This is a genomic window from Thalassotalea litorea, assembly GCF_043642205.1.
GTDB lineage: Bacteria > Pseudomonadota > Gammaproteobacteria > Enterobacterales > Alteromonadaceae > Thalassotalea_A > Thalassotalea_A litorea.
Window position 1 is genome coordinate 1 of the sequence record NZ_JBHZSG010000031.1, and the last position, 41,199, is coordinate 41,199.

At 42.7% G+C, this 41,199-nt stretch carries 33 protein-coding genes and 1 riboswitch; of the genes, 24 read left to right on the forward strand and 9 right to left on the reverse strand.

Annotation, left to right across the window (positions count from 1 at the left end):
* The first annotated feature begins 170 nt into the window (after nt 1-170).
* The 11 genes from ACHUFQ_RS12540 to ACHUFQ_RS12590 all read left to right on the forward strand — a co-directional run bounded on the left by ACHUFQ_RS12540 (nt 171) and on the right by ACHUFQ_RS12590 (nt 6,800).
* A complete protein-coding gene (locus ACHUFQ_RS12540) occupies nt 171-650 on the forward strand; it encodes a hypothetical protein (RefSeq protein ID WP_394176044.1) in 480 nt (159 codons plus the stop codon).
* A gap of 153 nt (nt 651-803) precedes the next feature.
* Nucleotides 804-1,190, forward strand: a complete 387-nt coding sequence (locus tag ACHUFQ_RS12545) for a VOC family protein (protein ID WP_169129203.1) — start codon at nt 804-806, stop codon at nt 1,188-1,190.
* A gap of 140 nt (nt 1,191-1,330) precedes the next feature.
* Entirely contained in the window at nt 1,331-2,473 is a 1,143-nt protein-coding gene (locus ACHUFQ_RS12550; protein WP_394176046.1) for a serine hydrolase domain-containing protein, read from the forward strand.
* 120 nt (nt 2,474-2,593) lie between these two features.
* Complete coding sequence (locus ACHUFQ_RS12555; protein WP_394176048.1) at nt 2,594-2,860, forward strand: BrnT family toxin; 267 nt, start codon at nt 2,594-2,596, stop codon at nt 2,858-2,860.
* Nucleotides 2,847-3,092: a type II toxin-antitoxin system BrnA family antitoxin gene (brnA, locus tag ACHUFQ_RS12560; protein WP_394176049.1), complete on the forward strand. Its 246-nt coding sequence runs from the start codon at nt 2,847-2,849 to the stop codon at nt 3,090-3,092. Before ACHUFQ_RS12555 ends, brnA begins: the two co-directional genes overlap by 14 nt.
* 576 nt (nt 3,093-3,668) lie before the next feature.
* The gene (locus ACHUFQ_RS12565; RefSeq protein ID WP_394176050.1) at nt 3,669-3,890 is read left to right on the forward strand and encodes a hypothetical protein; all 222 of its coding nucleotides are present in this window, start codon (nt 3,669-3,671) and stop codon (nt 3,888-3,890) included.
* Between the two features lie 128 nt (nt 3,891-4,018).
* Nucleotides 4,019-4,285 (forward strand): hypothetical protein, encoded by a 267-nt coding sequence (locus ACHUFQ_RS12570; RefSeq protein WP_394176051.1) that lies wholly within the window; start codon nt 4,019-4,021, stop codon nt 4,283-4,285.
* Between the two features lie 31 nt (nt 4,286-4,316).
* Nucleotides 4,317-4,730, forward strand: coding sequence for a DUF3592 domain-containing protein (locus tag ACHUFQ_RS12575; RefSeq protein WP_394176052.1), 414 nt, complete (start codon nt 4,317-4,319; stop codon nt 4,728-4,730).
* 150 nt (nt 4,731-4,880) lie between these two features.
* On the forward strand, nt 4,881-5,246 hold the full coding sequence (locus ACHUFQ_RS12580; RefSeq protein WP_394176054.1) for a DUF2200 domain-containing protein: 366 nt from the start codon (nt 4,881-4,883) through the stop codon (nt 5,244-5,246).
* Nucleotides 5,247-5,367: 121 nt separating this feature from the next.
* On the forward strand, nt 5,368-5,592 hold the full coding sequence (locus tag ACHUFQ_RS12585; RefSeq protein WP_394176056.1) for a DUF6429 family protein: 225 nt from the start codon (nt 5,368-5,370) through the stop codon (nt 5,590-5,592).
* An 857-nt stretch (nt 5,593-6,449) separates the two neighbouring features.
* Entirely contained in the window at nt 6,450-6,800 is a 351-nt protein-coding gene (locus ACHUFQ_RS12590) for a DoxX family protein (protein ID WP_394176057.1), read from the forward strand.
* Nucleotides 6,801-6,995: 195 nt separating this feature from the next.
* Here the strand turns inward: ACHUFQ_RS12590 and ACHUFQ_RS12595 are convergent, their stop codons facing one another.
* The 4 genes from ACHUFQ_RS12595 to elyC form a co-directional block, all read right to left on the reverse strand.
* Nucleotides 6,996-9,479 (reverse strand): ABC transporter permease, encoded by a 2,484-nt coding sequence (locus ACHUFQ_RS12595; RefSeq protein WP_394176058.1) that lies wholly within the window; start codon nt 9,477-9,479, stop codon nt 6,996-6,998.
* 38 nt (nt 9,480-9,517) lie between these two features.
* Nucleotides 9,518-10,201: an ABC transporter ATP-binding protein gene (locus ACHUFQ_RS12600; RefSeq protein ID WP_394176059.1), complete on the reverse strand. Its 684-nt coding sequence runs from the start codon at nt 10,199-10,201 to the stop codon at nt 9,518-9,520.
* Nucleotides 10,202-10,293: 92 nt separating this feature from the next.
* Nucleotides 10,294-11,547 (reverse strand): efflux RND transporter periplasmic adaptor subunit, encoded by a 1,254-nt coding sequence (locus tag ACHUFQ_RS12605; protein WP_394176060.1) that lies wholly within the window; start codon nt 11,545-11,547, stop codon nt 10,294-10,296.
* A gap of 315 nt (nt 11,548-11,862) precedes the next feature.
* Nucleotides 11,863-12,618 carry an envelope biogenesis factor ElyC gene (gene elyC, locus ACHUFQ_RS12610; RefSeq protein ID WP_394176061.1) on the reverse strand — a complete coding sequence of 252 codons (756 nt, stop codon included), beginning with the start codon at nt 12,616-12,618 and terminating at the stop codon, nt 11,863-11,865.
* 205 nt (nt 12,619-12,823) lie between these two features.
* A riboswitch (Lysine riboswitch) is annotated at nt 12,824-12,994 on the forward strand.
* 145 nt (nt 12,995-13,139) lie between these two features.
* On the opposite strand from elyC, the gene lysC reads away from it, so the two are divergent.
* Nucleotides 13,140-14,480 carry a lysine-sensitive aspartokinase 3 gene (lysC, locus tag ACHUFQ_RS12615; protein ID WP_394176062.1) on the forward strand — a complete coding sequence of 447 codons (1,341 nt, stop codon included), beginning with the start codon at nt 13,140-13,142 and terminating at the stop codon, nt 14,478-14,480.
* Between the two features lie 446 nt (nt 14,481-14,926).
* Here the strand turns inward: lysC and ACHUFQ_RS12620 are convergent, their stop codons facing one another.
* Nucleotides 14,927-15,409, reverse strand: a complete 483-nt coding sequence (locus ACHUFQ_RS12620) for a glutathione peroxidase (RefSeq protein WP_394176063.1) — start codon at nt 15,407-15,409, stop codon at nt 14,927-14,929.
* Nucleotides 15,410-15,560: 151 nt separating this feature from the next.
* Between ACHUFQ_RS12620 and ACHUFQ_RS12625 the strand changes: the two genes are divergently transcribed.
* Together ACHUFQ_RS12625 and ACHUFQ_RS12630 are read left to right on the forward strand one after the other, a co-directional pair.
* Nucleotides 15,561-16,445: an NAD(P)-dependent oxidoreductase gene (locus tag ACHUFQ_RS12625; protein WP_394176065.1), complete on the forward strand. Its 885-nt coding sequence runs from the start codon at nt 15,561-15,563 to the stop codon at nt 16,443-16,445.
* A gap of 106 nt (nt 16,446-16,551) precedes the next feature.
* The gene (locus ACHUFQ_RS12630) at nt 16,552-17,199 is read left to right on the forward strand and encodes a DsbA family oxidoreductase (RefSeq protein ID WP_394176066.1); all 648 of its coding nucleotides are present in this window, start codon (nt 16,552-16,554) and stop codon (nt 17,197-17,199) included.
* 8 nt (nt 17,200-17,207) lie between these two features.
* On the opposite strand, the gene sbcB is transcribed toward ACHUFQ_RS12630, so the two are convergent.
* Nucleotides 17,208-18,638, reverse strand: coding sequence for an exodeoxyribonuclease I (gene sbcB, locus ACHUFQ_RS12635; protein WP_394176067.1), 1,431 nt, complete (start codon nt 18,636-18,638; stop codon nt 17,208-17,210).
* A gap of 58 nt (nt 18,639-18,696) precedes the next feature.
* Entirely contained in the window at nt 18,697-19,398 is a 702-nt protein-coding gene (locus tag ACHUFQ_RS12640; protein ID WP_394176068.1) for a DUF2982 domain-containing protein, read from the reverse strand.
* A gap of 353 nt (nt 19,399-19,751) precedes the next feature.
* Between ACHUFQ_RS12640 and ACHUFQ_RS12645 the strand changes: the two genes are divergently transcribed.
* The 5 genes from ACHUFQ_RS12645 to ACHUFQ_RS12665 all read left to right on the forward strand — a co-directional run bounded on the left by ACHUFQ_RS12645 (nt 19,752) and on the right by ACHUFQ_RS12665 (nt 32,162).
* Nucleotides 19,752-20,081 (forward strand): DUF4870 domain-containing protein, encoded by a 330-nt coding sequence (locus tag ACHUFQ_RS12645; protein WP_394176069.1) that lies wholly within the window; start codon nt 19,752-19,754, stop codon nt 20,079-20,081.
* 202 nt (nt 20,082-20,283) lie between these two features.
* Complete coding sequence (gene recC / locus ACHUFQ_RS12650) at nt 20,284-23,778, forward strand: exodeoxyribonuclease V subunit gamma (RefSeq protein ID WP_394176071.1); 3,495 nt, start codon at nt 20,284-20,286, stop codon at nt 23,776-23,778.
* Complete coding sequence (gene recB / locus ACHUFQ_RS12655) at nt 23,775-27,494, forward strand: exodeoxyribonuclease V subunit beta (protein WP_394176072.1); 3,720 nt, start codon at nt 23,775-23,777, stop codon at nt 27,492-27,494. The genes recC and recB overlap by 4 nt, the downstream gene beginning before the upstream one ends.
* Nucleotides 27,491-29,425: an exodeoxyribonuclease V subunit alpha gene (gene recD, locus ACHUFQ_RS12660; RefSeq protein ID WP_394176074.1), complete on the forward strand. Its 1,935-nt coding sequence runs from the start codon at nt 27,491-27,493 to the stop codon at nt 29,423-29,425. Before recB ends, recD begins: the two co-directional genes overlap by 4 nt.
* A gap of 568 nt (nt 29,426-29,993) precedes the next feature.
* Nucleotides 29,994-32,162 carry a winged helix-turn-helix domain-containing protein gene (locus ACHUFQ_RS12665; RefSeq protein ID WP_394176075.1) on the forward strand — a complete coding sequence of 723 codons (2,169 nt, stop codon included), beginning with the start codon at nt 29,994-29,996 and terminating at the stop codon, nt 32,160-32,162.
* Between the two features lie 34 nt (nt 32,163-32,196).
* Here the strand turns inward: ACHUFQ_RS12665 and ACHUFQ_RS12670 are convergent, their stop codons facing one another.
* Nucleotides 32,197-32,565: a DUF3718 domain-containing protein gene (locus ACHUFQ_RS12670; RefSeq protein ID WP_394176076.1), complete on the reverse strand. Its 369-nt coding sequence runs from the start codon at nt 32,563-32,565 to the stop codon at nt 32,197-32,199.
* A 527-nt stretch (nt 32,566-33,092) separates the two neighbouring features.
* Here ACHUFQ_RS12670 and ACHUFQ_RS12675 point away from each other — a divergent pair.
* From ACHUFQ_RS12675 to ACHUFQ_RS12690, 4 genes are all read left to right on the forward strand, one after another.
* Nucleotides 33,093-34,154, forward strand: a complete 1,062-nt coding sequence (locus ACHUFQ_RS12675) for an isoaspartyl peptidase/L-asparaginase family protein (RefSeq protein WP_394176077.1) — start codon at nt 33,093-33,095, stop codon at nt 34,152-34,154.
* Between the two features lie 115 nt (nt 34,155-34,269).
* Entirely contained in the window at nt 34,270-34,719 is a 450-nt protein-coding gene (locus tag ACHUFQ_RS12680) for a CBS domain-containing protein (protein ID WP_394176078.1), read from the forward strand.
* A 146-nt stretch (nt 34,720-34,865) separates the two neighbouring features.
* The gene (gene hrpA / locus ACHUFQ_RS12685; protein ID WP_394176082.1) at nt 34,866-38,780 is read left to right on the forward strand and encodes an ATP-dependent RNA helicase HrpA; all 3,915 of its coding nucleotides are present in this window, start codon (nt 34,866-34,868) and stop codon (nt 38,778-38,780) included.
* 189 nt (nt 38,781-38,969) lie between these two features.
* Nucleotides 38,970-39,275 (forward strand): PilZ domain-containing protein, encoded by a 306-nt coding sequence (locus ACHUFQ_RS12690; RefSeq protein WP_394176079.1) that lies wholly within the window; start codon nt 38,970-38,972, stop codon nt 39,273-39,275.
* 152 nt (nt 39,276-39,427) lie between these two features.
* Here ACHUFQ_RS12690 and ACHUFQ_RS12695 read toward each other — a convergent pair whose 3' ends face one another.
* On the reverse strand, nt 39,428-40,621 hold the full coding sequence (locus ACHUFQ_RS12695; protein ID WP_394176080.1) for a class I SAM-dependent methyltransferase: 1,194 nt from the start codon (nt 40,619-40,621) through the stop codon (nt 39,428-39,430).
* 172 nt (nt 40,622-40,793) lie between these two features.
* On the opposite strand from ACHUFQ_RS12695, the gene ACHUFQ_RS12700 reads away from it, so the two are divergent.
* Nucleotides 40,794-41,063, forward strand: a complete 270-nt coding sequence (locus ACHUFQ_RS12700; protein ID WP_394176081.1) for an acylphosphatase — start codon at nt 40,794-40,796, stop codon at nt 41,061-41,063.
* Nucleotides 41,064-41,199 lie beyond the last annotated feature (136 nt).

The following is a 41,199-nucleotide window of genomic DNA, read 5'->3' on the forward strand; positions in this document are numbered from 1 at the left end:
CAGCTAAAGCCTGGGTCTCACCTTACCCGAAAACGTTTTAAAAGAATTAAAAAAGATGGGATTATTATCCATACAAGTTACTCAAAAGGACGCAAAACGCTTGGCTTGTGCTCCTTCGTCGCTAATTTTAGCCAAGCATTTATGCGCCCATTAGTAAGGCGTTACATGCAATGAAAGTATCTGACCTACAGAATAGATTGATAGATCGATTGAAAGAACTTCTACCTGAATGGAAGTTTGTAAAAGGTAATCGAACCTTTAAAAGAGTGGTAGATGGCAATGTTTGGCATTTCCATGTTAGCTGTATTAATCATGAATCTGGTTTCGATTGCACTGGCGATGTTGCGGTAGAGTTTAAGTCAAAGACAGTCCAACTTTGTATAATTGGAGCAGAGCTTGGAAATATTGATGGGGTGGGCCAAAAAAGATTCTCTGTTAGCAATGCACAGCAGGCAACTGAGTCGGCTGACGCGATTTATAGCTACTTTGTTAAGGTCGGCATACCGTTTCTTGAAAAATACGGTGCCCCTAAAGAGGTCGTAAAAACATTAGAGGTAGGTGGTAAGGAGGCAATGCTGATCAGCCCAATTGCCAACCTACATAAGCAGCAAATAGAGAGTTTGGCGGGGTATTATGGCTTCAGCATGTAACAAAGCCAGGCAGTTTACTCCAGGCCTTCGGCCCTCCGCGGGACAGCTCACCTTGTGCACGTTTTGCGCAGGTCGCTGCGCTCCCATTCTTGCGCAAAACGCGCACAAGGTAAGCTGCCCCTGCTGGCGGCGTTAAGTTGCTATGGAGATAATATGCCGCTTAAGATTGATCATTTAACTTTTTTGGTTACATCATTAGAAGAAAGTATGCCGTATTACGATAAATTATTATCTTTAATAGGATTTGAAAAGTTACGGGATTATGTGTGGACAGATGGGGAAGGTTTTTTCTTTCAATTTGACCAAGCTAAAGCTGGTACAAGTGAATATGAAAGGTATGGAGCAGGCATGAACCATATAGGTTTCTGCGCGCCTTCACCTGAATTTGTAATTGATGTACAAAAACAGATGAAAGAGTCTGGTTTTTTGGTTCCTGAAACACAACATAGGGGAGATGCAGTCGCTTTGTTTATGAAAGATCCTGACGGTATTCGTTTTGAAATTACATATTACACGCCAGGAATGGCTGTAGTAGATTAGGGGTGCGCAACTTAACAAGTTGCTCAAACGGACAAAAAACAGTTGGCTTTTGCTCGTTCCTCGCTAATTTTAGCCAATTATTTAATTGCCGCTTAGCAAAGCGTTAGCCATACTCATCACTCATGGAGTCGGATTTAAAGATGAAAATGTATAAATACATTGGATTGATTTTATTAACATTAATTCAGACTGCATCAGCTAAAGATGAATTGTCGTTTAAAGACTGGCGAAATACTGCTATCAATTCAAATTTTTCAGGTGTTGTGTTAGTTGCTGTAGAGAATAAAGTCTTGTTTAAAGAAGCTTTCGGGTTGGCAAATAGAGAGAAGAACATACCTTTTTCCGAAGATACAATTTTTAATGTTGGCTCACTTACAAAACAATTTACAGCAACTGCAATTTTAAAACTGCATGAATCTAATAAACTCTCTGTCAACGACCCGCTTTCTAAGTTTTTTGATAATGTTCCCGATGATAAGAAAAAAATTACTGTACATCACCTATTAACACACACTGCTGGTTTTGTTGCTACCCGAGGAGGGGGTAGTTCAAATTTGTATGATGTTGTGACAAGAAAGGAGTTAATTGAAACTGCTTTAAAATCAAAATTACTTACTCTACCCGGGGAAGAATATAATTACTCAAATATTGGTTATAACTTACTCGCGATAATTATCGAAAAAATCACAGCGGATAACTATGAAAATTTTTATTATGAAAATCTTTTTGAACCAGCAGGTTTAACTGAAACAGGTTATCGTCTACCCAAACGCGCTGAAAATAGAGTCGCTATTAATTACGGTGCAGATCAAACTGCTTATCAACGGCTATTTTCTATTGAAGCAAAAAGTCTCCCCGTCGGAAGCCCTTTTCAGCATCTAAAGCTCGAGAAAGGCCCACGCTTTAATATGGAGGGTGCAGGAGGCATGTCATCTACTGTAGGAGACCTATTCCTTTGGTATATGGCTTTGAGTTCAAATTTGATTCTTTCTGATGAATCTAAAAAGCAATTATTTTTACCACACAATGCATCGTTAGAGAAAGAGTCCAAATCACATTATGGTTATGGTTGGGATATTAAGTCTACTGCTAGAGGAACATTACATGCCCAACACAATGGTTCAAATGGGTACTCTTTTGCCGAGATGCATTATTTTGTTGATGAAAATATTTTTATTGTACTAGCGACAAATGACATAGATGTTTATCCACAAGTTGTAATGGACGAGCTTTTATTACTAGTGGAGTCAGGTATGGCTAACAAGAAAATCAACAAGGACTAAAAAACAGCAGGCTGTTCGCTTCGCTCCATTTTAGCCCACTATCTTTAGCCTGTTATTTAGGCGTTAGCCATACTTATCTAAATCTTGCACAAAACTTAAAAAAGGTATACTTTTTACATCATGTATACTTTCGAATATGATCCCAAGAAAAGTGAAATCAATCTCGATAAACATGGTATCAATTTTGAGGAAGCTCAATCATTGTGGAATGATCCCGATTTAGTTGAGATCCCTGCAAATACAAGTGATGAACCACGTTCTCTAGTTATTGCTATCCACAAAGGTAAATATTGGTCTGCTGTAATAACTCATAGAACACCAAATGTTCGTATTATTTCTGTCAGACGTTCTAGAAAAAATGAGGTGGAATTTTATGAAAGCTTCTAAATTTGATAAAAAGTTTGATGATGGTGAAGATATTTTATCTAATCTTGACCTATCTAAAGCAAAGCGTACTACCCAAGAAACTAAGCGTGTAAATGTCGACTTCCCAACATGGATGCTTGACTCGCTCGACCGTGAGGCTAGTCGTGTTGGCGTAACTAGGCAATCTATAATTAAAGTCTGGCTTGCAGAGCGATTAGAACACTTGCAAAGTCATCAGGTAAAACATGACTAACAAGCGCCTAAACTCCGACAATGTAAAGTTGTTATGGTTTTGGCAAACAACGCAAAAAAGCCATGCCAACCATTGCGTGTTAGGCGGGCGTTATGTTTTTCAGAAGATTTGTTGAAATATTTAAGGTCGATGTATAAACCACCTGAAAAATTGCTTCACGCAAAATGCCATAAAATGGAGAAAATTGAGGTGAGAGTTTTACTTTGCAGGTTACTAGGTTCCGAGAGGCGAGCACATCCGGCATATGGTACCAAGAAACTAAAGCCTTACTTTTTACGCTTGAAGTGGAAGCGCATTAAAGTGGCAAATCACTATGAAAAAATTGGTGGCATTTTAATCCACAAGCAAAACAATGGGCGCTACCAGTTGGTAACAAATGGCCTGGGACTATTGCTCTTGTGAAAGACCGAGTGCAAATCAAAACATAACAAGAAGATAAAGGAAATGGACAGATTTACGTTGCCAAGATGTTCGTTCCTTACAGATTTTAGCCAACATTAATCGCGCCTTAAAAACGTTATAAGTTTCTCAAAAAGGAGTATTGAAATCGAATTTTTAACTAGTAAGAATAGTATTTTGCTACTTTTTTTTGTGTTAGCACTGTCAGGTTGCTCAACCTTAGATCTTAAACCTTGGTCAACTGAAGAATTTGTTGATGGTGTTATCTCTACAGCTATATCGGGTAAGCAAACTTCATATGGTAACGAAGCTACATGTAATCATTATAAAATGATTGGAGGTTCAAGTTATCGAGAATGGGTAAAAGATGGAGAAATTGCTTGTTCCTACAAAAGATAATACCTATACAAATCACTCAAAAGGGCAAATAACCGTTGGTTTTGCTTCTGCGTCACTAATTTTAACCAACATTTACTGAGCCCATAATACAAGCGAAAGTGTTCTTCAAATTAAGGTGTCATTAAACAATGGAAAATATGTTTGCGCATTATGGAATTGATTGGTTAGCAATGGCGTTAAGTTTGTACGCGGCATACTTACTAGGTAATAAACAAAAGTTAGGTTTTATTATTTTTGCAATTTCTAACGTGTTTTGGATAACGTTAGGCGTATTTTTTATGTCTAGTTATGGGATGGCAGTGGGTAATTTTGCGTTTCTACTTGTTAATATCCGAGGATTTATCTACTGGAATAAAGCGAATATCAAAGAACAGGCTTGTGCTTTAAACACGTAGCAAATTATTTAAAAGAAGGAAGATGTAAACAATGGATAATACAGAAATTATCATTTTAGTTGTATTTGGGGCTTTATTTCTGTTCGAGCTATGGGCTGTTATCCAATCCGTGCTGGCTAAGAGCTGGAGTACAACTAAAGGTGAATTACTAGAATCTGATTTAGATGTTGATTATCGAGGTGGAGCAACTGTTGCTATTAAATATTGTTATTCAGTTAATGGCAAAGCGTACACATCTTCTAATTCCGTTTTTGGTTACGTTGGTTATGTATTTTGGTACATCAGAAAATGGTACATCAATGAAGATGATTTAACCGTCTACTATAATCCTGAAAAACCCAATAAAGCGGTATTGGTTACAGGATTAAGAGTGTTTTATATTGTTGAGTTCATTCCATTTGCACTATTTTATTTTTGGTACTTAAAGCCAGCATATGGCATATAACCAACGCATTCGCGGATAAATTAATAACGTATGGCTTAGGTTGTCCCTTATTAATTTTAGGCAAGACTTTTATCCGGTTATATGACGGTAATGCGAAAGCTATCAGTTACAGGATTGCTAGTTACGTCGGTCAAAAGTTCGAGGAGAAAAATGAAAACGACTCAAAACCAAGACGAACAAATAACAAATATGGTGTTTTCAAAAATCTATCCACTCTATGTCGCAAAGGTAGAGAAAAAAGCCCGTACTATTAAAGAACTCAATGAAGTCATTTGTTGGCTTACTGGCTATAGTGAAGCTGCTCTGCAATCGCATATTGACGGCTCTGCCACATTCAAAGAGTTCTTTTCCGACGCCACTATCAATGCAAACGCAACGTTAATTACCGGCAAGGTTTGTGGTTATAACGTCGAAGAAATTGAAAATCCTATTACCCAGCAAGTTAGATATCTTGATAAGTTAGTTGATGAACTTGCTAAAGGCTGTGACATGAACAAGATCTTGCGTAGTGGATAGAATATACACAGCAAACGGTTAAAAAAGTTGGATTATGACTCGTTGTTCATTAAATCATAACCAACTGAATGTATTAGTTATTATGAAGCTGATATATGCCAATGAAATAAAGGTGATGGTTATGGATATCGATAAAGACAAAATTGACGAAGCTGCTTTAGCATTGATGTACCTTACGTTACATGACCACTGTCGAGCGTGGAAGCAAATTGACTGGGAAGTAACAGATCGACTACACGAAAAAGGGTTAATTTGTGATCCTGTGGGCAAAGCAAAGTCAGTTGTATTGACTGATGAAGGTCTTAAACAATCAGAAGAATTGTTTAAAAAACTGTTTTCAAAGTAAATGTTTTTTGCAGTTAATATGGTCATTATGAAATAGACAGTTAAAACTGCGCTTTATTGTTATACCAATCACATTAAATTATTGCTCACTCAGTGAGAGTTTAAAGGCTTTTAGGCAAGGCTTTGATTGCAGAGAATGGACGCTCCATTATCTCAAAATCGGTCAAAATCAGTAACGCAGGATAAATGCCTTTAAAACTCACCCATAGGGAGTTTATCAGAGGTCCATTTACGGCCCTATATTTCATTAATATAGAATGACTATATCAATAAAATCTATGTTGTAACTGAACTTCGGCCCTAACTCTGAGTTGTGCACAAACTTAATGTGATTGGTATTATATACCGTATCAGGGACAACAGCGATTCAACTTGAGCTCAAAGATGGTGCTAAAATCAGTTTAGGTACCAATGACCCGGATAACTTAGTTAGGGCTATTAAATCACAACTAAATAGGCGTTAACCGTATAGTTTTTAGCGTCAGAGAATGGATTTTTATCATGGAACGGCACTACGAATGTCAAAACTGCAGCCGTTTTGACGCACAGTGGGTATTACCACTAAGCAAGCGAAATATCACGCTAATGTTCATTCATTTTTTATCTTTTATTCTATCGCTAGTGTTATTTCTAACCGTACCTCAACCATGGCTTATAATTTTTATCTGGTTAATCTTTTCATTCGTATTTCGTAAGCTTTATCGACCAGGAAAAAGGTGTTTGTCTTGTGGGCACTTAAATAGGTAACCAGCTAATAATGTATGGGTCAACTAACATCAGGTTCGATTCTGGTTCGCTGCATACGTTCAAGTGATCATTTTCAGCCTTTTAACGAGGGTTGTTGCGCAAAGGGAAAAAATGAAGATTTTAAATATCGTATTAATCGCCTTTATCACGCTGTTAAGCATCGCTGCCGGTTTCGCAAAAGTCATGGAAATGCCACAAGAAGTTCAATTTCTTCAAGGGTTCGGCTTTAATTCGACACTCGTCATTGCATATGGATTGCTGCAAATCACTGGCGGTGTATTATTGATGCTACCCAGAACAATAAGGTTAGGGGCGTTGATTACGATATTTTCATTTGGATTGTCAGCCATTCTCATATTTATCAGCGGTAACACGATATTTGCATTTGCTTCGTTGTTACCAATTGCAATGACAGCTTACATTCTTTGGCAATCTGGTAAGTCACCTATAAAAAGTGCCTAAAATGACCGCCTCGGATAATAGGGATATAAGGTAGGCACGATAACCTTGTTCAGATTAATTTTCGGATCTCTTAGTAATGTATCGCATCTTAACTCGCGTCAATTCAAACCAGTCTATCGCTGTGAAAACTGCACGCGATCACCTCAAACACAACGTATGGGGCAGAATCAAAACGTCTACCCCTATTGGCATTATTTATTCATAACGCAATGCTTTAATCGGATTGGCTCGGGCTACGCGAATGGCGTTGCTGGCAACCGTTATCCAGGCAATACACAGCGCGAATAGGGCAGCTACAACTGACAAACCTAAGATTGCACTGGTATCGATACGGTACACAAACGCTTCTAACCAATCACTCATATAATAAAACGCGACGGGCCAGGCGATTAAACTGGCGATCATCACCGGCTTAGTAAATTGCCACATCAGCATTTTCACTATATCAAAAACTCCTGCGCCCATGACTTTACGAACGCCAATTTCCTTGGTTCGTCGGTCTGCGGTAAAACTTGCTAAGCCAAACAAGCCCAATGATGCAACCAGAATTGCGAGCGCGGAGAATACCGCAAACATCGTCGCTTGCCCTTGTTCGGCTTGATAAAGCTCGGCAATATTATCTTCGACAAAACTGTGAGAGAAAGGAATGCCTGGGATCTCCTGACGCCATAACGTTTTTACATCTTCAACGAGTTGCTCTGGAGAGCCCGTAAACCGAACACTAATGCTATTGGCAAATTCTGCAGATAGTGGATAGACCTCCGGGCGAATGGTTGCATGCAAGCTATTAAAGTGGACATCTTCGACGACGCCAATGATGACAAGCTCGACAAAAAGATCTTCTCCGGGATCGCCACGACCTGTGATCAATGTTTTACCTAAGGCACTGTCGGCATTGTCGAACCCAAAACGTCTCAGAGCTGACTCGTTAATGACGATGCTACCCGGAAAATTTTCACCGGCACGTAACTGCTCATCCGTTGGTGTGATATCACTGCGATTTTTATCGTAGGCGCGCCCGGCAATCAGGTTGATTTCATAGGCCTGGAAAAATCCATAACCTATGGCTCGTTGTCCGAGGATTAACGCATCTTCTTCGGGCATTTGTGGGGTACGCATGGTGGTATTGTTTTCATTAGTATTGCCCGGAGTTTCATTGGAATAGGTGATTGCCGTTACCTGTGGATGTTTTACTATCTCCTGTAACAACAATTCACGTTTATTGCTGGCTTCCTCACGACTGACACGGTTAATCACTAACATATTGTCTTTGTTAAATCCGGCATCCATTTGTTTGGCATACTGCATTTGGCTATAGACCACGCTAGTGGAGACAAATAAGCCTATGGATACTGCGAACTGAAAGATAACCAACGCCGCACGCAGCTTTAACGAGGCTCCGGTTTCGGCAGATTTATTAGCCTTAAGCACGGTAGCAGGACGAAAGCCGGACAAAATAAACGCTGGGTACAGGCCACTTAACACACCGACACTGGTTGCTAATAGCAATAGGCTGGCAATGGTGTTTAAATCATAGCTGACAGCCAGTTGCTGATTCAAAACCTCATTGTAAAAAGGTAGGGCTAATTCAACCATGGCAAACGCTAATATAACGGAGATGAGGGTCATTAAGACCGATTCACCTAAAAACTGAGTGATCAGATTGCGACGGGTGGCACCTAAGACTTTACGTAACGATACTTCTTTTGCTCGTTTTGCCGCATGGGCAGTCGATAAATTCATAAAGTTAATGCAGGCAATCAACAAAATCAGGACTGCAATGGCAGAAAAGGTGATTACCGTTGTTTTACTCCCCTGAGGACGCATTTCACCAAAGCCAATCGCATTAAGATGCAAATCCTGAATGTTCATCGCTGATAACTTGATAAAATCCGACGCTTTTGCATCATCGCCACCAATGGGCATTTGTGGAAAATTGCGGTTAGCAAAATCGTCAAATTGCTGATTAATGTCGGCCAGATCCTGAGCCCGATGAGTGGTAAAAAATAGCTGCGAATTTACCGAAAACCAGGCGTGGAACATATAGTTTTGTTCCTGCCAGGCGGTTTCATCAATGGCAATTAACGCCGGTAAATCAATTTGACTATTACGGGGCGTATCGGCAATGATTGCCGCCACCTGATAATCTTTTTTGAAAAAATTAAAATCCAGTGCAAGTACTTGTCCAATGGGATCCTGATCGCCAAAATATTTTTTGGCCAGACTTTCATTTAACACAATCGAGGAATTGTCCTGTAGTGCGGCTTCAAGATCGCCTTTGAGCACGTTAACACTGAATATTTTTGCAAAATCCGTGTCGACCAATTTGATTTGTTCAACAAATACCTGGCCGTTGTGTTCAATGGTTGGGCCCCAACCACCGATCCGTGAGGCGTACTCCACTTGCGGAAAATCTTTCTTCAGGGCATGTATTAAAGGCCCCGGGGAGCTGGAGGCATGCATCGGGTCCCTACCAGGTATGGCAAAAGTAATGTGTGAGCGATGAATGCGATCGGCATTTTCCCAGAAATTGTCATAACTGGTTTCGTGCTTAACAAACATCATGATTAACGCACAGGCCGCCAGACCGATGGCTAAACCAATGATGTTTATCATTGAAAATAATTTGTTTTTAAGCAGGTTACGCCAGCCGGTCTGAAAATAATTGGTTAATAACATAGTTTTCTTCCTGTAATTCTATTTTCAAAATCGGATGTTTAAGACACCGCGCGTAAATCTTGAACAACGACTTCGCCATCGAATAGATCAATCACACGATCTGCGTATTCGGCATGTTCAGGGGAATGGGTAACCATAATTATCGTGGTACCTTCTTTATTCAATTGCTGAAGCATTTCCATTACTTCGCGACCATGTTCACTGTCAAGGTTACCGGTAGGCTCATCGGCAAGGATCAGGCTTTGTTTACCGACAACGGCACGCGCGACGGCAACCCTTTGCTGTTGACCACCAGATAACTGGCTTGGCATATGTCTGGCGCGATGAGAAATACCAACTTTTTCGAGAACTTGCGCGACACGCTGTTTGCGTTCGGTTTTGGAGATATTGTGATAGAGCAGGGCAAGCTCAACATTCTCTTCTACGCTTAACTCGTCGATTAAGTTAAAGCTTTGAAAAATAAATCCGATATTCTTCTTACGAATATTGGCCAGCTGACTTTCACCGTACCCTGCGACATCTTCCGAGTTAAAATAATAATGGCCTTCACTCGGGCTATCTAACATACCTAAGGTATTTAACAACGTGGATTTGCCGCACCCGGAAGGCCCCATAATGGCAACAAATTCTCCCTGTTTAATATCAAAACTAATATTATTCAAAGCGGTTGTTTCTACTTCTTCGGTGGTGAATCGTTTGCTTAGGTTTTTAATCGCTAGCATGATTGTTCTTCCTGTTAATAATTTGAGTTACTTTCTGTTCTAAAAGTGCCAGGTAATGGCGCTGTGTTTTGTTCCATGGTTTAACGGATTCTTTAAGATTTCAGGTTCAAACGCTCCATATCGATAAAGCTCGCATAGGGAGAGGTGATCACTTTTTCGTTTACTTCCAGCCCTTCGAGCACTTCAATAAATCGATTGTTTCTTCTGCCTAAGCGAACATTTCGGCGTATCGCATTGCGGCCATCTTCGCTCACCACAAAAACCCAGTGACCACCGCTGTCCTGGTAAAACGCACCATTTGGGATAAGTGCTATCTCGCTGGGATCGCCAAGTGTTAATTTAGTTTGCAGGGTTTGGCCGCGGCGGATACCGCTTGGTTGGTGGTCAGTAAAAATCAAATCAATGCGAAACTGACCATTGTTAACCTGAGGATAAATTTTAGAAATGCTAAGAGCGTAGTCTTTGCCGTTGCGGGTTATGACAGCGCTTTGACCTAAGTCAATGCGTTCGAGGTAAAACTCATCAATGCTTGCCTGTAGTTTAAAGCTGTTGGGATCATCGATCTGACCAATACGTTCGCCGCGCTCAATCGATTGGCCTATCTCAATATCAAAACCTGACAGTTTGCCTGCGACAGGTGCCGTCATATTGAGGTTTTCCATATTCTTGCGAGCGAATTCGAGGCTATCGTTAAGTCGCTTACCGGTTTCCTGTAAAAATGAGAATTGCTGCTCTTGCAGACGAGTGTCGGTTTTCTGGCTTTCGAGCGTGACCCGTTTACGCTGTTGGTAGTATTCCAACAGATCTTCGTTTTCTCGTAGGGCGCTGTCTGAAATACTGCCTTGTTGGTAGACGATGCGCTCCCGTTCAACCTGACGGGTGAGACGTTTGATTTGGTAATCAATCTCGATTAGGTTGCGCTTATGACTGAGTTTGTTTTGTTCCAGTGACAGCTCAATACTGCGCATATTGTTGAGTTGCTCGGTTACCGCCGCTTCATTGCGCATGACATCTAATTGCAACTGGGTGTTTGATAGCCTGACAATCGGCTGACCAGGTTTTACTAGCGCGCCATCTTCGATAAGTACTTGTTCAACCCGGCCACCTTCAATGGCGTCCAAGTAGAGGGTTTTCAACGGCGTTACTTTACTGCGAACGGGAATGTAGTCTTCAAATACCCCGTTTCTAACAGTGGAAATGGTGACATTTTGCGGACTCACCGCTAATGATTTACCGGTATGTTGCGCCGAGTATAGTCGGCCAACAATGGTGATGGCCGCAATGGCAAGGATCACGATAGCGATGTTTCGCCAGGGATAGGATTTACGTTCTATTTTTCTGTCCATGATGCAATCTATTTTGATGATTATTGGCAACTAGTGAGTAAAAAACTCACTAAGGTTAATTACCTGAAATAGATAGCAGTATGCGTGCCAGAATTTTATTTCGTTATATTACAGTTGGTTACCGGTGGTATGGCTAGGTTTCAAAACTGAAACAAATGTAAATGTTGTGATATTTACTATTAATTGGTTAAATCTACCAAATACTATGGTTGCCCGTATCTGTAAATTTGATAGGTTGAGCGTAACCGATTTAAGGTGAAGGTTATTGATTGCTGACGTGGTTAACAAACGCCGAATGAAACACAGCAGCGCGAGTTAACTGCGCAGCCATTGCCAAATCCGCCCCAGGGTTTCATGCCAGGCTCGTTCAGTTTTGGAAATATTGGCGGCATCAGGAATAAAGTTAAACCAGACACTGGTGCCTTCTGGATCTTTGACTAAAAATCCCGTCGGTGCAGGAATTGGATGGACATTCTGGTCGATAAAATACTGCATCGCCCGAGGCATGTGGTTAGCATTGGTGACCAGAACAAAGCTGGTTCCTTTTACCAGAGGTGCGATCATTGCCGCTTCATCAGCCGTATCTCTGGGTTCTGAAATGGTGATGATTTTATCCGCGGGTAAACCTAGCTCAACAGCCGCCTGTTTGAGTTTATTCGCGTTGGAAACCTTATCGTACGGGTTATATCCGGTGGTAATGAGGGTTGCCTGAGGTTGGTCCCGTAAAATGCGCATACCTTCAGTGAGTCGCTGCAGTGCGCAATTTTTAAGCTCTTGCGATGGGTGCAAGCGTTTATCTGATGTATGTCCACAACCGAGGACGACAACACTGTCTATTTTTCCATACTGATTATTAAATACCGGATACGACTGTTCATATTGAACTATCAGTTTGTCGGCGACTGGCATAAAGGAGATTATTGCCAGTAATAGTGTGCCGGAAATGGCAAAGCCTCTGGCGAGTGCCGGGCGCTTTTTAAATAGAAGGATACCGAGGCACAACAAGATGATCACGATGGGTAAAGGCATGAGCAGACTGCCGATAATTTTTTTTAGTATAAAGAAATCCATTACATTCCCTTGGCAATTATTTGATTAAACTATATGTAATAGCTTAGGTTTTTTCCATTTAATCTCTGTTTCAATGAATAAAATATCGACAATAAACCGCTAATTTTAGTTTTTTTGTTTAGACGTCTATCTGTCTATTGCAATCGAAATCTATTTCGGTTTTAATAGGCTCGTTATTTACAGGTCGATGTTGATTGACCTGTAAACAACCAGAAGAGGTGCATTCGCCAGGTAGATAATCTGAGGAACCATATCCGTGGACGATTATTGAGGGGGCGCATTGCCGAGGGTAATACAGATATGGCGCTGTATTGCTCGGGTGTTAAGGTTGAATCCTTGCAACTGTCACCATTTGTGGTGGAGGGCTTCTGGCTGATAGGTAAACTCTTTTTCTCTGTTCGTTTCTCTGCTCAGTCATGCTCTTCCTTGCTGTATTAGCCTTTAGGGAGAATTTCCGTGAATAATAACATTACGTTGGCATTGCCTTATTTGTCTTTCCATCAACAAAGCTGGAGGGCATCATGCTAACTGTTGCAAAGTTTGGTGGTACCAGTGTTGCCAATTTTGACGCTATGGTACGTTGCGCCAATATCATTAAAAGTCGTGCCGATATCCGAGTCGTTGTTGTCTCTGCTAGCGCCGGTGTTACCAACCATTTAGTGACCTTGTCACAACAACTGCTGTCAGGCTCTGAACAGCAAGCGATAATTGATGAGATCCGGGCGATTCAATACGCCATCAGTGATTGTCTGGATGACAAAGACGAAGCAAATTTTGAAATCAATCAAATTCTTGAACAATTAGCGCTGTTGGTTGCCGAACAAAACACGCTGCAAACGGCAAAAACCGCGGATGCTATTTTATCTTGCGGCGAACAAATGAGTTCTCGTTTATTTGCAAGAGTGTTGCGCCAGCTTGATTGTCCGGGGGCATATTTTGATGTCCGCGATGTGATGGCAACGAATAGCCTATACGGTAAGGCAGTGGTTGATACTGAGGCTTTAAAGCAAAACTGTCACCAGTTACTGGCGCCGCAGCTTGGCGACGTTGTTACCGTAACTCAAGGGTTTATCGGCCGTGATGGCTTAGGCGCTACCACCACGTTAGGCCGTGGTGGTTCAGATTACAGTGCGGCGTTGATTGCCGAGGCGATCGATGCTGATGATCTGCAAATCTGGACCGACGTTGTTGGTATCTTTACTACCGACCCGAGAATTGCCAAAAGCGCAAGAGCGATTGAAGAAATCAGTTTTGGTGAAGCTGCGGAAATGGCGACCTTTGGCGCGAAAATATTGCATCCAGCGACACTGATCCCGGCGATTCGCAGTTCTATACCCGTGTTTGTTGGGTCGAGCCGAGAACCTGAGGCGGGGGGCACCCGAATTATGGAAACGGTAACTTCAAAGCCTACCTATCGCTCGATAGCCTTGCGCCGCCAGCAGACTCTTGTCACGGTAAAAAGCCCGGCAATGCTGCACGCCAGTGGTTTTTTGGCAAAGGTGTTTGCGATTCTAGCCAATCATGAGCTCAGTGTTGATCTGATCACAACTTCCGAAATTAGTGTAGCGCTTACGTTTGACAACCCGCCGGGCTCAACTCAGGCAGTTATTACTGAAAAGGTTGTGGAAGAGCTGGAACAACTTTGTGATGTTCAGGTAGAAAATAATCTTTCATTGGTGGCAGTGATCGGTAATGAGTTATTGCGCAGTCGCGGTGTGGGCTCACAGGTTTTTGATACCATACCTGATGCGAATGTGCGGATGATTTGTCATGGTGCCAGTGACAACAACCTGTGCTTTTTGGTACCCGAAGTCGAAGGGGAGCAGGTTGTACAGACGTTGCATGATAATTTCTTTGTTTAAATTGTAATACCAATCACATTAAGTTTGTGCACAACTCAGAGTTAGGGCAGAGGTTCAGTTACAACATAGGTTTCATTGATATAGTCATTCTATATTAATGAAATATAGGGTCGTAAATGGGCCTCTGGTAAACTCCCTACGGGTGAGTTTTAAAGGCGTTTGGACTACGTTACTGATTTTGGCTGATTTTGAGAGCGGAATAACCATTCTCTGCAATCAAAGCCTTGTCTAAAAGCCTTTAAATTCTCACTGAGTGAGCAATAATTTATTGTGATTGGTATAAGTTCAATTTAAACAAAGAAGGTGGAGAAAATACTCCATTGCGTCGTATTTGGGTTGGAGTCTTTCGAGCGGGGATTTTTAGCTATGGCTGGAAATCTACGCCCGAAACATAAAAAGGGAAGCTGATTTAGCTTCCCTTTTTGTTTTGGTGTAGGAGAATTCGCTTAAACCAATGCGTTTTCGATATCGCTCTGGATTTGTTCCGGTTTGATCATACTGCCGTAACGCTTTAATACTTCACCATCTTTATTGATCAAAAACTTAGTAAAGTTCCATTTGATGCGTTTTGAGCCTAACAGTCCTTTGGCTTCGTTTTTAAGGTAGGTAAAAAGCGGGTCGGCATTATCGCCATTGACATCAATTTTCGAAAACAAATCAAAACTGATATTAAAATTTAAATCGCAAAAGCCTTTTATTTCCTCATTACTGCCTGATTCTTGTTTACCAAATTGATTGCAGGGGAACGCCAGTACCTCAAACCCCTGATCTTTATATTTTTCATAAAGATCTTCTAAGCCGGCATACTGTGGCGTAAAACCACAGGCACTGGCGGTATTGACGATCAATAACACCTTGTTTTGGTAGTTAAGCATAGGTACGGTTTCACCTTTATTATTGGTCACCGAATAATCGTAAATGGCTGACATAGCATTCCTTTGATTTTAAAAAGCCTATGACCTTGAATATGGTTAGCAGTTGACGTCGAACCGAAAAGCGAACCACAAACATTGGTATGAGGCAGATATTTTCTTTACACTATCACTTTTTCTGACGAAGTGAAAAGAAGTGGTAATTACCATGACGATACGTAAGGTAGCATTTATTGGATTAGGGGTGATGGGATATCCCATGGCAGGTCATTTATCAAAGGCTGGCTATGAGGTAAACGTATATAACCGTACGGTTGAAAAAGCCAGACAATGGGCCAGTGAATTTAACGGTACAGCCTGTGGGACGCCGCGCGAGGCTAGTCAAGAGTGCGATGTCGTGTTCGTTTGTGTCGGCAATGATGCCGATGTCCTTGCCGTTTGCGCCGGTGAAAATGGCATATTAGCAGGGTTAAAGCCCGGCGCTATCTTGGTAGATCACACAACAGCTTCCGCAGAGTTAGCGGCTAATTTGGCACAGTTATGTCAGCAACAACAGAATGGTTTTATTGATGCGCCGGTTTCTGGTGGTCAGGCAGGCGCCGAAAATGGCGTGCTGACGGTGATGTGTGGTGGCGATCACGACACGTTTTCGGTGATTAAGCCCGTCATGGATGCCTATGCTCGATTTAGCCAGTTGATGGGGCCGGTTGGCGATGGTCAAAAAGCGAAAATGGCCAATCAAATTTGTATCGCTGGGGTTGTGCAAGGTCTTTCTGAAGCGCTTAATTTCGCTGCACGTGCAGGACTAGATACGGACAAATTGGTGGAAACTATTTCTAAAGGCGCGGCAGGATCCTGGCAGATGGAGAATCGTTCGGCAACTATGGTTCAGGGTGAGTTTGAATTTGGATTTGCCGTAGATTGGATGCGCAAAGACTTAGCCATTGCGTTTAAAGAAGCGAAAAAGCATCAAGCCGAATTACCGATGACGACCATGGTCGATGGCTTTTATGAGCAAGTTCAATCGATGGGTGGCAATCGTTGGGATACCAGTAGTTTAATCGCGTTGTTGCAAGATAAGCACCAGCGATAATCGTGGTAGAGCAGTATTGTATTGATACCGCGCCATTAGTCTGATCAAGACGTTATAAAAGCGATTACACTTATGTCATGATTTTGTCATTGTGAGACCAAAAGCCATGATAGCCTGCGATTATTTTACCGACGTCCTTTGTGTATGGGCCTATATCAACGAACGACGTATTGCAGAGCTCAATAGTGATTACGCTAAACAGCTGCAATTAAAACATCATTATGTGGAAATATTTGCATCCGTTGAAGATAAAATAACATCGCAATGGCAGCAAAAGGGTGGGTATAGTGGTTTCAGGCAACACGTATTTGAGGCGGCAGCGCAGTTTGATCTCGTGTTACATCCATCTATCTGGGATCACTGCAAGCCCACCTCTTCAGCGCCGGCGCACCTTTACGGAAAAGCCATCAAGCTTGTTGCCGGTGATGAAGCAGAAATGCAATGGTTATCTGCAGCCCGAAATGCATTTTTTGTTGCGGGTAAAGACATTAGTCAATTTGATGTGTTGAACGAATTGCTAAGCGAGCAGGGTTATCAACAAGATCGCGTTCAAGCACAGATTCATTCCGGTGAAGGTCTGGCCATATTAATGCAGGATCGTAAAACCTGTGACAACTGGAAAATTAAAGGCAGTCCTTCCCTGGTTATGAATCAGGGAAGGCAGATATTATTTGGCAATGTGGGATATAGCATTATTCGCGCAAATATTGAGGAATTACTGCACGGAAATTGTTCCCGGGCTAGCTGGTGTTAGTAAGCCGGTTAATTCGCCACATAATGATACAGTGCTTTTAAAATGGTCATTTTTGTACTGTTTTGCTCATGTTCATGAGCCAGGTTTTCAATCGCCAGCATATATTCATCATAACTTAAGCCATTCTCACCGTTGGCAAGTTTATTTTGACAATATTGCTGCCATTGCTGCTGCTCACTGGCGGTCAGAGTCTGAGGATAATTTCTGGCTCGAAAGCGGAATAGCAGGGTTGTTAACCTGGCGTCCTGGAATTTAAACGGATACGTCCCTAATTGTTCTACTGGCATCTCGTGAATGAGTTGCATCTGTGCTTTATCGCTGTCACTAAAAAAGCTTCCACTGTACAACGCAACGTCTGCATCCTCCGTGGTTTTCTCATAACTTTCGGAAAATATATGAGATAGTTTTTCCCGAACCTCACTGATTTGGGTTTTAAGGATGCGCCAATTGCTTAGGCATTTTTCACGATCAATACCAAGTCGCTTGGCATCATCTGACGTTAATGTTTTTGCCGGCGCGACAATTGGGCATTTGTTTATGTGAATAAGCTTGATGCCAACGGGTAATTCGTCTGGTCCCAAGTCGGCGCGTTTACTGTAAAGACGCTGTTTTAACTGGTCTGCATCCAAGTCGATAATTGGCGTGGCGTCATAGGCTAAATCAATTGCTATGACGGCATTTTTATTACTTGGATGGTATTCCACCGGTGCAAACCAACTGGTACATCCATATTCAGAGGATATCTTCGACGATGTGTGCACAATTGGCGTCATCTCAAACACTTCTAGATGCTTTTGCACTTCTCGCTTATTGCGCAGTTTAAAGACAAAGTCGTAGAGCTTAGGGTGTTTTTCTTTGATCAGTTTGGCCATTGCTATGGTAGCGTACACATCGCTCATGGCATCATGAGCCGCTTCGTGGCTAATGCCATTTGCCGCCGTTAACAACTCCAAACGAAAACTTACATTACCCTGTTCATTGCGCGGCCAATTAATACCGTCAGGGCGAAGCGCGTAGCAAAGGCGAACCATATCGATAATATCCCAGCGGCTATTACCATTTTGCCATTCCCTAGCATAAGGGTCGTAGAAATTACGATAAAACAAATAGCGGGATACTTCGTCATCAAAGCGAATAGAGTTATAACCTGCAACCGTAGTATTTTCTACCGTAAATAACGATTGAATACGTCTCGCAAACTCAGATTCTGTAACGCCTTCTCTTTGGGCTTTTTGCGGCGTAATGCCGGTGACCAGAGCCGCACCCGGGTGTGGTAAATAATCCTGAGGGGGTTGACAGTAAAAGACCTCGGGTTCGCCAATGATGTTTAAATCAAGATCGGTGCGTATCGCAGCAAACTGCGAGGGGCGGTCATACTTGGGCGAAACGCCCCAGGTTTCATAATCGTGCCAGAGAATGGTCGGTTGGTTGGCTTGCATTCTATTAATATCGGTTATTTTTTATGGGCTGATGATAACACCCACCAAGGTCATTTGCCTATACCAAGGTATCGGGTTGGTGATTTAATTTTTGCTGGGGTTTCATGGCTTGCTTTAGTAACTGGATAAATTCATCCGGGTGGCGGTCCAGGGTGTCATCGGACAGATATATATGGTAACCAAAAGCTTTTTGCAACGCTTGCGAGCGATGTAAAAATGCCGCAAGTGGTCCACGATAGCGTTTGCCATTAACTGTAAACGGCTCGAAATTAATGACAGATTCCTGCATATCCAGTTGTCCGTGCCGTAACGCTACCATCAATAAGGGTTTTTGTTCATGTAACAGTCGATTTGCCAGCCGAGGTGAAATGGCATCAGCTAAAGCCTGTAGGTTTTTAAGTTTGATACCGGTATAGCTTAGGCGTTGTTCCAGGCTATGCTGATCAGGTTTTACCAGACCAACCCGTTGAATGTTGCTCCAAACAATATGCCAGGAACCACAGCGATGATAATGAGTTATCCCCTCAGCGTTGAGATGATAACTGTAATCAGGCTCTTTTAATTTTAAAACACCCAAAAAAAATACCACAAAACAGGCCAGATACAGGAAAATCAACTGAACCTTAAAGGTGTCCCACCAATACACGGCTACCATAGCGACACACAATAGTAACAGCACTCCCAACGCGGTTAAAAACAAACCATTACGTTTATTTATCGCGCGTATGTTTAAACTTTTCGCTTTACCGGCTGTTTTCATAAATATTGGTTAAATTCTCTGTTCAATTACCTTGATAAATGGCTGTAATTTTCCATAGTTAATAGTGTGCCATGGCATGTTGGTTTTTGCTGGCTGAAATGTACGCAAGAGACGGTTTTCTGCGAGCCCGGTTATGTAAATAAACGTAGCAAGGTTGACTTAAAAAGTCCTTGCGCTCTCAGAACCGCCGATATTTTGGCTTAAAAAACGTTATTAGCGAATCGTGCAACTTAGAACTCAACGTAGTACGCGAGTAAGAAAAACCCTTAGTTAGAAACGAAACAATTCGCTGCAAACATGACGCGAAAAAATCAACTGCCCCTCATTTAAATTTTTACTGCGATGGTAGACTCATGTCAAATCAAATAATTCATCAAAAACCCGTCAGTAAACACGGCAAAAATGTGGCAATCATTGCCTATTTTACCCTAGTTGGCTGGATTGTCGCCCTAATTATGTTCGGTCAAAAACCTACTCGTCTGGGAGCCTTTCATCTTCGTCAGTCACTCGGGCTGTTTTTAACGGGGGTGATCTTAAGTTTTATTCCACTGGTTGGCTGGGCTCTGGTCTTTCCGTTACTCATTTTATGGATCGTTGGATTAGTCCAGGCCTGTGAAGGTGAAGCGAAACCTTTGCCGTTCGTTGGTAATTTTTATCAACAAACACTCAGGTATGTGATCTAGCCGCACTGACTTGCTTAATGGATTGAATCGAGAGCATAGCGGCATCACCTTGCCTAAAATCTAACGCAAAAATCTAACAAAGTAAGCTAACACAAAAAGCTTCACCAAAGCGCTTCCTTTTGTCTCGGCTCTATTTCTTTAGTCGCGCCTTTGTGATTAAATCAGAGATTCGATTTTCTGCGATATTTCTGATGGATTAGCCTTGTTATACCTATATCCTGCCAACCGAATGGAAGACTTACTGCTGCTATTTGCTAAAGTTCAGCAGACCGCGCCATTACCGCCGATGACACAAGAGCTGGTGCTTGTGCAAAATCAGGGCATGCAGCATTGGCTCAATATGCAGCAAGCCCAGGCACAACGGGTTAGCATGAATACCCGATTTTCATTGCCGGCTCAGTTTTTCTGGAAAACCCTAAGAGCGTTATGCTCCGATCAATTGCCCGAACAGTCACCTTATTCAAGAGACGTGCTTGCATGGCGCATTGAATTGATGTTGCAGGATGAAGATATAGTCAATGCAGCATGTTGTGAGCCATTAACGACATATTGGCAATCGGAGTCCGGGCAGCAGCAGGATTTGCGGCGGTATCAGTTAGCTCGGAAAATTGCCGATATTTATGAACAATACCTGATCTATCGACCAGATTGGATCCATACCTGGAGTCAGGGGGGCCACATTGATGTTGGTCAATCAACGGCTAACGCAACCGAGCAATGGCAGTCTGTTATCTGGCAACGCTTGCATCAGCAATGTCCCTATGATCCACAACAGCTAGTCCAGCAAGCGATCGATGGTTTAGACAGCAAAGCGGTAAGTTTACCTCAGAGGATATCTCTGTTTGGTTTAAACGCGATTGCGCCAATGTGGATGGAGTTCCTCGCAGCGTTAGGGCGACATATTGATGTCCATTTTTATCAGCTAAACCCATGTATTGAATATTGGGGAGATATTAAGTCTGAAAAATCTCAGGCTCGTCAGGATTTTCAGCAACTTCTGTCGGGCTGGCCAAATGTCGATGATTTAAATACCCAGGTCAATCCACTGTTAGCTAATTTGGGACAGCAAGGCAAGGACTTATTGACTCAGCTACAACAGTTTGAGCATATTGAAATCCCTGTTTATGAGCGTCTTGGAGAAAAAGACCGTAAAGCCTCTTCCGTATTAGCTCAGTTACAGGATGACATTCTCACTCTTCATGATAGGCGCCATGACAGCGCAGGTAGCCCGCCAGCACAATTTGACGATAGTATCGTCATTACCAGTGCCCATAGCGCATTGCGAGAAGTACAGGGACTGCACGACTATCTGTTACACCAGTTTAATCATGATCCGCAATTAACCCCGAAAGATGTTTTGGTAATGTGTCCTCAAGTTGAGGATTACGCCCCCTATATAGATGCGGTCTTTGTACGGGGTTGGGAAGATATCGGCGAAAATATTCCACCTCTGCCTTGTTCTATCGCCGATCGGGTCAGCAAAGACAGTGAACCTCTGGTTAACGCATTTAACGAACTATTGACGCTACCAGATAGTCGTTTTGAGGTATCAAAGCTGATTGCTTATTTGCAGTTGAAGCCGGTTCAAAAGCGTTTTGGCTTTAGCGATGGCGACACCGAATTGATTAGCTTTTGGGTGCAGCAGGCCAATATCCATTGGGCATTGGATGCTCAGCACAAGGCGCACCACATTGGCTCGAATAGCGCCAGCGCACAATTTACCTGGCAACTTGGCCTACAACGGTTATTGCGAGGGTTTGCTTATGGAGACCAACAGTCAATATCCGGTGACAACCTTTATTTGCCCTGGGTTGAGGGTGATAACAGTGTGTTATTGGGCAAATTTATTTTATTTCTTGATCAGTTACAAGCCATGCAAAAAGCCCTTAGTCGTCCACGAACCGCAGAGCAATGGCAAGCATTACTCATTGACTGGCTGGATCGTTTATTTGCCGAAGATGAACAGCAGCAAGATGCTGGCCTTAACATTGTTCGTCAGGCGATAGACAGTTTATATGAGCACTGTCAGCAGGCAGATTATCAGGGTGAGATTACATTATGGCCGGTTCGCGAGTACTTAAATAACCATTTTTCTGAGCCGGATCCCGGGCGCCAGTTTATGATCGGTCAGATCACTTTCTGCTCGATGCTGCCAATGCGCAGCATCCCGTTTAAGCTCGTGGCAATTTTAGGATTGAATGATGGTCAATTTCCACGTCAACGCCAACCGATAGGTTTCGATTTAATGTCAATGACCCCGGGTAAACTTGGGGATCGATCACTGAATAAAGATGATCGTTATCTGTTTCTGGAAGCGTTAATCTCAGCCCGGCAACACTTGTATTTAAGCTATCAGGGTAGAGATATCAGGAATAATGCCGAGCGTCAGCCATCGATTGTTCTCAGAGAACTTATGGAGTATTTGCATGCAGGGTTTGGTTGGCAACTGAGTGATGGCAAGCACCTTAGGCAATTACCCATGCAGGCTTTTTCAAGTGCGAATTATGCGACGGATAACCTTTGGCCTAGTTTTGACGGGAAATGGCTAAATCTATCCATTGCTAGTGGTCATTCAGAACCGTTATCACAGACTGTTGCGGAGCTGGCTGAACAAGACTTTGACGAAATTTCGGCAGATGCATTGGTTGAAATGCTTCGCTACCCTGCAAAGGTGTATGGCAAAAACCAGTTAAATTTAAATTTTTCTTATCAGCAGGAGCCATTACAAGATAGCGAACCGTTTGCGGTGAATGCGCTGGATAAATATACCTTCAAGCAAGAGGTGCTCACAACGATGCTGCACCGGGCAGATGCCTGTGATCGTGAGTGGGATCAGCAATTAGTTGTTGAGTTAGAAAAACTGCAACGTATGCATTTGCTGTCGGGTAACTTTCCGGATCGGTGCGATACGGAAGAACAGCTGCAACAATGGCGACGTTTGGTTGAAGCGTTTGCACATCGGGTGCAGGCCCTTAAACAGGCACAAGAGCATCATGGAGATGAAATCGAGATGCCCATTACCCTGACTTTGCCAGCCTCGAACTTGATGATGAAATCGATAAAGGTACAGGCGGGACATGGTGTTTTGAGTCATTTCATTCAACACAGTGAAGGTTTTTCGCTGCTTTATGCGAAAAGTAGCTCTGCCAATGAAGGGGATTTGAGTCAATTGTATATTGGTCATTTAATCTCCTGCGCGTATGCCATTGAACAACAGGCTTGTCATCCTGATTTGGTATTGAACAAGGTGACTACGCAGGGGATTTATTTAAATGAAAGCAAAAATGCGGTGGAACAATATCAACTAACGTTTTGGCCCGATGCCATTGAAATACTGGCCAGCCTGGTGGCCAGTTATGCCGACTCGCTCAATCAAGCATTGCCAATTACGATGGCGATTGCGCGTAAGCATTTTTGGTTTAAAAACAAATTTCATCCGGGATATTTATCGCAAGCCAGTCTGCAAACCTTGTGGCACGAAGAACGCTTTAGGAAGAGTTTGGCTACCGACCCTTATTTGCACTATTTTTTCCCGCAATGCCCGGCATTAGAAGAGATTAAAGAACGCTTAACCCAAACCTATCAAGTGTTTTTTGAACGCCTTTTGCTAACAACCCGTAAATTTGAACAAGATGAGTTGTCACACAGTTACACTTCGGATGACAACAATCCTCGAGTCAAGGGGTCATTATCATGAACAGTGAGTTGTTAAAAACAGAGGCAAATGTCACAGTGATGAGGGCTGACGCAGGAAAACAACCAGGGAGTCCGGATTTTCAGCCGTTGCAGGCCGAGTCCATTCCACTACAAGGTACACACCTTATTGAAGCGAGTGCAGGGACGGGTAAAACATTTAATATCACTCGTATCTACCTGCGTTTGTTACTCGAGAAACAATTGAGTGTCGAAAATATTCTGGTAATGACGTTTACAAAAGCGGCAACGGAAGAAATTCGCGGCCGTATCGATGGTTTTTTACGCGAGGCATATCATCATTGGGATCAATGGACACAAGATCCGAATAACCCGTTGTTCTATCAATTAGGAAAGAGCGTTGAACACCACAAGGCAAAACTGACGTTAAAACTTGCGTTGCTGCAACTTGATGATGCCGCCATTTTTACTATTCATGGTTTTTGCAAACGGGTGCTTTCGCAGCATGCATTTGCCAGTGGTGTCAGTTTCAATGCGGCAATGGAAACCGATGATCAGGAATACTATCTGCGCGGTATCGAAGATTTGTATCGACGTCTGGCGGCATCACCCGAAGAACAACAATCGTTGTTAACCATCTGTGAGTTCTGGCCATCGCCGGAAGCGTTTTATCAAACCTTTATTGGTGTATGTCGTCGCGATATTGAACCTAATGTGCAAAGCGTTGAAGAAAAGCTTGCTGGGTTAGAGGCTCTGATCCGAGAATGCCTGGTTTCGTTGGATAGCAACGAGCCTTTGATTTTTGAACATTTGGTAAATAACAAGACCGGGAAAGCCAAACAGACAAGGGAAGACGAATACAGTCAGTTGCGCATGCAATTGCAACAAGCGTTAAGTCAATGCAAATGTGTTGACTCAGTGAACGACATTAGTATTGATTTTGGGTTTTGCGGGGCAGGGCGATTACCCAAAAGCAAAGATAAATCCGAGCAAAAATTAGCATTACAAGCAGCGTTCCAGCCCTTAAATCGCCTTAAAACCTTGTTGAGTGATTTGCCAAAGCAGATTAGCCGCATCAAGGCGTTTTCCTTGATTGCGCCACATATAAAAGAGCTTCGTTCAAAGGTAAAAGCGGCGAAATCAGAACAACAAGTGCTGAGTTTTGATGATTTGATCGACACATTAGCCTCGGCTCTGGATTCTGGGTCTCACCGAGACACACTAGTGAGTCAGTTGCGACAACAGTATCCTGCAGCCTTGGTGGACGAATTCCAGGATACCGATACTGGGCAATTTAACATATTGTCGAGTTTGTATTTCGGACAAGCAACTTCTAACACGTTAGATACGGCGCTTTATCTTATCGGCGATCCTAAACAGGCGATTTATGGTTTTCGCGGCGGCGATATTTTTACCTATTTAAGCGCGGCAACGCAGGTCGATTTTCGTTGGATCATGGATACTAACTGGCGTTCGTCGGCGGAGATGATCCATGCCTATAATGTGTTTTTTTATGGTAATGCGTTAACGGAATTGGCGCGTGATATTTTTGGTTATTCAATCCAGTATCAACCCGTACAAGCTTCTGTGAATGCCAGCGCTCAAAAGCTGCTGGTAAATAACCAACCGTTTAAGGCATTGCAGGCGGTGCACTTTGAACACGCAGATGAAGACATCAGCCAAGGCCAGTTAGGCAAGGATTTTAGTGCGAAAATGGCGGTTTGGCTTGCGAATCAAGTCTGCCAGTTGCTGGAGAAGGGAACTATCCAAGATATTGGCGCAGATACCAGCAAGGGAGAACCGCGTAAGGTAGAATCTGGTGATATCGCTATCCTGGTTCGTGATGCCGGTCAGGCAAGTTATGTTTTGCAGGCATTAACACATTGTGGATTAAGCGCCGTCTATAAATCGGAACGATCTAATCTACTGCAACACCCAATAAGTTCGGCGCTAATCGATGTGTTAGGTACCATCATTGCACCTGAAGATGAGCGCCGACTTTATGGAACATTAGCGGGGCCATTTTTTGGTTATTCACCAGAGCAATTATACCAATTGCAACAGGACGAGAGGCAATGGGAAAATCTGGTTCAAAAATTACAAAGCCTGCATCAAACCTGGCAAAAACGTGGTTTTATGCCGATGGCAATGAAACTACTTCACGACTTTTTTCCTGGCAATTATGTTTCGCAACATTATGGTAGCCGGGAACGCGTGCTGACCAATAGCATTCATTTGTTCGAGGTTTTGCAAGGGTTGTCTCAACAACATCGTCACCCGGTTCAATTAATTAGCCAGTTTGAATTTCTCTGCCAGAATCCACAAATGGTCGAAACGGAGTTACGTCTGGAAAGTGATGCTGATTTAATTCAGATCGTAACGCAACATGGTTCAAAAGGGCTCGAATATCCTATCGTGTTTGTCCCGTTTGCGTGTATGCACCGTGATCCCCTCAAGATTGGCAATAGAAATCGTGACGTTCTGATCGCCCACGATGATCATGGTAAGGTTAATATTTCACTGGGTGACAATCCTGAATTGGCCGAAGCCATGGCAGCAGAAGCCTATGCCGAAGATACGCGATTGTTATACGTTGCGCTAACCCGCGCCAAGCAATTATGTTATCTGTTCAGCGCCGATTTCAAAAATTCGCAAAAATCGCCTTTAGGCCACGCTTTAGCTTTGTCGGAGCATCAGGACTATGTAAGCGCCTGGCGGCATTATATGGGGTTGGCAGGTGATGTTAGTGACCTGCATTGTGTACAGGCGCAATCTTTAGAGCCGGAAATGTTTCAGGGCAAAGACCCCGGCGAAGATTTTCAGGTTGCGACGTTTCATGGCCGCATTGAACGGGACTGGTGGTTAACCTCATTCTCTGGTATTACTCGTGGGCATCGCCATTTTGGCTTGTCCGATCCTGACCGTTTAGACGCGAACGCGCCGCTGCAGGTAGCAGCACAACCTAATATTGCCCATCACATTGCTAAGGGCGCCAGCACCGGTAACCTGCTGCATGACATTCTCGAAACGATTGAGTTTGAAAATCCCGACTGGCAGTGGGTAGCCAAACGTTTGCAGCACAGTAAGATCGCTGACGATGAACAACAAACTGAACAGATATGTGACTGGTTGGCAAAGTGCTTGCAACAACCATTGAACCTGGCCTCTGGAGCGTTATGTCAACTGGCCGAACTTTCGTCATCGCAAACGTTAAAAGAACTTGAGTTTTATTTTCCGGTTAACCCGATGAATACGAAAGCGCTCAATCAGTTTCTGACAGCATTCAGACAATACCTAGCTCCTGAAAATCCATGCCCAATGCAATTGCCCACGAAAGGTGATATTCAGGGGATGATGCATGGTTTTATCGATTTGGTGTTCGAACATGATGGAAAATATTATGTCTGTGATTACAAATCTTCCTATCTTGGCGCTTCTTTAGCGGATTATCAAAGCGCTAAACTGCAACAGCATATGTTTGACAACTTCTATGATCTGCAAGCGTTAATTTATGCGCTGGCGTTGCACCGCTACTTACAAACACGGATTGATGATTATTGTTTTGAACGTGATTTTGGCGGCGCCGTGTATTTATATCTTCGTGGTATGGGGCAAACGGAACCGGAAACATTTTCGACCGACACGGGTGAAGCGATGGAATATGGGGTTTATTTTAACGGATTAAGCAAAGAATGGATTGAGGCTTTGGATCGACTTATCGACGGCGAACAGGCTTTTCCAAAAGGAGCGGTGCAATGATGACTTCTAATGCACAGGCACACAATGATCAAAACTCCTCTGAGCGCCTACTTGACTGTCTGCCTGAGCTACAGCATTTGCAAAATCTCTTGGCGGATATAGAAGCGATTGACTATTTTATCGCCCGGGAAATTGTCAGTGCGGTTTTCAGTGATTGCGATGTGCAGTTTCACCAAGGTAAGGCTAATGTCGTTGACACGCTGTTTTACTTAATTATTGCACTCTCACAAGCTCAAAGGCAGGGGCATACCTGTTTACAGTTAACGGAAATTGCCGCAAATACCTGGTTTGCCAGTACGATTGAAGACAATGAAGGAAAGGAATATCCAGGGTATGTATTTGCAGACTTGGCAACGCTAAAACAAGGATTGGAAGCGTTAGCCATAAGCCCCGATGATTCATCACTAATAGTGTTTGAGCATGAAAAATTATATCTGCGTCGATATTGGCAATTTGAGCGGGATTTAGCTATTGCCATCAGAGAACGTGTTGCAACCGTTGCCGATCAAACGATAGATAATCCTGCTGAGCAATTGGCATTGCAAAAACAGGTATTGCGGCGTTTGTTTCCTGATGTCGCGGCAAGTGAAACCGATTGGCAAAAAGTCGCGGTTGCCAACGCGTTAAACAAGTCTTTCAGTATTATTGCCGGTGGCCCTGGAACCGGTAAAACCTATACGGTAACAAAATTAATTGCTGCGTTAATCATGCAGGCTGAAACAACTCTGGATATTCAACTGGTGGCGCCCACAGGTAAGGCTGCTCAACGTTTAAGCGAATCGATAGGCGCTGCAGTTGAGAGTTTTCGTAAAATCGACCTCGTTGATGACACCATTTTAGATGCGATCCCTGTTACAGGACTCACTTTGCACCGTCTACTAGGGGTGAAAGTTAACAGCCCTAATTTTCGACATGATGAACATAATCCATTGCGCTGTGATGTGGTGATTGTCGATGAAGTTTCCATGGTTGACTTACCGCTTATGACCCGCTTGTTCCGAGCATTGCCAAAAGATTGTAAGGTGATCTTGTTAGGTGATTGTCAACAATTGCCGTCTGTGGAAACGGGAAGTGTGCTCGCGGATTTAGCATTGTATGAAAATACGCGATATTCAAAGAATAACGTTGACTACCTACAACAAATCAGTGGAGAGCCGTTAATCTCAGATGCTCAGGCTTGTGATTACCTGACCTACTTAACCAAATCTCGACGTTTTCAAGGTGCTGGCGGTATCGGGCGATTGGCGAGTGCGATTATCCAGGGAGATAGCATTAACGCATGGCAGTTATTATCGCAGAGTGCTGAACAGTTATTGCTAAGTAAAGAGAGTTCATTAGCTAAATATATATTGCAACTGACCCAGCAATACTACCTTCCTATATTTTCATCAAAAAATCTGCAAGAGGCGTATCAGACGTTTCAACGCTTCCGGATCTTAAGCCCATGTAAAAGTAGTGAAGGGGGCGTCGAATACATTAATGAGCACGTAGAAAAAGCGTTACAAAATCAGGGGTGTATACCGTATTCTCAGTCATTGTATCGGGGCCGACCAATCATGATCACCCAAAACCATTACAAATTACAGTTGTTTAATGGCGATATTGGCATGCTCTGGCCCGATCCAGATGGCAACCTAAAAGCGTATTTTCCTGATAATGATGGTTTCAGGTCAGTATCTATACCGCGCTTACCCCCCTTTGAAACGGTATATGCGATGACGATACATAAAACTCAAGGCTCTGAATTTGATCATGTCGCGATGGTATTACCACAAAAAGGCGGTGCAAGATTACTCACTCGCGAACTTTTATATACCGGCTTAACGCGAGCTAAATCCCATTTTCAATTATTCTCTCGTAAACGAGAATTTGTTGAAGGCATTGAAAAGCAGGTTAGTCGTTGCTCGGGACTTGGCCAACGGATACGCTAAACCGGAGTTTTTGCAAAACCATCTCACTAATAATTTTTGTTACGCTTTATTTTTGTACCTTGCACATTAGGGCTGTTTACAAAGGAGTGATTAGATTCAATAAGTTAGAGAAACGTCAGCCTTGTTGACCGGCAGGCATAGGATATCGCGTTACAATGAATATTTTCCTCCTTTGATAACTTCACTACACTTATTAATTGAACATTAATACCAATCCCATTAAGTTTGTGCACAACTCAGAGTTAGGGCAGAGGTTCAGTTACAACATAGATTTCGTTGATATAGTCATTCTATATTAATGAAATATAGGGCAGTAAATGGGCCTCTCACTAACTCCCTACGGGTGAGTTTTAAAGGCGTTTGGACTACGTTACTGATTTTGGCTGATGTTGAGAGCGGAATAACCATTCTATGCAATCAAAGCTTTGTCTAAATGCCTTTAAATTCTCACTGAGTGAGCAATAATTTAATGGGATTGGTATAATCTGACGTTTATTGGTCTGTATAGCATGGCAGACAGTGGTGGTCCGTTTCGGATGATTTTGTACCGTTTTAGAAAGGATCTTATATGGCAAGTATTTCCTATCTTTTAGATGACTGGGTAGTTTACCCGGAAAAATCATTGCTTGAAAAAGATGGGGAGGTTACTCACCTTGAACCTAAGGTCATGGAAGTTCTGGTTTACTTGCTTGAAAACAGCAACCGAGTGGTTTCCAGAGAAGAGTTAAACGAGAAAGTCTGGCAGTCCCGATATACGTCCGATGATGTGATTACCCGCGCTATTTCCGTGCTGCGCAAAAAACTTAATGATCAGGGCAAAGTTCACCAGTATATAAAGACCATTCCCAAACATGGCTATTTACTCGATTATACGCCCTCGAGAAACGAACAAGCGTTTCATACCTTAGATGAACCAGCGGACGATTATGTTACCTTAAACATTAAAAAGTGGGTGTTAGCTGCCGTGGGCATTATATTGATATTGGCTATAGTCGGCTGGTACCTATTACTCGGACATGGCGTGAACGCCGAACCGGTGAAACTACGCATTGATAACTTTACGGCGAGCGACAATCTTGATGAGAGTAATCTGGTTGCAAAATCCCTGACTCAGCAGTTGATTACCACGTTAGGCAACTCCGAGCACGTACAGGTTAGCCTGAACAATCAGTTTATTGATGCTGAATCTGTGCATTTTGATTATTTTGTCGGTGGTGCGGTTCGACGTATTAACGATGATTTCCAGGTGAGTATGCATTTCGCCAATGCCAAGGAAGGAAAAGTCATTTGGAGTCAAACGTTTGCAGGGAATGTGGAAGACTGGCATTTGCTGGTGAACAGTGTTGCTAACACATTAGATTATTTTATCGAGGTGGTTGATAGGGATGGTCTGGACCTCGACTCAATGTCCATCGAAAGTATGCAAACGGCTTTGTTGATCCATCAAGCCAGACAATTACGAATGGTCAGTAACCAGCAGAACTTTTTGCTTTCAATACAATTGCTTGAAAATGGCGTTCGTACATACCCAAACTCAGAACAACTTTTGGTTGAACTTGGCATCGCTTATTATCGGGGGGCTGTTTTTTTTGATAATCCAGAATACTACGCGAAAATGCAAGGCCTGTGGGCACATAAGAAACAACGTGATGTGGCTAGCGAGAAGGCATTTATCCAAGCGTTATATCGATATGCAAATGGTGATATTGACCTTAAACAGATGATTGAAATTTCTGAGCAATCAGCCAATGCAATGCAATCGCAACCTGAGTATCATAGCTTTATTGCATCTTTTTATATGAAAAACGAACAGTATCAAATCGCCCAAACGCATTTACAGCAAGCGCTAAAGCTAGCCCCGGGATTTTCAGTGGCGACATTCTACACGGCAAAGTTGCAAAGTATTATGGGACACAATCAATCAGCCATTGACACACTGACTACCTATCTGAACTTTAATGGCGAAGATTATAGTGCGAGATATTTACTTGCCTGGTTACTCGTTGCTACAGGTAAGTTTTCAGAGGCTATTAATTTTCTTAACCAAAGCGTGATTAGGGACGAAAATAAAGAGCTTCGAGTGTTGCTCGCACAAAGCTATTTTTATTTAGATATGCCCATTATGGCAACTCAACATTATCAACGTATGCTAGCCCAATCCGATCCGTTAACCAGCGCACAAATGGAATGTCAGCTCGCCATTGCTAAAGGCGTCGCTCATTCGCGGGGAGATGCCTGTAATCTGAAAAATTCTCCGAATAGCGCAATTATTTATGGGCGATATCAAATGTTAGAAGGTAACTATGACGCCGCACTCGCTATATATCAGCCTTATTTTAACGGTCAACAACCGGATACCAGCACTATTCGTTTGTCTGATTGGGTTGATTATACGTGGTTAGTGTTCATAACCGGTAAGGTCAAAGCGGCCAAAGCGTTAGCGCAACAGTTATTGGAGCAGACATCAGAGCAACATATTCTGGGCTACGATGGTAAAGGCATAAGTGATGTGATTTTATGGTCGGTAATGGGCGATGAAGAGGCGGCCATTACGGCGTTTGATAATGCAATAGACGCAGGGTGGTTGCATATAAATAAATGGCAATACGGGGGAGCACATCCCGCGTTAACTGCCATTGAACCTAAAAAATCGTTCCAGCAACAGGTTTCCTATGTAGAGGAGTTATTGTCCAGGCAAAAACGACAAATTCATGCAAAAAAAAGCAACAGCCCCTAAGGACTGCTGCGAAACCTTTTTCCATCGAATAAGACTAATAATTGACGTGGATCTTTTCTTGAGAGTGCAGGGCGACATCTTCAATACTTACGCCTTCGATACTCTCATTCAATCGTTCGGCTGTTTTGTATGCACCATGTGTTGCTGCAAAATCAGGAATGTTCTCACCGTTACAGACAACTTTTAGTGCAACCGTTTGTGTTTTCAACCGATACTCTTTCATAGTTCTATTAAAGCGTATCAGGTTATTGGATTCTGCGGATTTGCATACATCAATTAAGGCCGTTTCCATATAGTTTGACATTAGAGCGTCAGCCGAAACGGTTGCAGGCGCGATAGTTAAGCCACAAGCTGCCACGACAGCGGCCAAAGTTGTAGGCACTTTAAGTGATAATTTATTCATCGTTGGTTACCTCAAGTTGCATTAAATCTAGCATTAAAAGTTGATGAGTCGTGCTTTCGACCCTTTAAGTAAAGGATATTTGCCTTTAAAAAACCTGAGGGAAATCTGAGGAAAGTGTGTTTTATATCTATATGAAAGTTGAGTTATCAATGAGTTATCTCTTAAATTATGAAAGTTCTTAGGAATTGCAGAGAATTTTTCGTTTTGAAGTGAACTAAGGTAATTACGAAACGTGTCAAGTTTAATCTGTTGAATAAATATGCTAATTTTATGCGGTATTTGTATATCGTTTATGGGAATATGGTTTGCAGACTTTTTGCTTCTATAACTTCTGGCATGCTGTTAATCGGGCTTTAAATGTTGTTGGGCTAAGACATTTGAGGCTTAAACCAGGTTGCTAGTGCAGAACAAGGACGTATTGATATAACCAAGTTAGCGATAACAATACGATTCTTTAAAAACATAGTGTGTTCACAAAAACAGGCTATCAATCGAATTTTAACAAGACATAAATAGAGTTGTTTAATATGTTGCATATGTTTCAAAGTAAGTTTATCCATGGCGTTATTTTATTTTCTTCGTCGGTCCTGTTCGGACTATCGAACGCTCACGCTGAAGATGCGCGAATATCTAATCCTATAGCGATTGCCATCCATGGTGGTGCGGGAACCATTTCAAAAGAAAACTTTACCCCGGAACAGGAAACGGCATATCGGAACAAGCTTAAAGAAGCGGTTGATCGTGGTTACTTGGTTTTGCAACAAGGCGGGACCAGTACCGATGCGGTTATCGCGGCTATCCAAATACTCGAAGCCAGTCCATTTTTTAATGCTGGCGTTGGTGCTGTTTATACCTATGATGGCGAACATGAGTTAGATGCATCATTAATGGATGGTAAGACGTTGGAAGCAGGTGCCGTTTCTGGGGTAAAACATGTTTCAAGTCCGATTGCTTTAGCTCGGGCGGTAAAAGATAAATCGCCACATGTAATGTTAAGTGGGGAGGGGGCGGAAGAATTTGCACGCCAGCAAAACCGACCTATGGTTGAAAACAGTCACTTTGATACACCACACCGTAAACTGCAATTGGATAAGGCAAAACAAAAACTCAACAAAACAGAGGCTGAGACCGATATCAAATCGGCCTATCAAACCCTGCCCACGAATTTTAAATATGGAACGGTCGGTGCTGTTGCGGTTGATAAGTTTGGTAACCTAGCTTCAGGGACTTCGACTGGAGGCATGACGGCAAAACGTTTTGGTCGTGTTGGCGATTCACCGATTATCGGTGCGGGCACGTACGCGAATAACGATTCCTGTGCAGTCTCTGCGACTGGACATGGTGAATATTTTATCCGATACCATGTTGCAGCTGACATTTGTGCACGGATGCAATATCAGGATATACCGCTGGCACAGGCTGCTGAGACCGTGGTAAATCAAGTGTTGGTTGATGCCGGAGGCAGTGGAGGCGTGATAGCCATTGATGCAAAAGGAAATATTTCTATGCCGTTTAATTCCAAAGGCATGTACCGGGCATCTCGCAAACAAGATGAACCGGCTTATGTGGCGATTTTCAAAACCGAGTAATGTTAACCGCAGTCATGGTGCGTATATGATTGGATTGCCACTTTTACAGTTTATCAACTAACCTTAACGTTATATAAGGCAACGAGTTTTCGCGTTTACAGGATAGGGCAAAGCGATGGAATCACTTCAAGTTAAAGATTACATGAATTTGTATCCGGTCACATTTACTGCTGATATGGCGGTAGAAGAGGCGTCATTGCGGTTTTTAAAAACCAAGCAAATTGGTGGTCCTGTCATTGATGACAATGGCCAACTTATTGGTTTTCTGTCTGAATCTGATGTTTTGGCTAAGATGTTGCAGACCAGCTATTACGCTGAACATATGGCAGATGTTAGCCAATTAATGCGCACTGAAGTTCTGACGATGAAGCCGTATACCAGTATTGTTGAACTAGCACAAACAATGCTTCAACAAAAACCTAAGGTTTATCCTGTCACTGACGATGATGGTAATCTGTTAGGGACGATTTCTCGAAATGATGTCCTCAGAGCCATCGATTTACATATTCGTTCCAGTTTTCATGAATCAACCTGGCAGCCAAAAGAGAAGCAACTTCATCGTTAATCCTTGATGTACTGGAAGTGGTCTAAAATCGATACTAGTTGATTGATTTTTGGTGTGTTGTTGTACTGCTTTTCCAATATCGAAATGGTAACATAGCAGCACTTTGTTCTCTGCTCAGGTTTTTTATCTCCGTGTCATCGCCAACCATCTCCGATTGTTTTTCCTTACTCAACCAAACCCGTCTATGTGACAAGTTTCTGCTTAAACGTCGTTTGCAGGGCTTGGATAAAATAACCAATGCAGATAAAAAACAACAGGCGCTAAAAAAAATTAGCGATGCCATCGCAGCATCAATCGCGTTAAAAAGCCAGCGCGTTGCACAACGTCCAGCGGTTAGTTACCCGGATGGACTTCCGGTAAGTGAGCATGTCAGCGAAATTAAACAAACGATTGCTGATAATCAGGTTGTGATTATTGCCGGGGAAACGGGGTCCGGAAAAACGACGCAAATTCCTAAAATATGCCTGGAACTGGGACGGGGTGTGGAAGGTATGATTGGTCATACGCAACCTCGACGGATTGCGGCAAGGACCGTTGCTAATCGTATCGCTGAAGAATTGCATACCCGGCTCGGCGATGTCGTCGGCTATAAGGTACGTTTTACCGATCAGGTTAGCGAACGCAGCTATATCAAATTGATGACCGATGGTATTTTGCTGGCGGAAATGCAAAAGGATCGGCTATTGCGTCAATATGACACCATCATTATCGATGAGGCTCATGAACGAAGCCTGAATATCGATTTTATCCTTGGCTACCTTAAACGAATTTTGCCCAAGCGTCCTGATTTAAAAATCATTATCACTTCGGCAACCATTGACCCACAAAGATTCTCCAAACATTTTAATGACGCTCCGGTTATCGAGGTATCTGGCCGAACGTATCCGGTTGATATTCTTTATCATCCTTTGTCTGAGCAGGATGATTATATTAACGGCATCATCCGTGCGGTAGAAGAGTTACAACAATTGCCTCCGGGCGATATTCTGGTGTTTTTAAATGGGGAACGGGAGATCCGAGACGCGGCAGCCGCGTTGGAGAAAGAGCAACTTCGAAACACGCATATTTTACCTTTGTTCTCGCGATTGACCGTGGCCGAGCAAAACAAAATATTTGCGCCGCATACCGGTACCAACGTCATCTTGTCCACAAACGTGGCGGAAACATCGCTTACGGTGCCAGGCATTCGTTATGTGATCGATACCGGTACGGCGAGAATTTCACGCTACAGTTATCGGACTAAAGTACAACGGCTACCCATTGAGGCAATTTCCCAAGCCAGCGCGAACCAAAGGGCGGGTCGCTGTGGTCGCGTCGCAGAAGGGGTATGTATTCGATTATATTCAGAGGACGATTTTCTCTCGCGGCCAGAATTTACCGATCCTGAAATATTAAGAACCAATTTAGCGACGGTTATCCTGCAAATGTTGGCGTTAGATTTGGGTAATATTGCGGATTTTCCTTTCGTACAGCCACCAGATCAACGAAACATTAATGATGGTATGCGTTTATTGCTGGAGTTAAATGCGATTCGTGAGCCTGATTCCGGAGCACTTAAGTTAACGGCACAAGGGAAAAACCTGGCGCGCTTGCCAATCGATCCCAGACTCGCAAAGATGCTATTTACGGGCAGTGAATTTGGTTGTAGTCAGGAACTGGCTATCATTACCGCCGGTTTAACAATTCAGGATCCGCGAGAAAGACCCATGGAAAAACAGCAGGCAGCCGATCAATATCATAACCGCTTTAAGGACAAACAATCGGATTTTATCAGCCTGTTAAACCTTTGGGCGTATATCCAGCAACAGCAAAAATCGTTAAGTAATAATCAATTTCGCAATTTGTGTAAAAAACAGTATTTATCCTATCTACGGATTCGAGAATGGCAGGATATTGTGAGTCAGCTTAGGTTAAGCTGTAAAGAGCAGGGGATTGACTGGTCTGAGTTTTCGCCACAAATCCACAAGCGCGAAGACAATGAACATGTTGAACTTGAGCTTGGTAACCAAGATGTGATTCACCAGTCGATATTATCGGGCCTATTGAGCCATCTTGGTAACCTTGATGAGAACCGAGAATATCAAGGCGCTCGTAATTCACGGTTTTTCATTTTTCCAGGATCTGGTCTTGCAAAGAAGACGCCAAAATGGGTAATGGCGGCAGAGCTCGTTGAAACCAGTCGCTTGTTCGCCAGATTTTGTGCGCGAATCGATGTTGACTGGGTCGAGCCATTGGCAAAACACCTGGTCAAGCGAACATACCTGGAGCCGCACTGGGACAAAAAACAGGGTGCGGTGATGGCTTACGAACAAGTAAGTCTGTATGGGTTGGTGATTGTAGCGAAACGAAAAGTGAATTACAGCAAGATAGATCCTCAAACCTGCCGTCTATTGTTTGCCCGGCACGCATTAGTGCTTAATGAAAGTCGAATTTCTGAAGCGTTTCTAAGCAAAAACCGCAAGTTGATCAATGACATTATTGATATGGAAGATAAGTCGCGGCGGCGGGAATTTCTTGTAGACGAAGAACAGTTAGTGGATTTTTATCTACAGAAACTTCCTGAGCATATCTGTGATCAGGCTGGCTTTTTAAGTTGGTGGAAAAAAACTAAGCGTACAAATCCAGATTTACTGTCTATGGCGAAGCACGATGTCCTACAAGACAATCAGGCTGAGTTAAATGTTCATGACTATCCAACTCTTTGGCGTCAGGAAAATATCAGTTTACCTATCAGTTATCACTTTGATCCGGGCAGTGTCGATGACGGTGTGAGTATCCATATTCCCATTTCCGTGCTTAATCAAATTCAGGACATAGATTTCGACTGGCTCATACCAGCGCTTAGGTTGGATAAAATCACTGCCTTATTGCGAGGGTTACCTAAGCAGGTAAGGAAAAATTTTGTACCTGCGCCAAACTATGCACAAGCTTGTTATGAAGCCATAACGCCAGGCAATATGACATTGACACAAGCAATGGCGAAACAGTTACTAAAAATGACCGGCGTTCGAATTGATCCAGAATTATGGAATGAATCCGATCTGGAACAACATCTAAAAATGAATTTTAAGGTTGTTAATGACAACGGCAAGTTGCTAGAGCAAAGCCGGGATCTTGGCGAACTTAAAGAGCAACTGCAAAGTCAGGTTAAACAATCGATAAAAGCCGTTGCAGATAAAGGCATCGAGAAAAAGCACATAACCGAATGGGATTTTGGGACGTTACCTAATCGCTATCAAAAAAACACAGCTAACATCACCATTCAAGCATTTCCGGCACTGGTCGATCAAGGCAAGGACGTATCGATTGAACTGTTTGAATCGGAAAAAAGTGCGAGCGATAGTATGCTCCAGGGTGTTACGAGGTTAGTGCTACTCAGCATACCGTCACCGATTAAATACCTGGAGCAAAAACTGCCAAATAAGTCCAAGCTAGGATTATATTTTAATCCTTTTGGCAAAATTTCTGATCTATTAACCGATTGTATTCATGCAAGTGCACGGGCCATTATCAATAAGCAAGGTAACTTGCCCTATGATGAAACCCGCTTTAATGAAACCAGAGATAAGGTTAGGGCAGAGCTTGCGGATGTGGTTTTGCACAGTGCTATTAAGCTCGAACAAATATTGTCTTTGCATCATCAAATTCAGAAACAGCTTAAAGGAAATTTGGGTTTTGCGGCGATTCAATCGCATGGGGATATTAAAAGCCAGTTGTCTAAACTGATTTTTAAAGGGTTTGTTACTGGCAGTGGTATTGATAAGTTGGATGATGTTTTACGTTATCTTAAAGGTATTAGCCGCCGCCTTGAAAAGCTACCTATCGACCCAAATCAGGATAGATTAAAGATGCTTGAGGTTAATAAGGCTCAAGACATGGTTGATAAACTTCAGGGTAAAAGCCGGGGAAGTGTCAGCCAAACAGAGATTCAGGAGCTTAAATGGATGATAGAAGAGTTCAGAATTTCTTTGTTTGCGCAAAACCTTGGCACAGCATATCCCATTTCGTTAAAAAGAATCAAAAATCGGATCAGCGAACTGGCTGCAAATCCAGCCAGTTAGCAAGGTTATTGGCCTGTTTGCTTTTGACAAACGATCCGAACCCCCCTATATAACAGAAGAGGATGTTAACGGTAGTTTGAAATTATTAGCATGCGTCTGCATTTTGGGTGACATTAACGCTGACCCAGATTAGGTATTTCTAAATTTAACGAATTCACAATAATGTGGGTCTAGCGAAAGGATTTTGGCATGAGTTCAATTGAAGAAAAACGGGCAAATTATCGGAATTTGCTTAATCGTCCGATAAAAATTTTTATTGATGATGACGAAGATACCATGCCTGTACAGGGAACATGCGTTGATGTCAGTGACGGTGGCATGGCAGTCGAACTGGGCCATCCAGTGGCCAAAGGTACGTTAATTCGCATTGAAAACGAATTTGACTTCAATAGTGAGTTGGCAATTTGCCTTGATCAGGGGACGGTTATTCGTTGTCAGGAACAGGATGATAAGCAATTTTTATTGGCAATTTCCTGGTCAAAAACGGCGCTTTGACGATTAATATTCCGTCTTTAAATCGGCCACAAGCGAATTGGTCTTAATTGCCAATTTCACCTTTGCTATTAGATCACATAATAAAAAAACTAATCTGATTTGATTACGCTGAATTAACCAAATCAGACAGATCCCGATAATCCTTATTTGATTTAATCTACGTAGCAGACCAGACCTTTCAAATAGTAACCTTCTGGAAAGTTTGTTGCGATTGGGTGATCGCTAGCCTGTTGTAAACGCTCAATAATTCTAGCCTGGCGTTTTGCGTCCAGAGCGGCGTCAGCAACGACTTTTTGAAAAAGATTGGCTTCCATTAATCCCGAGCATGAAAATGTTAGCAATAGTCCTTTGGGGTTTAGCAACTGCATCGCTAACATATTGATATCTTTATAGCCTCGGCACGCTCCATTGAGTTGAGATTTCGATTCTGCAAATTTGGGCGGGTCGAGAATAATCATATCGAAACGCGTTCCTTGTTCCCGATACTTTCGCAACAATTTAAATACATCTGCTTGCACGTGCTCTACGGTTTCTTCACCGATCCCATTAAGGCGCATATTTTCTTTGCTAAGTTGAATAGCCGTTTCAGAAACGTCAACATTCGTCACTTTTTTGGCCCCGTGTTTTGCACAGTGTAGTGAAAATGTTCCGGTGTAAGAAAAGCAGTTTAATATGGTTTTATCTTTTGCGTATCTGCCTGCCGCTACTCGAGAATCTCTTTGGTCGAGATAAAATCCGGTTTTGTGACCGGTATCTACGTTTACCTGTATCTGTACATCATGTTCAGTAATTGTGGCGACGGGAGAGTCGTCAGCAGGTGATTTGATCCAGCCTTTGGTTAATTCCAGGCCTTCTTTTTTACGGACTTCAACGTCACTGCGATCATAGATGCTGTGATCGGGAAACAAGGTCTCCAGGGCTTTTAAAATTAAGTGACGATTAAATTCGGCACCAGCACTCAATAGTTGGCAACTGATAATAGAACCATAAACATCGATGGTTACGCCAGGCAGACCATCTGATTCGCCAGCGATGAGACGGTAGCCGTTAAGGTTTGCTGCTTTGATAATATGCTGTCTGAGTTGCAAGGCCGATTCAATTTTGGCGAGGAAGAATTGATCATTAACCTCCTCCTTCTGAATAAAACTCCAAACCCGTATTCTAATTTGTGAGTCAGGTGAAAACGCTCCTTTTGCAAGCCATTTACCCTGGCTGTCAAAAACATCGACAGTCTCTCCCAATATAGGTTTTCCAATAACTTTTTTAATTGCTTTGGAAAATATCCACGGGTGACGACGTAAAAGAGATTTTTCTCTTCCAGGGTTTAACAAAACTCTTGCAGACATACTATATTCTTAAGTGAGTAAAAGAGTACTGATTGTAAGCAATGGTAGCTATGTAAACAATGAATTATGCCAATCAGCTTAACGAAATAATCTTTATGCATTGTTTATTGTCGAAGGCTAATGGGTATTCGGAAACAATCGGGCGAAAATAACAAATAACTAAGGTACAGATATGAAAGTTTGCTACGTAGCGACCGTAACGGGCCTTGTTCAAGGCGTTTATTTTCGAGCAGCGGCCCAAAATATGGCCATTGATCTGGGGTTAAGTGGTTATGCACATAATCAGGAAGATGGTAGTTTAGAAGTCATGGTGTGTGGTACGGAAGAAAACGCCCTGAAAATGATCAAATGGCTAGAGCAGGGGCCAGAGGAGGCCGAAGTCGAAAATGTAGATGTAGAATCTACGCACCCCAGGGATATCAACCATTTTTCAATTGGTTGATATAAAAAATGCCGAAGCAGTTTGCTTTGGCATTTTAGTATTTCATACAAAAATCAGCTAGCTTATACCAATCCCATTAAGTTTGTGCACAACTCAGAGTTAGGGCAGAGGTTCAGTTACAACATAGATTTCGTTG

Bases quoted from the DNA above. Each gene is read 5' to 3' on its own strand.
- ACHUFQ_RS12670 (WP_394176076.1), bottom strand. From the start codon at position 32,565: ATGAATAAATTATCACTTAAAGTGCCTACAACTTTGGCCGCTGTCGTG.
- ACHUFQ_RS12600 (WP_394176059.1), bottom strand. From the start codon at position 10,201: ATGCTAGCGATTAAAAACCTAAGCAAACGATTCACCACCGAAGAAGTA.
- ACHUFQ_RS12540 (WP_394176044.1), top strand. From the start codon at position 171: ATGAAAGTATCTGACCTACAGAATAGATTGATAGATCGATTGAAAGAA.
- sbcB (WP_394176067.1), bottom strand. From the start codon at position 18,638: ATGCAAGCCAACCAACCGACCATTCTCTGGCACGATTATGAAACCTGG.
- ACHUFQ_RS12620 (WP_394176063.1), bottom strand. From the start codon at position 15,409: ATGTCAGCCATTTACGATTATTCGGTGACCAATAATAAAGGTGAAACC.
- recD (WP_394176074.1), top strand. From the start codon at position 27,491: ATGATGACTTCTAATGCACAGGCACACAATGATCAAAACTCCTCTGAG.
- lysC (WP_394176062.1), top strand. From the start codon at position 13,140: ATGCTAACTGTTGCAAAGTTTGGTGGTACCAGTGTTGCCAATTTTGAC.
- ACHUFQ_RS12580 (WP_394176054.1), top strand. From the start codon at position 4,881: ATGAAAACGACTCAAAACCAAGACGAACAAATAACAAATATGGTGTTT.
- ACHUFQ_RS12665 (WP_394176075.1), top strand. From the start codon at position 29,994: ATGGCAAGTATTTCCTATCTTTTAGATGACTGGGTAGTTTACCCGGAA.
- ACHUFQ_RS12640 (WP_394176068.1), bottom strand. From the start codon at position 19,398: ATGAAAACAGCCGGTAAAGCGAAAAGTTTAAACATACGCGCGATAAAT.
- ACHUFQ_RS12695 (WP_394176080.1), bottom strand. From the start codon at position 40,621: ATGTCTGCAAGAGTTTTGTTAAACCCTGGAAGAGAAAAATCTCTTTTA.
- ACHUFQ_RS12550 (WP_394176046.1), top strand. From the start codon at position 1,331: ATGAAAATGTATAAATACATTGGATTGATTTTATTAACATTAATTCAG.
- ACHUFQ_RS12590 (WP_394176057.1), top strand. From the start codon at position 6,450: ATGAAGATTTTAAATATCGTATTAATCGCCTTTATCACGCTGTTAAGC.
- brnA (WP_394176049.1), top strand. From the start codon at position 2,847: ATGAAAGCTTCTAAATTTGATAAAAAGTTTGATGATGGTGAAGATATT.
- ACHUFQ_RS12700 (WP_394176081.1), top strand. From the start codon at position 40,794: ATGAAAGTTTGCTACGTAGCGACCGTAACGGGCCTTGTTCAAGGCGTT.
- ACHUFQ_RS12605 (WP_394176060.1), bottom strand. From the start codon at position 11,547: ATGGACAGAAAAATAGAACGTAAATCCTATCCCTGGCGAAACATCGCT.
- ACHUFQ_RS12595 (WP_394176058.1), bottom strand. From the start codon at position 9,479: ATGTTATTAACCAATTATTTTCAGACCGGCTGGCGTAACCTGCTTAAA.
- ACHUFQ_RS12645 (WP_394176069.1), top strand. From the start codon at position 19,752: ATGTCAAATCAAATAATTCATCAAAAACCCGTCAGTAAACACGGCAAA.
- ACHUFQ_RS12545 (WP_169129203.1), top strand. From the start codon at position 804: ATGCCGCTTAAGATTGATCATTTAACTTTTTTGGTTACATCATTAGAA.
- ACHUFQ_RS12585 (WP_394176056.1), top strand. From the start codon at position 5,368: ATGGATATCGATAAAGACAAAATTGACGAAGCTGCTTTAGCATTGATG.
- ACHUFQ_RS12630 (WP_394176066.1), top strand. From the start codon at position 16,552: ATGATAGCCTGCGATTATTTTACCGACGTCCTTTGTGTATGGGCCTAT.
- ACHUFQ_RS12575 (WP_394176052.1), top strand. From the start codon at position 4,317: ATGGATAATACAGAAATTATCATTTTAGTTGTATTTGGGGCTTTATTT.
- elyC (WP_394176061.1), bottom strand. From the start codon at position 12,618: ATGGATTTCTTTATACTAAAAAAAATTATCGGCAGTCTGCTCATGCCT.
- ACHUFQ_RS12675 (WP_394176077.1), top strand. From the start codon at position 33,093: ATGTTGCATATGTTTCAAAGTAAGTTTATCCATGGCGTTATTTTATTT.
- ACHUFQ_RS12570 (WP_394176051.1), top strand. From the start codon at position 4,019: ATGGAAAATATGTTTGCGCATTATGGAATTGATTGGTTAGCAATGGCG.
- ACHUFQ_RS12555 (WP_394176048.1), top strand. From the start codon at position 2,594: ATGTATACTTTCGAATATGATCCCAAGAAAAGTGAAATCAATCTCGAT.
- ACHUFQ_RS12625 (WP_394176065.1), top strand. From the start codon at position 15,561: ATGACGATACGTAAGGTAGCATTTATTGGATTAGGGGTGATGGGATAT.
- ACHUFQ_RS12680 (WP_394176078.1), top strand. From the start codon at position 34,270: ATGGAATCACTTCAAGTTAAAGATTACATGAATTTGTATCCGGTCACA.
- recB (WP_394176072.1), top strand. From the start codon at position 23,775: ATGAACAGTGAGTTGTTAAAAACAGAGGCAAATGTCACAGTGATGAGG.
- ACHUFQ_RS12690 (WP_394176079.1), top strand. From the start codon at position 38,970: ATGAGTTCAATTGAAGAAAAACGGGCAAATTATCGGAATTTGCTTAAT.